At 71.2% G+C, this 57671-nt stretch carries 46 protein-coding genes and 1 pseudogene (1 of these 47 running past the window's edge); 14 read left to right on the top strand and 33 right to left on the bottom strand.

Translation table 11 applies throughout. The features are described from left to right. On the bottom strand, positions 1 to 2726 hold the 5' portion of the coding sequence (locus ACIGXX_RS26015) for a UPF0182 family protein (protein WP_351164019.1). Its footprint begins 196 nt before the window's first position; the window shows 2726 of its 2922 coding nt (coding positions 1–2726); the start codon lies at positions 2724 to 2726; its stop codon lies beyond the left edge, outside the window. Positions 2727 to 2872: 146 nt separating this feature from the next. Here ACIGXX_RS26015 and ACIGXX_RS26010 point away from each other — a divergent pair, with 146 nt between their 5' ends. Beyond that, positions 2873 to 3415 carry a PPA1309 family protein gene (locus ACIGXX_RS26010; RefSeq protein WP_351163619.1) on the top strand — a complete coding sequence of 181 codons (543 nt, stop codon included), beginning with the start codon at positions 2873 to 2875 and terminating at the stop codon, positions 3413 to 3415. Between the two features lie 88 nt (positions 3416 to 3503). Here ACIGXX_RS26010 and ACIGXX_RS26005 read toward each other — a convergent pair whose 3' ends face one another. The 4 genes from ACIGXX_RS26005 to ACIGXX_RS25990 form a co-directional block, all read right to left on the bottom strand. Further along, positions 3504 to 4592: a PDZ domain-containing protein gene (locus ACIGXX_RS26005; protein ID WP_351163617.1), complete on the bottom strand. Its 1089-nt coding sequence runs from the start codon at positions 4590 to 4592 to the stop codon at positions 3504 to 3506. 78 nt (positions 4593 to 4670) lie between these two features. Next, positions 4671 to 4841 carry a hypothetical protein gene (locus ACIGXX_RS26000; RefSeq protein ID WP_351163615.1) on the bottom strand — a complete coding sequence of 57 codons (171 nt, stop codon included), beginning with the start codon at positions 4839 to 4841 and terminating at the stop codon, positions 4671 to 4673. Between the two features lie 139 nt (positions 4842 to 4980). Then, positions 4981 to 5445: a molybdenum cofactor biosynthesis protein MoaE gene (locus tag ACIGXX_RS25995; RefSeq protein WP_351163613.1), complete on the bottom strand. Its 465-nt coding sequence runs from the start codon at positions 5443 to 5445 to the stop codon at positions 4981 to 4983. 98 nt (positions 5446 to 5543) lie between these two features. Next, positions 5544 to 6656 carry an NAD-dependent epimerase/dehydratase family protein gene (locus ACIGXX_RS25990; RefSeq protein ID WP_351163610.1) on the bottom strand — a complete coding sequence of 371 codons (1113 nt, stop codon included), beginning with the start codon at positions 6654 to 6656 and terminating at the stop codon, positions 5544 to 5546. 191 nt (positions 6657 to 6847) lie between these two features. Between ACIGXX_RS25990 and ACIGXX_RS25985 the strand changes: the two genes are divergently transcribed. Next, on the top strand, positions 6848 to 8317 hold the full coding sequence (locus tag ACIGXX_RS25985; RefSeq protein ID WP_361464363.1) for a zinc-dependent metalloprotease: 1470 nt from the start codon (positions 6848 to 6850) through the stop codon (positions 8315 to 8317). Beyond that, positions 8314 to 8838 carry an NUDIX hydrolase gene (locus ACIGXX_RS25980; protein WP_361464364.1) on the top strand — a complete coding sequence of 175 codons (525 nt, stop codon included), beginning with the start codon at positions 8314 to 8316 and terminating at the stop codon, positions 8836 to 8838. Before ACIGXX_RS25985 ends, ACIGXX_RS25980 begins: the two co-directional genes overlap by 4 nt. A 98-nt stretch (positions 8839 to 8936) precedes the next feature. Here ACIGXX_RS25980 and ACIGXX_RS25975 read toward each other — a convergent pair whose 3' ends face one another. The 4 genes from ACIGXX_RS25975 to ACIGXX_RS25960 form a co-directional block, all read right to left on the bottom strand. Further along, positions 8937 to 9692, bottom strand: coding sequence for an AIM24 family protein (locus ACIGXX_RS25975; RefSeq protein ID WP_351163603.1), 756 nt, complete (start codon positions 9690 to 9692; stop codon positions 8937 to 8939). A 16-nt stretch (positions 9693 to 9708) separates the two neighbouring features. Next, positions 9709 to 10389: an AIM24 family protein gene (locus tag ACIGXX_RS25970; RefSeq protein WP_351163600.1), complete on the bottom strand. Its 681-nt coding sequence runs from the start codon at positions 10387 to 10389 to the stop codon at positions 9709 to 9711. An 11-nt stretch (positions 10390 to 10400) separates the two neighbouring features. Then, positions 10401 to 12098 (bottom strand): TerD family protein, encoded by a 1698-nt coding sequence (locus ACIGXX_RS25965; RefSeq protein ID WP_361464367.1) that lies wholly within the window; start codon positions 12096 to 12098, stop codon positions 10401 to 10403. Between the two features lie 117 nt (positions 12099 to 12215). Then, entirely contained in the window at positions 12216 to 12812 is a 597-nt protein-coding gene (locus tag ACIGXX_RS25960; protein ID WP_351163596.1) for a M48 family metallopeptidase, read from the bottom strand. A 206-nt stretch (positions 12813 to 13018) separates the two neighbouring features. On the opposite strand from ACIGXX_RS25960, the gene ACIGXX_RS25955 reads away from it, so the two are divergent. Together ACIGXX_RS25955 and ACIGXX_RS25950 are read left to right on the top strand one after the other, a co-directional pair. After that, positions 13019 to 14212: a ThiF family adenylyltransferase gene (locus tag ACIGXX_RS25955; protein WP_351163594.1), complete on the top strand. Its 1194-nt coding sequence runs from the start codon at positions 13019 to 13021 to the stop codon at positions 14210 to 14212. Between the two features lie 41 nt (positions 14213 to 14253). Continuing rightward, positions 14254 to 15630, top strand: a complete 1377-nt coding sequence (locus tag ACIGXX_RS25950; RefSeq protein ID WP_399979188.1) for an ABC1 kinase family protein — start codon at positions 14254 to 14256, stop codon at positions 15628 to 15630. 25 nt (positions 15631 to 15655) lie between these two features. Here the strand turns inward: ACIGXX_RS25950 and ACIGXX_RS25945 are convergent, their stop codons facing one another. From ACIGXX_RS25945 to ACIGXX_RS25925, 5 genes and pseudogenes are all read right to left on the bottom strand, one after another. Beyond that, on the bottom strand, positions 15656 to 15847 hold the full coding sequence (locus tag ACIGXX_RS25945; RefSeq protein ID WP_361464372.1) for a hypothetical protein: 192 nt from the start codon (positions 15845 to 15847) through the stop codon (positions 15656 to 15658). 129 nt (positions 15848 to 15976) lie between these two features. Next, positions 15977 to 16300, bottom strand: coding sequence for a hypothetical protein (locus ACIGXX_RS25940; protein ID WP_351163588.1), 324 nt, complete (start codon positions 16298 to 16300; stop codon positions 15977 to 15979). Continuing rightward, the gene (locus ACIGXX_RS25935) at positions 16297 to 16668 is read right to left on the bottom strand and encodes a WhiB family transcriptional regulator (protein WP_351163586.1); all 372 of its coding nucleotides are present in this window, start codon (positions 16666 to 16668) and stop codon (positions 16297 to 16299) included. The genes ACIGXX_RS25940 and ACIGXX_RS25935 overlap by 4 nt, the downstream gene beginning before the upstream one ends. A 167-nt stretch (positions 16669 to 16835) precedes the next feature. Further along, the gene (locus tag ACIGXX_RS25930) at positions 16836 to 17195 is read right to left on the bottom strand and encodes a hypothetical protein (RefSeq protein ID WP_351163583.1); all 360 of its coding nucleotides are present in this window, start codon (positions 17193 to 17195) and stop codon (positions 16836 to 16838) included. A 163-nt stretch (positions 17196 to 17358) separates the two neighbouring features. Beyond that, positions 17359 to 19672 (bottom strand): annotated as a pseudogene (locus ACIGXX_RS25925) (ATP-dependent DNA helicase UvrD2). 45 nt (positions 19673 to 19717) lie between these two features. Between ACIGXX_RS25925 and ACIGXX_RS25920 the strand changes: the two are divergent. After that, complete coding sequence (locus ACIGXX_RS25920; protein WP_160507106.1) at positions 19718 to 19960, top strand: mycoredoxin; 243 nt, start codon at positions 19718 to 19720, stop codon at positions 19958 to 19960. Between the two features lie 29 nt (positions 19961 to 19989). Here ACIGXX_RS25920 and nudC read toward each other — a convergent pair whose 3' ends face one another. The 6 genes from nudC to ACIGXX_RS25890 all read right to left on the bottom strand — a co-directional run bounded on the left by nudC (position 19990) and on the right by ACIGXX_RS25890 (position 31462). Next, a complete protein-coding gene (gene nudC / locus ACIGXX_RS25915) occupies positions 19990 to 20937 on the bottom strand; it encodes an NAD(+) diphosphatase (protein ID WP_351163577.1) in 948 nt (315 codons plus the stop codon). A 58-nt stretch (positions 20938 to 20995) separates the two neighbouring features. Further along, on the bottom strand, positions 20996 to 22417 hold the full coding sequence (locus ACIGXX_RS25910) for a dipeptidase (protein ID WP_361464377.1): 1422 nt from the start codon (positions 22415 to 22417) through the stop codon (positions 20996 to 20998). A gap of 10 nt (positions 22418 to 22427) precedes the next feature. Then, on the bottom strand, positions 22428 to 26027 hold the full coding sequence (locus tag ACIGXX_RS25905; protein WP_399979182.1) for a UvrD-helicase domain-containing protein: 3600 nt from the start codon (positions 26025 to 26027) through the stop codon (positions 22428 to 22430). Between the two features lie 141 nt (positions 26028 to 26168). Then, the gene (locus ACIGXX_RS25900) at positions 26169 to 26873 is read right to left on the bottom strand and encodes a hypothetical protein (RefSeq protein ID WP_351163571.1); all 705 of its coding nucleotides are present in this window, start codon (positions 26871 to 26873) and stop codon (positions 26169 to 26171) included. A gap of 174 nt (positions 26874 to 27047) precedes the next feature. Continuing rightward, positions 27048 to 30692, bottom strand: a complete 3645-nt coding sequence (locus ACIGXX_RS25895) for a UvrD-helicase domain-containing protein (RefSeq protein ID WP_399979486.1) — start codon at positions 30690 to 30692, stop codon at positions 27048 to 27050. Between the two features lie 272 nt (positions 30693 to 30964). Further along, positions 30965 to 31462: an MGMT family protein gene (locus ACIGXX_RS25890; protein WP_399979179.1), complete on the bottom strand. Its 498-nt coding sequence runs from the start codon at positions 31460 to 31462 to the stop codon at positions 30965 to 30967. Positions 31463 to 31623: 161 nt separating this feature from the next. Here ACIGXX_RS25890 and ACIGXX_RS25885 point away from each other — a divergent pair, with 161 nt between their 5' ends. The 3 genes from ACIGXX_RS25885 to ACIGXX_RS25875 all read left to right on the top strand — a co-directional run bounded on the left by ACIGXX_RS25885 (position 31624) and on the right by ACIGXX_RS25875 (position 37855). Then, positions 31624 to 34539, top strand: coding sequence for a lysylphosphatidylglycerol synthase transmembrane domain-containing protein (locus ACIGXX_RS25885; protein ID WP_361464384.1), 2916 nt, complete (start codon positions 31624 to 31626; stop codon positions 34537 to 34539). A gap of 107 nt (positions 34540 to 34646) precedes the next feature. Beyond that, positions 34647 to 36200, top strand: a complete 1554-nt coding sequence (locus tag ACIGXX_RS25880) for an alpha/beta hydrolase (RefSeq protein WP_399979176.1) — start codon at positions 34647 to 34649, stop codon at positions 36198 to 36200. Positions 36201 to 36289: 89 nt separating this feature from the next. Next, entirely contained in the window at positions 36290 to 37855 is a 1566-nt protein-coding gene (locus tag ACIGXX_RS25875; protein ID WP_384311757.1) for an alpha/beta hydrolase, read from the top strand. 97 nt (positions 37856 to 37952) lie between these two features. Here the strand turns inward: ACIGXX_RS25875 and moeZ are convergent, their stop codons facing one another. From moeZ to ACIGXX_RS25815, 12 genes are all read right to left on the bottom strand, one after another. Next, the gene (gene moeZ, locus ACIGXX_RS25870; RefSeq protein ID WP_361464389.1) at positions 37953 to 39131 is read right to left on the bottom strand and encodes an adenylyltransferase/sulfurtransferase MoeZ; all 1179 of its coding nucleotides are present in this window, start codon (positions 39129 to 39131) and stop codon (positions 37953 to 37955) included. A gap of 63 nt (positions 39132 to 39194) precedes the next feature. Continuing rightward, positions 39195 to 39944 (bottom strand): spherulation-specific family 4 protein, encoded by a 750-nt coding sequence (locus tag ACIGXX_RS25865; RefSeq protein WP_383820738.1) that lies wholly within the window; start codon positions 39942 to 39944, stop codon positions 39195 to 39197. Beyond that, positions 39932 to 40885, bottom strand: a complete 954-nt coding sequence (locus ACIGXX_RS25860) for an NAD-dependent epimerase/dehydratase family protein (RefSeq protein WP_351163556.1) — start codon at positions 40883 to 40885, stop codon at positions 39932 to 39934. The genes ACIGXX_RS25865 and ACIGXX_RS25860 overlap by 13 nt, the downstream gene beginning before the upstream one ends. Before the next feature lie 163 nt (positions 40886 to 41048). Continuing rightward, a complete protein-coding gene (locus ACIGXX_RS25855) occupies positions 41049 to 42263 on the bottom strand; it encodes a hypothetical protein (RefSeq protein WP_399979170.1) in 1215 nt (404 codons plus the stop codon). Then, entirely contained in the window at positions 42260 to 43999 is a 1740-nt protein-coding gene (locus ACIGXX_RS25850; protein WP_399979167.1) for a DUF3492 domain-containing protein, read from the bottom strand. Before ACIGXX_RS25850 ends, ACIGXX_RS25855 begins: the two co-directional genes overlap by 4 nt. A gap of 201 nt (positions 44000 to 44200) precedes the next feature. Beyond that, positions 44201 to 45814: a dipeptide ABC transporter ATP-binding protein gene (locus tag ACIGXX_RS25845; protein ID WP_399979165.1), complete on the bottom strand. Its 1614-nt coding sequence runs from the start codon at positions 45812 to 45814 to the stop codon at positions 44201 to 44203. Further along, complete coding sequence (locus ACIGXX_RS25840; RefSeq protein ID WP_351163548.1) at positions 45811 to 46809, bottom strand: ABC transporter permease; 999 nt, start codon at positions 46807 to 46809, stop codon at positions 45811 to 45813. Before ACIGXX_RS25840 ends, ACIGXX_RS25845 begins: the two co-directional genes overlap by 4 nt. Next, on the bottom strand, positions 46806 to 47798 hold the full coding sequence (locus ACIGXX_RS25835; protein ID WP_351163546.1) for an ABC transporter permease: 993 nt from the start codon (positions 47796 to 47798) through the stop codon (positions 46806 to 46808). The genes ACIGXX_RS25840 and ACIGXX_RS25835 overlap by 4 nt, the downstream gene beginning before the upstream one ends. A gap of 20 nt (positions 47799 to 47818) precedes the next feature. Beyond that, a complete protein-coding gene (locus ACIGXX_RS25830; protein WP_361464398.1) occupies positions 47819 to 49546 on the bottom strand; it encodes an ABC transporter substrate-binding protein in 1728 nt (575 codons plus the stop codon). A 143-nt stretch (positions 49547 to 49689) separates the two neighbouring features. Beyond that, positions 49690 to 49782: an Ms4533A family Cys-rich leader peptide gene (locus tag ACIGXX_RS25825; protein WP_344520500.1), complete on the bottom strand. Its 93-nt coding sequence runs from the start codon at positions 49780 to 49782 to the stop codon at positions 49690 to 49692. Positions 49783 to 49873: 91 nt separating this feature from the next. Next, positions 49874 to 51316, bottom strand: a complete 1443-nt coding sequence (locus ACIGXX_RS25820) for a DUF3152 domain-containing protein (protein WP_399979159.1) — start codon at positions 51314 to 51316, stop codon at positions 49874 to 49876. An 8-nt stretch (positions 51317 to 51324) separates the two neighbouring features. Continuing rightward, on the bottom strand, positions 51325 to 52314 hold the full coding sequence (locus ACIGXX_RS25815) for an alpha/beta hydrolase (protein WP_351163540.1): 990 nt from the start codon (positions 52312 to 52314) through the stop codon (positions 51325 to 51327). A gap of 167 nt (positions 52315 to 52481) precedes the next feature. Here ACIGXX_RS25815 and ACIGXX_RS25810 point away from each other — a divergent pair, with 167 nt between their 5' ends. The 4 genes from ACIGXX_RS25810 to ACIGXX_RS25795 all read left to right on the top strand — a co-directional run bounded on the left by ACIGXX_RS25810 (position 52482) and on the right by ACIGXX_RS25795 (position 54314). Then, entirely contained in the window at positions 52482 to 52697 is a 216-nt protein-coding gene (locus tag ACIGXX_RS25810; RefSeq protein ID WP_351163538.1) for a hypothetical protein, read from the top strand. Between the two features lie 144 nt (positions 52698 to 52841). Further along, entirely contained in the window at positions 52842 to 53483 is a 642-nt protein-coding gene (locus ACIGXX_RS25805) for a TetR/AcrR family transcriptional regulator (RefSeq protein ID WP_249587903.1), read from the top strand. A gap of 152 nt (positions 53484 to 53635) precedes the next feature. Then, complete coding sequence (locus tag ACIGXX_RS25800; RefSeq protein ID WP_249587904.1) at positions 53636 to 53863, top strand: DUF3107 domain-containing protein; 228 nt, start codon at positions 53636 to 53638, stop codon at positions 53861 to 53863. Positions 53864 to 54041: 178 nt separating this feature from the next. Beyond that, positions 54042 to 54314: a hypothetical protein gene (locus ACIGXX_RS25795; protein ID WP_351163535.1), complete on the top strand. Its 273-nt coding sequence runs from the start codon at positions 54042 to 54044 to the stop codon at positions 54312 to 54314. A gap of 165 nt (positions 54315 to 54479) precedes the next feature. On the opposite strand, the gene ACIGXX_RS25790 is transcribed toward ACIGXX_RS25795, so the two are convergent. Further along, complete coding sequence (locus ACIGXX_RS25790) at positions 54480 to 55217, bottom strand: ferritin-like fold-containing protein (RefSeq protein WP_351163533.1); 738 nt, start codon at positions 55215 to 55217, stop codon at positions 54480 to 54482. A gap of 463 nt (positions 55218 to 55680) precedes the next feature. Between ACIGXX_RS25790 and ACIGXX_RS25785 the strand changes: the two genes are divergently transcribed. After that, positions 55681 to 57671: DEAD/DEAH box helicase (locus ACIGXX_RS25785; RefSeq protein ID WP_399979152.1), on the top strand; the 1991-nt coding region annotated here is incomplete at its 3' end.

Here is a 57671-nt window from a genome sequence, read left to right as displayed (position 1 = left end):
AGGGCAGCCTGCACCGTCGGGTCGTCGGTCTTGGGCGGATCGGTCGGCTCGTCCGTGTCGCCGTCGTCGGCCGGTGGCTTGGTGGTGCCCTCGGCGCCGAAGACCTGGTTGAGGCCGTCGCTCAGGGAGTCCGCGAAGGCGGTCTCGGTGCCGTACGACACCGCGACCTTCTTCAGGAGCGGATACGCCGATTTACGTCCCTGCACGTACACGGGCTCTACGTAGAGGAACCCGTCGTCCAGTGGCACGGTCAGCAGGTTTCCGTAGAGGACGTCGGAGTCGGCGCCCTTCATGTCCCGGACGAAGTTGCCGACCTCCGTCATCGAGTTCAGCTTGTTCTGGACCTGTTCCGGGCCGTCCACGTCGCCCGTGACTCTCAGCAGCTTCATCGTGCCGAAGTTCTTGCTTCTGGCGTCGGCGTCGACCGTCATGAAGGCCCGCAGGTTGGGCCGCCCACTGGGGGTGAACGTCGTCGTCAGCGAGAACTGCTGCTGCGTCTGGCCCGGCGTCTTCATGGACAAGTAGTACGGCGGAACCGCGCTGTTGTCCTTCTTCGTCGGGTCGTTCGGCACCTGCCACGCGTCACTCGCGTTGTAGAACTGGCCGGGGTCCGTGACGTGGTAGAGCGTCAGGAGCTCGCGCTGCACCTTGAACATGTCCTGCGGGTAGCGCAGGTGGTCCATCAGGGCCTTGGGGATGTCGCCCTTGTCCTTGACGGTGTCCGGGAACGCCTTCTTCCAGGTCTTGAGGACCGGGTCCTTGTCGTCCCAGGTGTAGAGCTTGACCTCACCCGTGTACGCGTCGACGGTCGCCTTCACCGAGTTGCGGATGTAGTTGACCCGGTTCTGCTGGGCCACCACAGCGCGGGCGTCGTCCGACTCGGAGAGCGAGTCGGCCGTCGTGTCGCCGAGCGTGGTCCGCGAGGCGTACGGATAGCCGTTGCTCGTCGTGTAGGCGTCGACGACCCACTGGATGCGGCCGTCGACCACCGTCGGATACGTGTCGCCGTCGATGGTCAGCCAGGGAGCCACCGACTCGACGCGCTCCTTGGGCGTGCGGTTGTAGAGAATCCGCGAGCCCTCGCCGATCGCGCCCGAGTACAGCATCTGCGGCTCGCCGAAGGACACGGCGTACGCGGCGCGGTTGATCGGGTTGGAGAGGTTGACCCCGCTGTCGCCCTTGTAGCTGTAGGTCTTCTGACCCCCGCCGTCCTCCTCGTAGTCGAGCTCCTTCTGGGGCCCGCCCACGATCGAGTACTGGGTGGTCTTCTCGCCGTAGTAGATCCGCTGCTCGTACGGGCCGAGGTTGCCCGTGGTGGGCAGGCCGGACTCCGTGAAGTCCGGGGCGCCCTTGGAGCCCTTCTTCGTCTCCGTGCCCTTGGCCGTGACCATGCCGTAGCCGTGGGTGTAGGCGAAGTGGTCGTTGATCCAGTTGCGCTTGTCCAGCTTGTCGAGGCTGAGCTCACGCAGACCGACGATGGTGTCCTGGCCGTTGTAGCGGTCCACGTCCAGGGTCGTCGGGAAGCGGTAGTACTCGCGCTCCTGCTCCAGCTGCTGGAACGTCGGCGAGACGATGTTCGGGTCGTTCAGCCGGTAGTTGGCGGCCGAGTCCGCGTCGTCGCGCTTCTTCTTGGGGTCCTCGTCGGCCTTGCCCGCGCCCTTGTAGTCCTCGGGCTTCACACCGCTGATGCCGTACGCGTTGCGCGTGGCCTCGATGTTCTTCTCGATGTACGGCGCTTCCTTGGCCTGCTCGTTCGGCTGGACCTGGAACTTCTGCACGATGGCCGGGTACAGACCGCCGATGAGGATGGCGGAGAGAACCATCAGGCCGAAGCCGATGACCGGCAGCTGCCAGGTGCGGCGCCACAGCGTCCCGAAGAAGAGCAGCGCGCAGATGACGGCGATGCAGAACAGGATGGTCTTCGCCGGCAGGTACGCGTTCGCGTCCACGTAGCGAAGGCCCGTCCAGTCGCCCGTCGCCTTGAAGTCACTGGACTTCACCGCGAGGCCGTACCGGTCGAGCCAGTACGCCACGGCCTTGAGCGTCACGAAGACGCCGAGCAGCACCGACAGGTGCCCCGTGGACGCCGCCGTGGCGCGCGCGCCGGGGCTGGTGATCCGCAGGCCGCCGTACAGGTAATGCGTGAGGGCCGCCGCGATCAGGGAGAGCACGGTGGCCGCGAAGCCGAAGCCGAGCAGGAATCGGTACCAGGGAAGGTCGAACGCGAAGAACGACACGTCCAGGTGGAACTGCGGGTCCTTCTGTCCGAAGGAGACGCCGTTCACCCACAGCAGCCATGTGCGCCACTGGCCCGCGGCCGACGCGCCCGCGATCAGGCCGACGAGCGTGGCGATGCCGAGCAGCAGCCACTTCTTGTACGGCGCGATGCTCATGCGGTACCGGTCGAGGCTCTGCTGCTCCATCGACATGGCGCTCAGCGGCGGGCGCAGCCGGTGCGCCAGCCAGATGTTCAGTCCGACCGCGGCCGCCATCAGGAGGCCGAAGACGAAGAACAAGCCGATCTTGGTCCACAGGGTCGTCGTGAAGACCGACGAATAGTTGACCGAGCGGTACCAGAGCCAGTCCGTCCAGAACCCCGCGAACATGACGAACACCATGGCGAGAACAGCCAGGATGCCCAGTGTCATGAGCAGGGTCCGGACGCGACGGGACGGTCGGCCCACTCTGATCCGTGGCCCCGTCGGGCCTCCGCCGCGGTCCGGCATCTGGAAAGCCAAGGTGCGCACCTCGAAGTTCGATGTTGATTCTGTTGATCCGTCAGGGTCCTGTGATCGTGGACCCACACCTATGCAACTTACCTACGCTTTACTCGGTTCCCGTTTCTCGGGACTAACGAGGCAGGATTGTGACCATGTCCAACACTCCCATGGCAGCGAGCCCCCTCACCCGTGCCGTGCTCGAGATCGATGAGTACGCGTCCGGCCTCGGCTGGGACCAGCCCGCACGCCTCTTCGCGCTCGTCGACACGGCGCGGCTTCGCACCCAAGAACCCGGCCTCGCCACTCAGCTCGGCCTCGACAACTCCCCCGAGGAGACCGCCCTCACACCCATCGAGCAGGAGGAGATCCCCGCGGGCAAGCCGCTGGACGAGTTCCTCGGCACCATCGCCTGGCCGGACGCCGTGGTGGGCTGCGCCCTCACGGTGGAGCGCCTGATGCTGCCGCCGTCCGCGGAGACCTCCGTCCCGGAGGGCCTCGGCGAGGCTCAGCTCGCGAAGTGGGTGGCCGAGCACCCCGACCGCCAGGAGGTGCGCATGACGGTCGCGGTGCTCCGTGACGGTGCGCGTGAGTCGGCCCTGCGGCTGCGCGAGAAGGACTCGCCCACCGAGGTCCTCACGGGGTCCGACCTGGTTCCGGGGCTCGCGGAGGCGCTGGCGGCCACGTTCGCCGACTGACACCACGCTGCTGTAGTAACAGCTGTTCTCGTACGCGGGTGGGGTGCGTCCCCGCCCGCGTACGTCCGTCTTCAGGCGCCCTGTGCCGCTACTTCTTCACCGTGCACCGCGGCAGGTCGGCGGTGTCGCCCTTGCGGATGTCGTTGAGGGAGTCGACCGCGTCGTCGATGGTGTTCACCTCGACCAGCGTGAGGCCGTCCGGGACGTCCTTGGCGGCCGTGGCGCAGTTGTCCTTCGGCGTCAGGAAGTACTCGGCGCCCTTGGCGCGCGCGCCGACCGTCTTCATGCCGATGCCGCCGATCGGGCCGACCTTGCCCTTGTCGTCGATCGTGCCGGTGCCTGCCACGAAGTTGCCGCCGGTGAGGTCGTTCGGGGTCAGCTTGTCGACGATGCCGAGCGCGAACATCAGTCCGGCGCTGGGGCCGCCGACGTCGGCGAGCTTGATGTCGATGGTGAACGGGAACGTGTGGTCGGTGCCCGCCCGGATGCCGACGATCGCGCGGCCGTCCTCGGCCTTCTCCGTGGTGATCTTGACGTCGTCCGTCCGGGTCGGCTCCTTGCCCGCCTTCTCGGCGGCGGCCGCCTCCTTGACGGGGACGACGCTGAAGACGACGTCCTGGCCCGGCTTGTGCTTGGTGACCAGCTCGGCGACGTCCGTCATCTCCTTCACGGGCGTGCCGTCGACCTTCTTGATGACGTCTCCCGCGTGGAGCGTGCCCTCCGCGGGGCTGTCCTTGAAGACGGTGGAGACGACGACCTGGGACTTCACCGGGATGTCCAGTTCCCGCAACGCCGCGACCTTGGCGCTCTCCTGGGACTGGCTGAACTCCTCGGCGTTCTCCTGGGTCGACTGCTGCTCGGTCTTGCCGTCCGGGTAGAGGGTGTCGTGCGGCACCACGATGTTGTCGTGGGCCAGCCAGCCGTACACGGCCTCCGCGATGTTCATGTTGTAGTCGGCGCTGGTGACCCGGACCGTCGTCATGTTCAGGTGACCGGTCGTCGGGTACGTCTTGCGCCCGGAGATCTGCAGCACCGGCTCGCCGCCGTGGTCGCCGAGGGTGTTCACCGTGGGCCCCGGGGACATCTCCGAGTACGGGACTTTGATGAGCACTCCGGCGCAGAGCAGCGCGATCAGCATGAGGGTGGAGGCGAGCATCGTCGCGGTGCGGCGTGGCATGGAACGACAGTACGGGACCTGCCTGTCAGTGCACCGCTGGGGCCAGTCCGTACGGGGGCTCACGGAGCGCGGGGTGCCTCACGTGCCGGAGTGGGACTTCTCCATGGCCTCGCGGAAGGCCGCGTAGCCGTTGAGCTCGGTGTGGTCCCCGCTCTTGCCGGACTTGCGGTTGCGCGCCGCCAAGGCGGCCCACAGCCCCGCACCGACAGCTGCCGCAAAAGGAATCAGCAACCAGGCAAGTGATGCCATGTCGACCTCCCGACCCCATGAGCGACAACAACTGACTGATCAGCAGATTAACCATCCGCTGCGTCAACGCTCACGCCAGGGGTCGGGTTACGCAACCGGAGGCTCTTGGGGCCAACTGGCCCCAAGAGGCGGCAGGAGGTCAGCAGGCGCCGACCCACTCCTCCTTGCCGTCGGCGAACCGCTGGTGCTTCCAGATCGGCACCTCGTGCTTGAGGTCGTCGATCAGCTGGCGGCAGGCGTCGAAGGCCTCTGCGCGGTGCGGGCAGGAGACGGCCACGACGACCGCGAGGTCACCCACCGCCAGGTCGCCGACGCGGTGGACGGCGGCCAGGGCACGCACCGGATACGCGGCGACGACCTTCTCGGCCACTCGGCGCATCTCGGCCTCGGCCGTCGGGTGCGTCGAATAGCCGAGCTCGTCGACGTCCACACCGCCGTCGTGATTGCGCACGGTCCCCACGAAGAGCGCCGTGCCGCCCGCGGCGTCGTCCCCGACGGCCCGGAAGACCTCGTCCAGGGAGAGCGGTGCGTCACGGATCGCGAGGAGCCGGATGGGGTCCTGCGCGGCCTGCTCGCCGGGGTGGTCGTTCGTGGTGCGTGCCATGCGGCCATGGTGCCGCACGGCACGGACATCACGGAATAGCGCTTTCGCCCGGCACGCGCGCGTGCCGGGTTGGAGATCCCTACAGGGGCCGTCGGGTCTCAGATCCGGCGCCGCGCCTTCCGCGCGCGCCGCACCACCGCCGCCGCGCCCAGCAGCGCGACCGTCGCACCGGCGGCACCCGCGGCCGTCGCGTCCTTGCGCCCGAGCCTGCGGCCCGCCACGGTCCTGCGCCCGGCGACCTCCTCGAGGAGCTCCGCGAGGACCTCCTCGTTGGTCCACTGCGGCCGCCAGCCCGCGTCGTGCAGCCGGCTGACGCTGACCACCCACGGGTACATCGTGTACGCGAGGTCACCGGCCGGAGACGGAGTGAGACCGATCCGGTGCAGTCGGGCCGCCGCGCCGAGGGCCACCGTGGAGGGCAGCTCCATGCGCCGGATCTCGCTGAGCTCCTCGACCTCTTCCTGCTCAAGCCATCCGTCGCAGCCGACGGCGAGCTCGCCGTCGACCTTCTCCAGGACGGCGTACTCGAGGGCGCTGCACAGGTCCTCGACGTGGCAGAACTGCCAGGCCGGGCGCGAGCCCGCCACCACGAGCAGCCGGGGCGACTCGAAGTAGCGCGTGAGCGCGGTGTCGGTGCCGCCCACCAGGATCGCGGGCCGCACCACGGTGACGTTCAGGCCCGGGTGCGCGCGGGGCGCGCGCCGGGCAAGACGCTCGACCTCCAGGAGGTCACCGACGCCGGTGGCCTCCGCGGTGGCGCGCAGTTCGGAGTCTTCGGAGAGGGGCAGTTCGTTGTCGGCCAGCGCTCCGTAGACCATCGCCGACGTGCAGAGCACGACGCGGTGGACACCGGCCGCCGCTGCGGCCGTCAGCACGGTCTGCGTGCCGCGCACGTTGTACGCCGTACGGGCCGCGGCGTCGGTCTCCAGGTCGAGATCGAGCGCGAGGTGGACCACGACGTCCGCGCCCCGCAGCTTCTCGGCGATGGCCGGGTCCCTGACGTCCAGGATGTGCCACTGGGCCTGGGCGCACTCGCCCCGCCGCTCGTCGATGGCAACGACCTGCTTGATCTCCTCGGACGCGGCAAGGCGCTCGGTCAGCAGCGCGCCCACGCCGGACGCGGCGCCTGTGACGGCGACCACGGGCCCGCGGACGGGGGCCGGAGTAGAAAGGTTTCGCGCTGCGCGAACCTGTGGATCTGGGGAACTCACCGGGCGTCTCCAGCGGTTGTCTTCAGTAGATACGCGAATGACGCGTACGTACCAGGTGGCATCCATCCTGCCGCAGGCCATGAGTCGGCGAAGCACTGAGGCCCGATCCGGTCACGGTGTCTACGCTGGGTGGTGTTGTAGGGCAGCCGCCGCCGGAACCGTACCGGCGGCCTGACGAGCCGAGGAATCCCGTGAGTGACACCCCATTCGGATTCGGCCTTCCGCCGGAGGAGCCGGAAGACGGCGACGAGGGCAAGAAGAAGGAATCCCCCGGACAGGGACAGAGCGGGGGACAGGGAGCCGGTGGCCCTGGGAACCCATTCGGCTTCGGCGGCCTGCCCGGCGCGGGCGGTCCCGGCGGTGACAATCCGTTCGCCGCGATGTTCGGTTCGATGAATCCGAACGACCTGGGCGCCGCCTTCCAGCAGCTCGGCCAGATGCTCTCGTACGAGGGCGGCCCGGTGAACTGGGACATGGCCAAGGACATCGCGCGCCAGACCGTCTCCCAGGGGACGCCTGACGGCACCAAGGACGCCAGCGTCGGTCCCACCGAGCGCGGCGCGGTCGAGGAGGCCATCCGCCTCGCCGACCTGTGGCTCGACGACGCGACGTCGCTGCCGTCCGGCTCGACCCTCGCCGTGGCCTGGAGCCGCGCCGAATGGGTCGAGGCGACCCTCCCGGTGTGGAAGGAGCTGGTCGACCCGGTCGCCGAGCGCGTCGGCCTCGCCATGGGCGACGTGCTGCCCGAGGAGATGCAGGCCATGGCCGGCCCGCTCATCGGGATGATGCGCTCCATGGGCGGCGCCATGTTCGGCCAGCAGATCGGCCAGGCCGTGGGCGTGCTCGCGGGCGAGGTCGTCGGCTCCACCGACATCGGCCTGCCCCTCGGCCCGGCCGGCAAGGCCGCCCTGCTCCCGGTGAACGTCGAGGCCTTCGGCAAGGACCTGGGCATCGCCCAGGAGGAGGTCCGGCTCTACCTGGCGCTGCGCGAGGCCGCCCACCAGCGGCTCTTCGCCCACGTGCCGTGGCTGCGCTCGCACCTGTTCGGCGCGGTCGAGGGATACGCCCGCGGCATCAAGGTCGACACGGCCAAGCTGGAGGACGTGGTCGGCCAGCTCGACCCGCAGAACCCCGAGCAGCTCCAGGAGGCACTCCAGCAGGGCATGTTCCAGCCGGAGGACACTCCCGCGCAGAAGGCCGCCCTGGCCCGCCTGGAGACGGCTCTCGCGCTCGTCGAGGGCTGGGTGGACGCGGTCGTGCACGCGGCGGCCAAGCCCCGCCTGTCGTCCGCCGACGCCCTCCGCGAGACGCTGCGCCGCCGCCGTGCGACGGGCGGCCCCGCCGAGCAGACCTTCGCCACCCTCATCGGCCTGGAGCTGCGCCCGCGCAGGCTGCGGGACGCCTCGCGCCTGTGGGCCTCGCTCACGGACGCGCGCGGTGTGGACGGCCGTGACGGCCTGTGGGCACACCCGGACATGCTGCCGACGGCGTCGGACCTGGACGACCCGGACGGCTTCGTGCACCACGAGCCGGTGGACTTCTCCGAGCTGGACAAGATGCTCGGCGAGGCCGCGGGCGGCTCCGCCAAGCCGGACCTCAAGAAGGACACCGAGGACGACGGCGACGACAAGGGCGACAGCAAGGGCGACAGCGACAAGTGAGTCTTCACGACGACGCGGTCCTCGTGCTCAAGAGCTACGAGGACCAGGGAGAGCTGCGCCAGTACTACCTGGACCATCTCTGCGCCCACCCCGAGAACGGCATGTGGAAGTCCTGCACGGACGGCCATGTGACGGCCAGCGCGCTGGTCGTCGACCCCACCCGCGGGCGGGCCTTGCTGACGCTGCACAAGAAGCTGCAGATGTGGCTGCAGATGGGCGGTCACTGCGAGCCGGGCGACCCGACGCTGGCCACCGCCGCGCTGCGCGAGGCGACGGAGGAGTCCGGCATCCCCGGCCTCACGCTGCTGCCCGGCGGTCCGGTGCGGCTGGACCGGCATCCGATCCCCGGGCCGTGCACGCAGCACCTGGACGTGCAGTACGCGGCCCTGGCCCCGCAGGACGCCGTCGAGGCGATCAGCGACGAGTCGCTGGACCTGCGCTGGTTCGCGTACGACGAGGTGGCGGGGGTGGCCGACGAGTCGGTCGTACGCCTGCTGGAAGCAACGAGGGCACGGCTGTAGGCCGCGCCCCGTAAGGGGCGCGGGGAGCTGCGCGACCGGCCACAACCGGCCCGCGGTTCCCCACGCTCCTGACTCTGCTTTCGCCCCCCACGCAGGGGCTAGCTCCAGACGTTGCCCTGGTTCTGCCCCCGGGCGCCCTGCTGGCCCATGCCGTACTGAGCCCTGGCGCCCTGCCCGACGACGGCGTTCTGCGGCGGCAGCATCTCGCTCGGCTGGACGAGGGCGTAGCCCTGGCCCATGAAGCTGAGCTCCCAGCCCTCACCGGTGTTGCCGCGGCGCCGCCACACGCCCGATGAGTGCGTCTGGGCCTGCATCTGCACCCGCAGGCCGTTGGACCAGGCGACGATCGCGTCGGCGTCGGCGTTCACGTACTGGTCCGGCGTGACCTGAAGCATCAGCGGCTGGCCCGAGGTCATCAGGGCGACCTTGCCGCGGCCCGTGATGTTGAGCTGGTACTTGCCCGACCCGGAGATGCCGTACTGGCTGTCGACGGCGATGACCTGGTGGGTCAGCGACGAGTCGAGCGCGAGGACATAGCTGCTGTCCACGGTCAGACCGTCCTGGTCCACATCCACTACGTGGATGTACTGGGCGAGGTTGGCGAGATAGAGCGTGCCCTGGCCGTGGCAGCGCATCAGGTCGAGGCCTTCGCCGGTGTGCGCGCGGGCCCGCTGGTTGCCCTGGCTCTGGTACTCGGCGTCGAACTCGATCAGACCCTGGTAGGCGACCATTGCGCCCTTGCGGGCCAGGATGTCGTCGTGGCCGGCGAGGGCGACCCGCAGCAGCTGCGGGTTCTGGACGGTGTAGCGCTCCTGAGTCTGCTGCTCGGTGTGCGCGAAAAGTGGGCTCTGCATGATGTCCTGCTCCCCCTCAGCCCCGGGCTCGGAGACGGTCGGTGCTGTCCTCGCTGGGCTGTACGACGACGATGCCCTCTCCGGAGAAGCCCATCTGGTAGGCCTCACCGCTGCCGCGCCCGATGAGCGAACCGGCCTTGAAGCTGCGCTTGCCCTTCACCTTGAGGTTCGGGGACCAGGCGATCAGGGCGTCGGGGTCGACGTACGTCTCGTCGTCGCCACGGCCGCAGTCGACGACGATCGGAGTGCCGCGGGAGGTCAGGGCCACCCAGCCCTGCCCGGAGATCTTGACGTTCCACAGGCCCTGTCCGGCGAACTTGGCCATGCCCTTGACCCGCTCGACGCCCCACTGGAGGGACGTGTCGAAGGCGAGGAGGTTCGTGCCGTTCACCGAGAGCGAGTCGCCCGCCAGGTTGATGACGACGACGTCGGCTCCGTAGTCGGCGAGATAGAGCAGGCCGTCTCCGGAGCACTTCATCAGAGGTGCGCCCTCGCCGGTCATCCACTCCCGCGCGATCTGACGCACGGCGGGCGGATTGGGCTCGTACTGCACGAACCCTTCGTAGGCGACCATGGAGCCCACGCGCGCGAGGAGGTCGTTCCCGCTCTGCATGGCCACCTTGAGCATGTGGCTGCCGTGGTTCTCCATGCGGGCCGAGACCTGTGCCGGGGCGAAGCCCGAGAGTTGCTGATTCATGACGGGCTCCCTCAGACCTCGAACGGCTGGACGATGATGAAGTTGCCGGGCGCGCCCCGGAACTGGAGGTTCACGCTCTCCCCCGTGGCGCCCGCGTAGGCGTTGCTGCGCAGCCGCACCTGGCTGGAGACGATGGCCTGGGCCGCCGCCGACCAGGCGACGACGGCGTGGCAGTCGGCGAACGTGGTCGGCGTGACGGGCAGGACGACGGGCACGCCGTGCGTCTTGACGACGACCGTGCCGGTGCCCTGGAACTGCATCACGAACAGCGCGCCGCCGGGGATGCCGTGGCCCTCGATCCTGCGCACCTCGTGCTGGAGCGACTCGTCGAACGCGAGGACGTTCTCCGCGGAGACACAGATCGCGTCCCCTTGGAGCTCGATGGGGTGCAGATGCGTGGCCTCCTCGGCGAGGAAGACCTGGCCCCGGCCGGAGCAGCGCATCAGCTGCATCTCCTGGCCGGTCGAGTTGCCCACGACGCGGCCCGCGAAGCCCGCGCCCTTGTAGCTGAACTCGACCTTGCCCTGGTAGAGCACCATGCTGCCCTGCCGGGCGAGCACGGCCTGGTCGCTGACGCCGAGGTCGACGCGGACCAGCTTCTCGTTCTGCTGCGTCCAGCGCTGCCCGGTGGGGGCCTCGCGGTAGGCCGCGAGCGCGGCGGAGACACCGCCTCCCTGCGCGGCACCCTGGGGTACGCCGGCTCCGTACGGGGACGGGGCGGCGGGCTGACCGGGGAACTGGCCGGGGGGCTGCTGGCCGTAGCCGGGCGGCATCGGGGCGCTGGGCTGCTGGCCGTAACCGGGCGGCGGGGGCGCCGACTGGCCGGGGACCTGGCCGAACTGCGGCTGCTGCGGCGGCTGGCCGGGCTGTCCGTACGGCGCGGGGGCCGGCGGGGGCGGCACCGTGCCGCCCTGCGGCTGGTGCATCGGCGCCACGATGGTCTGCGCGGCGTGCACCGACGGGTCGACGGGGGCCGGGGCGGGCGGCGGAGTGGCACCCTGCGGCGGTGCGAAGTTCTGGGCCGGGGCGGGAGCCGGGGCGGGCGCGGGGGCCGGTGCCGGGGTCTGCGCGGGGGCCGCCGGTGCCGCGGGAGCGCCGAACGCGGGCGGCGCTGCGGCCTGGCCGGGCGGCGCGAAGGACGGGGCGCCGGTGGCCTGCGGTGGCTGCGGCGCGGGCTCCTCCTCGGCGACCTCGCCGCCGAAGTTCTTCAGGAGCGCGTCGAGGCCGCCGTCGAAGCCCTGACCGATCGCGGCGAACCGCCAGACGTCCTTCAGATAGAAGTCGCCCAGCATCACGGCACGTTCCGTGGAGAACTCGGCGCCGTTGAAGGAGTAGCGGGCCACTTCCTCGCCGCCCGCGACGATCCGGATGTAGCCGGGGGCGACCTGCGACATCTGTCCGGCGCCGTCGATCGTCGCGGTGAACGACAGCTTCTTGATCTGCGGCGGGATGCGGTCGAGCGTGACCCGGAAGGACTCCGTGTCGCCGGCCTGCGCGCCGAGGAGCTGGATGGATTCCTCGGGCGACTTCGGCTGGTTGAAGAAGATGAAGTAACTGTCGTCCGAGAGGCGCTCGTCCGCGTCAAGGCCGAAGCAGCTGATGTCGAAGCTCAGTCCGGGGGCGGAGATCTGCACGCCTACGTACAGATCGGTGCCCGCGGTGAGGTCACTGATCTTGGCCTTGTGGCCGCGTTGGAATTCCCTGGCCATACGTAACGACCGTCCCCCATCCCGAATGTAAATGCGTCGCGTCAGGCTAACCGGAAAGTCCGACAACGAACCAAGCCGGTACAGACCCGGTACACAACCTCACGGAGCACGGGAAGTTCACTCGTCGCGGGCAGCGGGCAGATGGGGCAGCCGGTCGGCCGCGACCACACCTTCGAGGTACCCACGGGCCCGCTCCGTCCGGGGATACGCCTCGAGGAGCTGCCAGAAGTTGGGCCCGTGCCCGGGGACCAGGAGATGCGCGAGCTCGTGGACGAGGACGTAGTCGACGACGTACTCGGGCATGCCCTGCAACCGGTGCGAAAGACGGATGCTGCCCTCCGACGGGGTGCACGAGCCCCATCGGGTGTTCTGGTTCGTGACCCAGCGAACGGACGTGGGCCTGGCCCGGGCGTCGAAGTACTGCTCGGAAAGACGCTCGGCGCGCTCGGCGAGCTCCGCGTCGCCCAGGACCCGCTTGCTCTCCTGGGCCGCGAGCTTGTCGAGCATGACGTTGACCCAGCGCTGTTCCTCGGCCTCGGACATGCGGGCGGGGATGAGCACGACGGTGCGATCGCCCTCTCGGTACGCGGAGACCGTTCTGCGACGGCGGGCGCTCCGTCTGACCTCGACCGCGCTCGCCCCCGAGCCGGGTGACGGCGGGCTGGTCGTGCTGCGCTGTGGGTTTCCGGCGCGGTGCAGTGGGTCGGCGGGCACGCCCCGACGTTACCCGCTGGGCGTGGGGGAAGTCCCGCCTCCGGGACGGTTCGGCGGGGTATCGCTCCCCGTGCGATCGATTAGTACGACGAATACCCCCTGCCTGTGGACAACGCTCCGCGGGTGTCGGGAAAGGCGGGCATTCTGGCTGTCGACCGGCGATGCGGACGGGGATCGACAGCGCCGGATGACCACGGGGGACGACCATGCATCCGATCTTGAAACCGGCGTTGCGGCGCGGTTGGCGCGATCTGAACACGATCCAGTTCGGCGTGGCGCCCGCCCACGCCCTGGTGCTCGGGCCGGTGGACACGGCGACAAGCAGCTTTCTCCAGCTCCTGGACGGGACACGCGGGCTGCCGCTCCTGCGCGACGAGGGCAGGCGGATGGGTCTGCCCGACGGTCACGTGGACCAGCTCGTGCGGCGGCTGTCCAGAGCGGGGCTCCTCGACGACGCGACGGGCGGCGGTTCGGCGGCCGACGCACTGCGCAAGCGAAGCCAGGCCATGGACCGGCTGCGTCCGGATCTGGCCTCCCTCTCGGTCGTGACGCCCGAGCCGGGTGACGGGATGCGCAAGCTGGCGGCGCGTCGCGCGATGCGGGTACAGGTGCGGGGCGCGGGCCGGGTGGGCGCGGTGGTGGCCTCGGTGCTGTCCGGGGCGGGCGTGGGGCAGGTCGACGTGATGGAGGGCGGGGTCGTCGAGCCCTGGGACGTGGCACCGGGCGGGCTGCCCGCCGACGCGGTCGGCGCCCGCAGGGACGCGGCGGCGCGACGGGTCGTGCGGCAGTCGGCTCCGGACCGACCGCCCCGCCGGGGCCGGAGGGGGGCGGGAACAGCAGGGGCATCAGGGACAGAGGAGGCAGCAGGGTCAGCGGAGACAGCGGGAGAAGGGGAGCCGGGTCTCTCCCTCGTGATCATCGCGCCGCGGGACGGCCTCGACGCCCATTCACCCGACCCGCTCGCCGCCGAGCCGCTCGTCTCGGCGGGGACACCTCATCTCTACGCGGGTGTGATCGAGGGAACCGGGGTGGTGGGGCCGCTCGTCTTGCCGGGGGCGACAGCCTGCGCGGGCTGTCTGGCGCTGGACCGCGCGGACCGGGATCCGACCTGGCCGCGCATGCTGGCACAGTGGCGTTCGGGACGCGCGCGCCATGTCACCGCGTGTGATCTGGCACTGTCGACCACGGTCGCCGGCCTCACCGCGGCGCATGCCCTGGCCTTTCTGGACGGGGCCGCACCGGCGAGCGCGGGGGTCCGCTGGGAGGCGTCCGTGCCCGGATTCGACTGGCATGCACGACCGGTGCCACCGCATCTCACGTGCCCGTGCGGGGCGGGAGTGGTGGATAAGGGGGAACACCCCGCCGGGGACAGGAAGCAGCACGACACAATGGCCGGGTAACCGCCTGACAAGGCGTGGCTGTCTGGGACTTGGAGGGGCGCATGTCTGATCTTCCCCGGAAGGCGGTAACCCGTACCGCCAAACTGGCCGCGCTGCCACTCGGCTTCGCCGGGCGGGCGACCTGGGGGCTCGGCAAGCGGATCGGGGGCAAGTCCGCGGAGATCGTCGGCCGTGAGCTGCAACAGCGCACGGCGGAGCAGCTGTTCAAGGTGCTCGGCGAGCTCAAGGGCGGGGCCATGAAGTTCGGCCAGGCCCTGTCGGTCTTCGAGTCGGCGCTGCCCGAGGAGGTCGCGGGGCCGTATCGCGCCGCGCTGACGAAGCTGCAGGAAGCGGCGCCGCCGATGCCGACGCGCACCGTGCACGCCGTGCTCGCTGAGCGGCTCGGAGAGGACTGGCGCGGGCTGTTCCTGGAGTTCGACGACAAGCCGGCCGCCGCCGCGTCGATCGGCCAGGTCCACCGGGCGCTGTGGGCGGACGGGCGCGAGGTCGCCGTGAAGGTGCAGTATCCGGGGGCCGGTGAGGCGCTGCTCTCCGATCTGAACCAACTCAGCAGGTTCGCCCGGCTCCTGGGACCGCTGATTCCGGGGATGGACATCAAGCCGCTCATCGCGGAGCTGCGCGACCGGGTCTCCGAGGAGCTCGACTACAGCCTGGAGGCCCAGGCCCAGCACGCGCACGCCGAGGAGTTCGCGGACGACCCCGATGTCGTGGTGCCCGATGTGGTGCACCAGTGCGAGCAGGTCCTGGTGACCGAGTGGATCGAGGGGGTGCCCCTGTCGGACGTGATCGCGGACGGCACGCAGGAGCAGCGGGACCGGGCGGGACAGCTCCTTGCCCGTTTCCTCTTCTCGGGCCCGGCGCGCACCGGCCTGCTGCACGCCGATCCGCATCCGGGCAACTTCCGGCTGCTGCCCGACGAGAAGGACGGCTGGCGGCTCGGGGTCCTGGACTTCGGCACGGTGGACCGGTTGCCCGGCGGGCTGCCGCCGACCATCGGCCGCTCCCTGCGGATGACGCTCGACGGCGAGGCCGACGCGGTCTACGCGATGTTGCGCGAGGAGGACTTCGTCCAGGAGTCCGTCGAGCTCGAACCGGACGCGGTCCTCGACTATCTGCTGCCGATCATCGAACCGATGCTGGTGGAGGAGTTCACCTTCACCCGCGGCTGGATGCGCGGCCAGGCGGCACGGGTGGCCGATCCACGCTCCCCCGCCTACCAGTTGGGCAAGCGGCTGAACCTCCCGCCGTCGTATCTGCTGATCCACCGTGTGACGTTGAGCACGATCGGGGTGCTCTGTCAGCTCGGGGCGACGGTGCGGATGCGGGACGAGCTCGAGGAGTGGCTGCCGGGCTTCCTGGAGGAGGAGCCGGACGAGCTGGAGGAGCAGGAGGCGGAAGATCCGGCGGCCGGAGCCTGACCGGGCCTGACGCCGTGGTCCGCCCTCACCACCACGGAGAGTCGAGCCGTCCTTCGATGGCCCTGAGGTTCTCGCGGGCGCAGGAGTCGCAGAAGTAGCGGCGGACGCCGTTCTCCACCGAGCAGGTCCAGGTGAGCGGTGCTCCTTCGGCGACCGTGCCGCAGCGGGAACACACAAGATTCTCGGCGCCCGCGGGCTGAGGAGTCTGCTGGTCCACCCGGCGACCATATCGCCGCTCCGAGAGGTTCGCCCGGCACAACGCACCGCGGGGGCCGGTCCGTTCGGACCGGCCCCCGCGGGCTGGGTGGTGTTGCTCAGTCAGCGCGTCGGCTCGTCGCGTCGGCCGTCACTGCATGACGGCGATGGCGAGCGCGCGCCGGGCGCGCAGCGACGCGCGCTCGGCGCGGCGCTGCATCCGGCGGGCCGCCATCAGACGGGCGGCCGGGCGTTCGGCCTCGGCCTCACGCATGCGTTCGTGCATATGTGCACGAGCCAGGGCTTCTGGGATGAGTTGCATCTCGCGGGTCCTGTTCTGGCGCGAGTCGTTCGCACCGGTGGTGGTGAAGTCTGGGGTGGCGGAGCCTGCGGGCTCAGCGGTGGCTGCCTTCATCGGGGCCTGCTTCTTGGGGTCGTGCGTCAGGGGGCGATCGATCGTTCCGGTGGCGTTCATGCGGCGACAACCGGGTTCTTGCGCGGACGGCCACGCGGCCGCTTGCGGGCAACGACGACACCCTGGACGAAGAGCTCTCCGCCCCAGACGCCCCACGGCTCACGCCGCTCCTTGGCGCCGGCCAGGCAGGCCTCCATCAGCGGGCAGGTACGGCAGAGGGACTTGGCGTACTCGACGTCCGCGGGCGACTCGGCGAAGAAGACCTCGGGGTCGTAGGCACGGCAGGGAACGGGTACGCCGAGGTTCTCGATGGCGTCGTCGAGCGCGGTGAGCGCGGTCAGGGGAGTCAAGGTCGGGTCCTCCGTGGGAACGGGCGGGGGGAGAGTCGCTGAAGGCGGTACGGACGGGGCGTGCGCTTCGAGTTGCACGGTGGTGTTTTCCTCGTCTGGTCGTGCCGGCCTGGGTCGGCCGGTTGGCGGCTGGTACCGGGTCTTGCTCGGCCCCTTCGCTCCGTCATCCCGTTTTGGGGAAAACAGAAGGGCCGCGGATCCCGGGTGGGGTTCCGCGGCCCTGAAGGCGCCGGTCTGATCGACGATCAGACTGGATCACTCCAGGGTTCGAGCCCACGGAAGGCCCACATCGTGTGGTGCTGCGTCGTCTGCTTCTTGGATCCGGCACCGGCTGCGGCAAAGGCATAGGCCTGTGCCTGGGTCACTACTGCTTCCGGTGCCTTGGTCGCTCGCTCGCTGCCTTCATTGACCTCACGCATCGGAAGAACGTTGAGAACGCGCGGGAGGGCGATGGGCAGGACGGAGGACTCCGGACGGTTGGCGGCGGCAGCGATGCCACCGGACAGACCGGTGCCCAGGTTCGAGAAGCCGAGCAGGCAGGAAGCGACGACCGAGCGATCGGTCATTTTCACGGTGCTGATGAAGCTCTCGTTGCTGCTGATCACTGGAATCGCCTCCTCTCGGCGTCTATGGGATCGGCCGGAACCGATCCTGCGGGCTATTAAGTACAGCACGGGGCGAGGGCTTCGGAGAAGCCGCCGTTCCCGTGCTTAAGAACCTATGGGTCTTCCTTGCGCATGCGCAAACTATTTTTTCGACGAGTTTGAATCAGTTGCCATCGGCGCCCCTTACAGGCTCTCCACCTGCACAAATGGCGAGGACATCAGATCCGAAGCGGTTGAGCTTGCGCACGCCGACGCCGGGGATCCGGGCCAGCTCGCCCTCTTCGTCGGGCGCGGCCTCCGCGATGGCGATCAAGGTCTTGTCCGTGAACACGCAGTACGCGGGCTGGCCGAGCAGCTCCGCCTGGCCCGAACGCCACTCCCGCAAGCGTTCGTAGAGTCCCTCGTCCATGTCGGACGGGCAGTCCTCGCACCGCATCAGCTTCATCTCGCCCGCGTCGGTCAGGGTCCGCCCGCAGACCCGGCACCTGGCCGGTGACCTGCTGGTCCGCCGGCGGCTCTTGGCGACGCCGCTCTCCTCGCCGCCGGTGCCGCGCTCGATGCCGCCGGGTCCGCCGCCCGCGGCGCGCGCTCCGGCGCCCGCTCCCGAGCCCGGACGCAGCCCGTCAAGGAAACGGCTGGGGCGGCGGCCCGCGCGGCCGCCCGGTGAGCGGGACAGCGCCCAGGAGAGGGAGAGGTGGACGCGGGCCCGGGTCACGCCCACGTACAGGAGGCGGCGCTCCTCCTCGACCTGCTCGTCGGTCTTGGCGTACGTGATCGGCATCATGCCCTCGGCGAGGCCGACCAGGAAGACGGCGTCCCACTCCAGGCCCTTGGCGGCGTGCAGCGAGGCGAGGGTGACGCCCTGGACGGTCGGCGCGTGCTGGGCGCTCGCGCGCTCGTCCAGCTCCCCCACGAGGTCGGAGAGCGTCGCGTCGGCCTTGGCCGACGCGAAGTCCTCGGCGAGGCGCACCAGGGCCGCCAGGGACTCCCAGCGGTCGCGGGCCGCGCCGGAGCCTGCCGGGGGCTGTGTCGTCCAGCCCTTCGTGGAGAGGACGGCCCGCACCTGCGAGGGCAGGTCGATGACGTCGTCGAGCAGCGAGTCGTTGCCCCCGAAGCGGGCCGCGCCGCGCAGGGCCGCGCCCGCCTCCCGGACCTCGGTGCGCTCGAAGAAGCGCTCGGCGCCGCGCAGCTGGTAGGGCACACCGGCGTCGGCGAGTGCCTGTTCGTAGATTTCGGACTGGGAGTTCGTGCGGAAGAGGACCGCGATCTCGCTCGCCGGGACGCCGTCGGCGATGAGGGACCGGATGCGGCGGGCGGCGCCTTCGGCCTCGGCGGGCTCGTCCGCGTACTCCACGTAGACCGGTTCGGCTCCGGCGTCGCGTTGGGAGATCAGTTCGAGGCGGTGGTCGGCGGCGCGGCCACGGGCCTGGGAGAGCAGGCCATTGGCGAGGTGGACGACCTGGGGCGTGGAGCGGTAGTCCCGGACGAGCTTGACGACCGTCGCTCCGGGGTGGCGGGTGCGGAAGTTCAGCAGGTGGTCGGGGGTCGCGCCGGTGAAGGAGTAGATCGTCTGGCTGGCGTCACCGACGACGCAGAGGTTGTCCCGGTCGCCGAGCCACAGCTCAAGAAGGCGCTGCTGGAGCGGGCTGACGTCCTGATATTCGTCGACCACGAAGTGTTGGTACTGGGCGCGGACCTGGTCGGCGATGTCGTGGCGGTCCTGGAGGATGCCGACGGCCAGGAGCAGGACGTCCTCGAAGTCGATGACGGAGCGGTCGCGCTTGAGGTCTTCGTACGCTCCGTAGATCTGGGCGATCTCCGCCGCGTCCCGGGGGATGAGGCGGCCCGACTTCGCGGCGGCGGCCGCATAGTCCGAGGGGACGGTCTGGGTGACCTTGGACCACTCGATCTCGCTCGTCACGTCGCGCAGTTCATTGCGGTCCAGGCGGATGCGGGAGGCGGCCGCCGCGTCCGCGACGATCTTGATCTTCCGGTCGACGATCCGGGGCAGCGAGCCTCCGACCGCTTTCGGCCAGAAGAACTGGAGCTGGCGCAGGGCGGCGGAGTGGAACGTGCGGGCCTGGACCCCGGAGGCGCCGAGCTGGCGCAGCCGGCCGCGCATCTCGCCCGCCGCGCGGTTGGTGAACGTGACGGCGAGCACGCTGGCCGGCTGGAGGATTCCGGCACGCACGCCATAGGCGATCCGGTGCGTGATCGCCCGTGTCTTGCCCGTCCCGGCACCTGCCAGGACGCACACCGGCCCGTGCAGGGCGGTGGCCACCTCGCGCTGCTCGGGGTCGAGCCCGGCGAGCACCGCGTCGGCAGAGTCCGGGACCTGCGGGAAGAGGGTGGAGTGCGTTGCTGCTGTCACCCCGCCATGCTGCCAGGTCGCCGGAGGCCCGTGAGCCCGGTTGTCCACAGGGAGGCCACTGCGGTCGTACTAATGCGGGAATGGTGGCCGGGTCACGTACGTTCAGGTCATTGCGATGACGCACCCCGAGCAACAAAGGAGCGCGAGACACATGCCGGGCACTGTGACGATGTACAGCACCACGTGGTGCGGCTACTGCCGCCGGCTCAAGGGCCAGATGGACCGCGAGGGCATCACGTACAACGAGATCAACATTGAGCACGACCCGGACTCCGCGGCCTTCGTCGAGAAGGCGAACGGCGGAAACCAGACGGTTCCCACCGTTCTCTTCCCGGACGGCTCGACCCTGACGAACCCGTCGCTCGCCCAGGTGAAGCAGAAACTGGCCGCCTGAGCGACCGGGGCCCGCCCACGGGACGGGCCCTAGCCGACGGTGCCCGGCTTCGGCAGGGGCTTTCCGTACCAGAGCTCGATCAGTCGGGCCGCAATCGAGATCCCGTAGGGAGGCAGGACCTCCCCGGACTCGAATGCGGCCCGCAGGTCTTCCCGGGAGAACCAGCGCGCCTCGGAGATCTCCTCGCCGTCCACGTTGATCTCCGACGAGGTGGCGTTGGCCATGAAGCCCAGCATCAGGCTGGAGGGGAACGGCCAGGGCTGGCTCGCGACGTACTCGACGTCGCCGATCATGACACCGGCCTCCTCCCAGACCTCGCGCCGCACCGACGTCTCGATGGACTCGCCCGGCTCCACGAAGCCCGCCAGCGTCGAGAAGCGGCCCTCGGGCCAGTGCACCTGGCGGCCCAGGAGCGCGCGGTCCTGGTCGTCCGTCACCAGCATGATCACCGCAGGGTCCGTACGCGGGTAGTGCTCGGCGCCGCATGCCTGGCAGCGGCGGATGTGGCCGGCCGCCGCGATGACGGTGCGGTCGCCGCAGCGCGAGCAGAAGCGGTGCAGGCGCTGCCAGTTCTCCAGGGCGACGGCGTGCACCATCAGGCCCGCGTCACGGGGCGACAGGAGGAGTCCGGCCTCGCGCAGGCCCGCGGGGCGCGCCTGCTGGTCCATGCGGCCGGGCAGGGAGTCCTTCTGCAGCGCGAAGTAGCTGACGCCGTCCTCGTCCGTGCCCAGGAAGTAGCGGTGGGCCTCGGTGAGGGGCGCCTCGAAGGACGGCGTCATCACCAGTTCGGTGCTGCCGTCCGGTGTCTCGTCGATGAGCACCTGACCGCCGGAGACCACGAAGACCCGTGTCGTGGGGTGGCTCCAGGCGGCGGCGAGCCAGGCCTCGTCGAGGCGGTGGTGGGCTGCGCGATCGATGCCGCTCGGCGCGGTGAGCGAGACGGGACGGTCAGCGGTGCGTTCGGTCCAGGTGGTCACAGGTGCTTCCAACTCCCCCGATGGAATGGGTGGTGCGGCAAGGTCGACAAGGCGGGACTCAGTGTGCATCGCGCCAGTGCTCGGCGAGATCGCCCCACAGGTAGGCCGTCGTCTCGACTCCCTTGAGGAGCAGATCGAGTTCGACCTTCTCGTTCGGTGCGTGCCAGCCGTCGGACGGCACGGAGATGCCCAGGAAGAGCACGGGGGCGGTCAGGACGTCCTGGAGATCGGCCGCCGGTCCCGAACCGCCCTCCCGGGTGAAGCGGATCGGCTGCTCGAAGGCCTGCCCCATCGCCCGTACGACGGACTGCAGCGCGGGGTGGTCGAGCGGCGTCAGGCACGGGCGCGTGGCGGCGCCGAAGGTGATCGTGTGGCTGATTCCGTCCGGCAGCCGGTCGGCGACCCAGGTGCGGACGGCTTCTTCGACGCGGTCCGGGTCCTGTCCCGCGACGAGCCGGAAGGAGAGCTTCAGGAAGGCGGACGACGGGACGATGGTCTTGCCGCCCGGTCCTTGGTAGCCGCCGCCGATGCCGTTCACCTCGGCGGTGGGGCGGGCCCAGATGCGCTCCAGGGTGGTGTGGCCCGCTTCTCCGTGGGTCGCGTGCGACTTGGCCGTGCGCAGCCAGCGCTCCTCGTCGAAGGGCAGCTCGGCGAAGAGTTCGCGCTCGCGGTCGGTGAGTTCGGTGATGCCTTCGTAGAAGCCGGGGACGGCCACGCGCGCGTGCTCGTCGTGCAGCGCGGCGACCAGGCGCGCGGCGGCGGTCGCCGGGTTCGGGACGGCGCCGCCGAAGGAGCCCGAGTGGATGTCCTGGTCGGGGCCGCGCAGCTCGATCTCGCAGTCGGCGAGGCCGCGCATGCCGGTGCAGACCGTGGGGGTGTCCTCGGCCCACATGCCGGTGTCCGAGACGATCACCGCGTCGGCCGCGATGCGCTCCTTGTGCTCTTCGATCAGCGCGCGGAAGTGCGGGGAGCCCGACTCCTCCTCGCCCTCGACCAGGAGCTTCAGGTTCACCGCGGGGGCGGTGCGGCCGGTGGCGGCGAGGTGGGCGCGGACGCCGAGTGTGTGGAAGAACACCTGGCCCTTGTCGTCGGCGGCACCGCGCGCGTAGAGGCGGTTGCCCTGGACGACGGGCTCGAAGGGGTCCGTGTGCCAGCCGTCCTCGCGGGCCGCGGGCTGCACGTCGTGGTGGCCGTAGACCAGGACCGTGGGGGCCTCGGGGTCCCCGGAGGGCCACTCGGCGAAGACGGCGGGCGCTCCCGCCGTCTCCCAGACCTCGACGGTCGGGAAGCCGGTCTCCTTGAGCTGGGCCGCGAGCCACTCCGCGCTGCGCCGCACGTCGTCCGCGTGGTCGGGCTGTGCCGACACGGACGGGATGCGCAGCCACTCGGCGAGATCGTCGAGGAAGGCGGCACGGTGGGTCTGGATGTACGTACGAACGGCGCTGACGCCACTGACGTCACTGTCAACGGACTGGCTCATGGTCACGAGCCTAGCCGCCCCCGGGAGCCGATCCGTCCGGTGGTTCGTCACCCGGTTGCCCGCCCGGTTCCTCCAGCAGGATCCGCTCCAGTTCGGCCCGGCCCGGCAGGTACGCGGGGCGGGAGGTCTCGCCGCTGCGCACGTAAAGGAACGCCGCCTTCACGGATTCCGGGGGCACGTCGTGCAACTCCGCCCAGGCCAGGCGGTAGACGGCGAGCTGGAGAGGGTCGGCGGTGCGGGTGCGGCTCGTCTTCCAGTCGACGATCTCGTACGTCACGTCGTCGCCGTCGACCTCCTTGTAGACCGCGTCGATGCGGCCGCGGACCACGCGGCCCGCGAGCGTCAGCTGGAAGGGAACCTCGACGCGGTGAGGGGTCCGGTGGGCGTACTCGGTGCGCTCGAAGGCTTCCTTGAGGGCGTCCAGATCGCGTTCGTCGGCGATCTCGGCCTCTCCGGGGCCGCCGCCCGGCAGGTCGTCGGGGGCGAGCAGCGGGAGGCGCAGCTCTTCGAAGCGGGTCTCGATCCAGGCGTGGAAGCGGGTGCCGCGGCGGGCCGCGGGCTGCGGCGGGCGCGGCATGGGGCGGGCGAGCTCCTGCGCGAAGCCCTCCGGGTCGGCTGCCAGGCGCAGCACTTCGGACGCGGTGAGGGAGGCGGGGACGGGGATGTCCCTTATCGCTTCGCGGGCGCGCAGGAGTTCGCCGGTGAGGGCGTCCAGGTCACGGTCCCAGGAGGCGAGGGTGCGGGCCTCCTCCGGGGTGAGGCGGGCCTGCTCCGGGGTGGGGCGGGCGTCCTCCGGGGCGGCCTCGACAGGGGCCTCGACAGGGGCGTCGGCAGCGGCGTCGGCGGGGTGCGGGCGCGCTTCGGGCTCGGTGGGCGGGGCCGCTGCCTGGTGCGGGATCGCCGGGCGGGCCGCGGTCCAGGAGTCCCAGCCCTCGGGGTCCTCAGGGTCCTCGGGGACACCTTCGGGCGGCTCTTCGTCCTCCGGAGGGGGCGGCCAGTCCGGGTCCTCGGCCGGGGGCACGTCGTCGTACGCCGACGGGTGGGGCTCTTCGTGCGAGCGGGCGTCGTCCGGCGCCCCCTCCCCCGTGAGGTCGCCCGTCAGATCGCCCGTCAGGCGGTCCAGATGCGTCAGGACCGTCTGCGCGGCGGCCCTGCGGCGGGCCAGGGACGCGTCGTCCAGCGGGAGCGGCCACGCGTGCTCGGCGGCGCCCTCCACCAGGGCGGGGTTCTCCTCGCCCTCCTCCGGTTCGTCCGCCCAGGCCTCGATCTCCCCGTGACCCACCGCGCAGTGGTCGTACAGCGCCTGGAGGAAGTCCGAGGGGCCGCGCGGCTTCTTCTGCGAAGGGCCCCACCAGTGGCCCGAGCCCAGGAGCAGCGAGCGGGGGCGGGTGAACGTCACATAGCCGAGGCGGAGCTCCTCCGTGCGCTGGTGCTCCTTCATGTCCTCGTGGAACGCCTTCATGGACCGGGAGTCCCACGCCTCGATGTCGGGCAGGGTCGACGCGTCCCCGCGCAGCGCGTGCGGGACGACCTTGCCCTGGGCCGTCCACTTCTCGCGCCCCTGGGTGCTGGGGAACGTCCCGGTGACCAGGCCGGGGACGGCCACGACGTCCCACTCCAGGCCCTTGGACTTGTGGGCGGTGAGCACCTTGACCGTGTTCTCGCCGCCCGGCAGGGCGTTGTCCAGGCCCTTCTCGTACTGCGCGGCGGTCCTCAGGAAGGCGAGGAAGGCCAGCAGGCTCGCCCCGCTGTCGTTGGCGGCGAAGGACGCGGCGACGTCCAGGAAGTTCGAGAGCGTCTCGCGGCGGCGGGCCGCGAGGGCGTGCGGCGACGCGGAGAGCTCGACCTCAAGGCCCGTGACGGCGAGCACCCGGTGCAGCACGTCCATCAGCGGGTCGGCCAGTGAGCGGCGCAGGTCGCGCAGCTCGGCAGCGAGCCGGGCGAACCGCACCCTCGCCTCCGGCGAGAAGGGCAGGCCGTCGTCCTCCGTGTCCGCGTCCAGGGGCGTCTCCAGGAACGTGTCGAGAGCGTCCGCGAGCGATATCACCTCGGCGGGGTCGACCCCCTCGACCGCTTCGGCGAGACGCCGGTCCGGGTCGTCGGGAGCCGCGTGCCCATGGCGTACGAGAAGGCGTGCGCGGCGGCCCAGGAGGGCGAGGTCGCGCGGGCCGATGCGCCAGCGCGGGCCGGTCAGCAGGCGCACCAGGGAGGCGTTCGCGCCCGGGTCCTGGAGCACCTCGCAGACGGCGACGAGGTCGGCGACCTCCGGGAGGTGCAGCAACCCGGAGAGGCCGACGACCTCCACGGGGACGTCCCGGGCGACCAGCGCCCCCTGGATCTGCGCGAAGTCCGTCGCCGTGCGGCACAGGACCGCGATCTCTCCGGGGGCCTTTCCGGTGCGCACGAGGTGCGCGATGGAGTCGGCGAGCCAGTCGATCTCCTCGGCGTGCGTGCGCAGCAGGGCGCAGCGCACCATGCCGTCGCGCTCGGCGCCGGGGGCGGGCCGCAGGGCCTCCACGCCCGCGTGCATCGCGCGCAGCGGCTCCGCGAGGCCGTTCGCGAGGTCCAGGAGGCGGCCGCCGCTGCGGCGGTTCTCGCTGAGCGCGTGGCGCGCCGCGGGGCGGCCGTCGGCGTGCGGGAAGTGCTCGGGGAAGTCGTCGAGGTTCGCCACGGAGGCGCCGCGCCAGCCGTAGATCGCCTGGCAGGGGTCGCCGACCGCCGTCACCGGGTGGCCCGTGCCGCCTCCGAAGAGGCCCGCCAGGAGGATGCGCTGGGCGACCGACGTGTCTTGGTACTCGTCGAGCAGGACGACGCGGAACTCCTCGCGCAGGATCTCGCCGACCTCCTCGCGGGTGTCGGCCAGCGTCGCGGAGAGGGCGATCTGGTCGCCGAAGTCGAGGAGGTCGCGGGCGCGCTTCGCCTGCCTGTAGCGGCCGACGAGCTCGGCCAGTTCGAGCCGGGCCGCCGCCGTCTCCGGCACCTTGCGCAGGTCTGCGTTGGAGAGCTTGGCGCCCTCCAGGGCGTGCAGCAGCTCGGTGTCGTACGCGCGGAGCCTGTCGGGGCGCACGAGGTGCTCCGCGAGTTCGCTGTCGAGTGCGAGGAGGTCGCTGACGAGGTCGGGGAAGGAGCGGGTCAGCGCGGGATAGGGGCCCGGCGCCTCGCGCAGCACGCGTGCGGCGAGCTGGAAGCGGGTGGCGTCGGCGAGCAGCCTCGCGGTGGGTTCGAGCCCTATGCGCAGCCCGTGGTCGGTCAGGAGGCGGCCCGCGAAGGCGTGGTACGTGGAGATGACCGGTTCGCCCGGCGGATGGTCCGGGTCGAGCGCCTCGGGGTCGGTGACCCCGGCCTTGATCAGCGCCTGGCGCACCCGCTCGGCGAGTTCACCGGCCGCCTTGTTCGTGAACGTCAGGCCCAGGACCTGCTCGGGGGCGACCTGGCCGGTGCCGACGAGCCAGACCACGCGGGCCGCCATCACCGTCGTCTTGCCCGACCCGGCTCCGGCCACGATCACCTGCGGGGCGGGCGGCGCGGTGATGCAGGCCGTCTGCTCCGGGGTGAACGGGATGCCGAGGAGCTCTTTGAGCTGCTCGGGGTCGGTGATACGAGGTGACACGTCAGAGAGGCTAGCGGCGGCCACTGACAATCGGGGCATCCCCGGCTGTCGGTGGCCGCCGTCGCTGCTGGCGCCAGGAGTCGTCAGGTATCAGGACTTGTCGGGCGCAAGGACCTGTCGAGCGTCAGGACCTGTCGGGCGTCAGGACTTCATGAGCTCTTCGAGGTCCATGACCTCGTTCGGCGCCGGGGCCTTGACGGAGACGGGCGAGCCGTAGTCGCTGAAGGCCATCGTGCCCGGGTCTTCCTCGCCGGTCGTGACGACCTTCAGGAAGTACGGCTTGCCCTCGGCGGCGACGTAGAAGGTGGTCTTCTTGCCCGACTTCTTCTTCGTGAGCACGGCCGCCTTCTTGCCGTCGACCTCGGAGTCCTTCTCGCGCTTGAGCTTCTTGAGGTCCTTGGACTGGAACATGGCGTCCGCGTCACAGACGCCCTTGCCCTCGGCGTTGGGCGACTTGACCCACTTGCCCTCGAGGCGCGAGGCCTGACCGCCGGCCCCGCTGCCGCCCATGGCGTCCTTCCAGAACGCCTTGTCGCCCTTCATGTACTGGCTGTCGCCGGACACCAGGAGCTCGGCCGTGCCGTCCGCACCGCCGTCCATCTTGCCCTTGCAGTCACCGGACTTGGCGACCGAGAAGTCGACGTTGAGCGGCTTGCCGTCCTGCTTGCCCTCACCGGTGACCTTGAAAGAGCCCGCGCCCTTGGACGCGTCGGCCGCCTTCTTGGCGATCTTGTCGGCGCTCATCCCCTCGAAGGGATCCTTCTCCTCGCTGGAGCAGCCCGTGATGCCGACGAAGGCGGCGGCACATGCGACTGCCGCGGCCAGGAGCTTCCGGTTGGCTGCCATGTCTGTATCTCCTCGGGAAGGTGCACGATCGGAGGGTCCACTGGTGCACAAATCAGCTTTACCGAGACTTTAGATGGCCTGTGAGGCTGCTATGAACGCGAGTGCCGTGACGTGAGCTTGGCCACCAACCGCGCTGGCTGCCGCCCGCTGGTTGCCTCCGGGGGTCAGCCCGAGTCAGTCCACGACCTGCCGGCCCTCCGGGCGCGCGCTGCACGAGGCGCGGAAGGCGCAGTGCGTGCAGTGCTGGCCCGTGGTGGGTGAGAAACGCTCGTCCAGGACCTTGCCCGCGGCGGTGGCCAGGAGGTCGCCCACCCACTCCCCGTCGAGCGGCTCCTGGGCCTGCACCTTGGGGAAGGTCTCGCCGCCGTCCTTCTTGGCGGCGCCCTGGCGCAGCTGCACCAGTTCGGCGCCGCCCGCCTCCGGACGTCCGCCTTCGAAGGCGTCGTCGACCGCGCCCTCGCGGAGGGCGAGCTGGTAGACGGCGAGCTGCGGGTGGCGGGCCACCTCGGCGGCGGTGGGGGTCTGCTTGCCGGTCTTGAAGTCGACTACGTAGGCACGTCCTTGCGCGTCCTGCTCGACGCGGTCCATGGAGCCGCGTACGCGTACTTCGTAGGGGCCCGCTTCGAGGGTCACGTCGAAGTCGTGCTCGCTGCTGACGGGGGTGCGGGTCGCGCGGTCCGTCACATGCCACTGGAGGAAGCGTTCGAGCGCCACGCGCGCGTGCTCCTTCTCCTGGGCCGACTTCCAGGGGGCGTCGAAGGCCAGCGCGTCCCAGACCGAGTCGAGGCGCTCCATGAGGACGGCGAGGTCGGCGGGGGTCCTGCCGGACGCGACCTCGTCGGCCAGGACGTGCACCACGTTGCCGAAGCCCTGGGCGGCGGTCGCGGGGGCGTCCGCCTTCACCTCGCGGCCCAGGAACCACTGCAGGGAACAGGTGTTGGCGAGCTGGTCCAGGGCGCTTCCGGAGAGGGCGACGGGCTTGTCGCGGTCCCTCAGGGGGACTTCGCTCGCCGTCGGCTCGTACATGCCCCACCAGCGGTACGGGTGCGCCGACGGCACCAGGGGGCGCCCGTCCGCGTCGCTCAGCGCGGCGAGCCGGGCGAGGCGGTGGGCGGCGGCCTCGCGCAGGGGCTCCGAGACGCGGGGGTCGACGGTGGTGGAGCGCAGCTCGGCGACGAGCGCCGAGACGGACAGGGGGCGGCGCGGGCGGCCCGTGACGTCCTTGGGCTCGACGCCGAGTTCGGTGAGGAAGCGCGATGGCTGGTCGCCGTCGTCCGCGGGCGCCTTGACGGCGGTGACGACGAGGCGTTCACGCGCGCGCGTGGCGGCCACGTAGAACAACCGGCGCTCTTCGGAGAGGAGCGCTCCGGGGGTGAGGGGTTCGGCCAGGCCGTCCCTCCCGATGCGGTCGGCCTCCAGGAGGGAGCCACGGCGGCGCAGGTCGGGCCAGAGGCCTTCCTGGACGCCCGCGACCACCACGAGCCGCCACTCCAGGCCCTTGGAACGGTGCGCCGTCATCAGGCGTACGGCGTCGGGGCGCACCGCCCTGCGCGTGAGGGTGTCGGCCGCGATGTCCTGCGCCTCGGTCTCCTCCAGGAAGTTGAGGGCGCCGCGGCCTCCGGTGCGTTCCTCGGCACGGGAGGCGTACGCGAACAGGGCGCAGACCGCGTCGAGATCCCGGTCCGCGTTGCGCCCGGCGGCGCCACCGCGGCGTGCGGTCCGCTCCAGGCGACGCGGCCACGGTGTGCCGTCCCACAGCTCCCAGAGCGCCTCCTCCGCGGTACCGCCGCCCGCGAGCCGCTCGCGGGCCTTGCGCAGCAGCGCACCGAGCCGCTGGGCGCCGCGCGCGTACGCGGGATCGTGCGCGACGAGCCGCTCCGGTTCGGCGAGCGCACGGGTCAGCAACACGTCGGAGGACGGCGGCAGATGATTCCCCGCGGCACGCTCCTCCGCCCGCAGCGCCCGCCCGAGCCGCCGGAGATCGGCGGCGTCCATGCCGGCGAGGGGGGAGGTGAGAAGGTCCAGGGCGGTCTCGGTGTCGAGCCAGGTTGTGGTGGGGGCGGTGGCTTCGGGCTCGGATTCGGAGGCGGCTGAAGGGCCGGGGTCCGAGTCGGGCTCAGGGTCAGGGTCAGGGTCCGAGAGGGGGTCCTGGTCGGAGGCAGGCTCGGACTCGGACTCGGAATGGGACTCGGACTGGGACTGGGGCGCCGGACCAGACTCAGGCTCGGCCACGGCCTCAGCCTCAGAGACAGGCTCGGACTCGACCACAGCCTCAGAGACAGGCTCGGACTCGACCACAGCCTCAGAGACAGGCTCGGACTCGGCCACGGCCTCAGAGACGGGCTCGGCCGCGAACCCGAGCTCCGACACCGGGGCAGCCCCGGTCTCGGACTCCGGCCCAGCCCCGCTCTCGGACCCCGGCGCAACCCCGCCCTCGGACCCCGGCCCAGCCCCAGTCTCGGACTCCGGCCCAGCCTCGGGCTCCGCCCCCGTCTCCACCCCAGAAGCCGCCCCCTGTGAAACCACCGCCGTCGCCACCGCCCGCAGCGCCGTCAGCAATGGCGTGATCGCCGGTTCGTGGCGCAGGGCGATGTCGTCGCCGTCGATGTCCAGGGGGACGCCGGACGCGGTGAGGCTGCGGCGGACCGCGGGGATCGTGTGGGCTCCCGCGCGGACCAGGACCGCCATCTCGCCCCAGGGGACGCCGTCCTCCAGGTGCGCGCGGCGCAGGATGTCCGCGATGTTGTCCAGCTCGGCGCCGGACGTCGGGTAGGTGTACGCCTCGACGCGGCCCCCGTCCCGCACCGCCGCGAGATCCCGGTGGGCCCGCACCTTCTCCGCGGGCAGCCTCGTCAGCGGCATGCGGCGGGTGAGCAGGCGCGTGGCCGCCAGGAGGCCGGAGCCCGACCTGCGCGAGGTCGTCAGGACCTCGACCGGCGCCTCCGTGCCGTCCGCGCGCGGGAACTCGGAGGGGAACTCCAGGATGCCGTTCACGTCGGCGCCCCGGAAGGTGTAGATCGACTGGTCCGGGTCGCCGAACGCGACGAGGGAGCGCCCGCCCCCGGCCAGCGCGTGCAGCAGCCGCACCTGCGCGGGATCGGTGTCCTGGTACTCGTCCACGAACACCGCGTCGTACTGCGCGCCCAGCGCCCGCGCGACCTCGGGACGCCGCGCCAGCAGCACCGCGCGGTGCACGAGTTCCGCGTAGTCGAGCACTCCTTGCATGTCGAGTACGTCCAGGTACTCCGCGAGGAACGCCGCTGCCGCGCCCCAGTCCGGCCGCCCCGCCCGGCGGGCGAAGGCATCCAGGGCGTCGGGGCCGAGCCCCAGTTCACGGCTGCGTGCGAGCACCGCGCGCACCTCGTCGGCGAAGCCCCGCGTCGTCAGGCAGGCGCGCAGCTCGTCCGGCCAGCGGACGTGGGAGCGCCCCTCCCCCGCCAGGTCGATCTGGCCCGCCAGGAGCTCCCGTACGGCCACGTCCTGCTCGGGACCGGACAGGAGTCGGAGGGGCTCGACGAACAGGTCCGCGTCCTGGTGGGCGCGGATGAGGGCGTAGCAGAAGGAGTGGAAGGTCGTCGCCTGCGGGGCGTTGGCCGCTCCTATGCGCAGCGCCATGCGGTCGCGCAGTTCCACCGCGGCCTTGCGGCTGAAGGTGAGGACGAGGACCCGCTCCGGCTCCGTGCCCTTGGCGATCCGCGCGGCGACGGACTCCACCAGCGTCGTCGTCTTGCCCGTGCCCGGCCCCGCCAGGACGAGCAGCGGCCCTCCGGGGTGGTCAACCACCGCACGCTGCCGTGCGTCAAGACGAGGGGGGTCCACGTGGACCGGCGCGGTGCGCACCAGTCGATAGGCGCCCTGGGCCCCCTGTCGCACCTGGGGGTGCGACGGGTGCCGGGTGTGCCGGGCGGAAGAAGTGGAGCTCACGTGGGTCGCCGGTCCTGGTGGGTGTACGGGTTGTCATACGGCTGCGCGATGGCTGCGGGGTGAGAGAAATGCGTGCTGTCGACGCTACGCCAGCGGGCGTGCGGGACGCGTGGCTTCCCCCGTACGGGCCACCGGTCCCCCACGACGCCGCGGGATGGCCGAAGCTGTCAGGTGTGAGCCCCCGGAGCCTGCGGGCGAGCGGCACCGCCACTGCCCGCCGCGTCGCCACGCGCCGCGTCGCCGCCACGCGCCGCGCGGTCGCCGTCGCGCAGAGCCGTGTCCCCGCCCCGAGCGGCGCCGCCCCGGACGGCGCCGTCCCACCGCGCCCGCCGCATGTCCAGGCGCGGCACATGCCCTTCGGACGCGCGGCCCGCCTCACGCAGCGGCGTGCCCTCCGCGCGGTAGTGGCCCATCGCCCGCAGCTCGTGGCCCGGCAGCAGACGCCCGTCCGCGCGCACCACGCGCCACCACGGAACCGCGTCCCCGTAGAGGGCCATCACCCGGCCGACCTGCCGGGGGCCGCCCTCCTCGAGCCACTCCGCGACGTCCCCGTACGTCATCACCCGTCCCGGAGGGATCAGCTCCGCGACCTCGAAGACCCGCTCGGCGTACTCCGGGTAGGCCGTGAGCCCCTGCTCCGGTCCGCTCTCGCTCTCCTCGCTCATCCGGTCCATCCTGCCGTACCCCACCGACACCGTGACCGGCCCGCGACAGAGTGTGCGGTACGAGACAAACTGGAGCTCGGTGAACACTTTGCGCCCCCGCATTGCACCCTGATGCCCCCCTCTGTCGGTGTGGCATGCCACCATCGTGCGGGCGGTGACTGGTGATACGAGATCAAGAAGAGGCGACGGAGCAGCAGGACGTGCACCCCGATGAGTCGGCGGGCACCCCTGCGGCCGAGGCGCACCCGGACACCGGTGGGCACTCCCTGAAGAAGCACGAGAAGCACGAGAAGCACGAGACGGTCCAGAAGTCCGGCCGAGATTTCGACCGGGAGTCCGGCTGGGAATCCGGCGCGGACCAGGACGCGCGGCCCGGCACCGACCAGGACGCACGGCCCGGCGCCGAGCAGGACGCGCCCGTGGCCTTCGTCCCGGACGCGTGCGCCGACGGCGAGGAAGCCCACACCGACCGCGTCGCCGGTGACGAACCGCTGCTCGCCGCGCGCGTGCACCGTCCTTCGGACCTGATGCGGCTGCTCGTCGGCATCCTCGGCATCGCCGTGGTCCTCGCCATCGCCGCGTTCGCGCACGGCACGACGTCGGGTCTCGCCCAGGACATCGACAAGGGCACGGACCAGGCGCCCGACCTCCTGATCAAGTTCGCGGGTCTGACCGCGAGCATCGGCGTCCTGCTCGTTCCCGTCGCCTTCGCCATCGAGCGCCTGGTCAAGCGGGACGGTCTGCGCATCGCGGACGGCGTCCTGGCGGCCGTTCTCGCGCACGGCGTGACGCTCGCCACCGACCTCTGGGTCGCCAAGGCCGCCCCCGGCTCCATCCAGGAGGCGCTGACCCGGCCCTCGCCCGGCGATCTGCACGCGCTCACCGACCCCGTGCACGGCTATCTCGCGCCCGTCATCGCGTACATGACCGCCGTCGGGATGTCCCGAAGACCACGCTGGCGCGTCGTCCTGTGGGTGGTGCTGCTGCTCGACGCCTTCACCATGCTGGTCACCGGCTACACCACGCCGTTCTCGATCATCCTGACGGTCCTGCTCGGCTGGAGCGTGGCCTACGGAACGCTCTACGCGGTCGGCTCGCCGAACGTACGGCCCACCGGCCAGACGCTCCTCGCCGGTCTGCGGCACGTCGGCTTCCACCCGGTGAGCGCGGCCCGCGAGGACTCCCCGGACAGCGAGCACGGCGACCGGGGCCGCCGCTACTTCGTGACCCTGGAGGACGGCCCGCCCCTGGACGTCACGGTCATCGACCGCGAGCAACAGGCGCAGGGCTTCTTCTACCGCGTCTGGCGCAGGCTCACCCTGCGCGGCATCACCCAGCGCCGCAGCCTGCAGTCGCTGCGCCAGGCCCTGGAGCAGGAGGCGCTCCTGGCGTACGCGGCGATCGCGGCCGGGGCCAACGCCCCCAAGCTGATCGCCACCTCCGAGCTCGGTCCCGACGCGGTGATACTCGTCTACGAGCACACGGGCGGCCGCACCCTGGACTCCCTGCCGGACGACGTCATCACCGATGAGCTGCTGTGCGACACCTGGCGGCAGGTGCAGGCGCTCCAGTCGCGGCGGATCGCGCACCGCAGGCTCGCGGGCGACGCAATCTTGGTGGATCGTTCCGGCACGGTGATCCTGACCGATCTGCGGGGCGGTGAGATCGCCGCGGGCGACCTGGTCCTGCGGATGGACATCGCCCAGCTCCTGACCGCCTTCGGCCTGCGTGTGGGCGCCGAGCGCGCGGTCGCCACCGCGGTCGACGTGCTCGGCCCGGACTCGGTCGCCGACTGTCTGCCGCTGCTCCAGCCCATCGCCCTGACCCGCTCCACCCGCGGCACCCTGCGCAAGCTGGCGCGGGAGCGTTCGCAGCGCGAGCGCGAGGCGGTCCTGGAGGCGTCCCGCCAGGACAAGCTGGCCCGCGCGGCGGAGGCGGACGCGGCAGTGGCGGCGGAGGCGGTGGAGACCGCCGAGGGCGCCAAGGGGCCCGACCGCAAGACCGTGCGCGCGGAGAAGCAGGCCGAGAAGCAGGCGATAGACGTCGCGCTCGACCAGGCCCGCGAGGAGGACCTGCTCACCCAGATCCGCCACCAGGTGCTGCTGATCCGTCCGCAGGCGCCCGTCGAGCCCGCCCAGCTGGAGCGCATCAGGCCGCGCACGCTGATCAGCTTCATCGCCGGTGCCATCGGCGCGTACTTCCTGCTCTCGCAGCTCACCCACGTCGACTTCAACACGATCATCGGCGAGGCCGAGTGGGGCTGGGTCCTGGTGGCCGTGGCGTGCTCGGCGCTGAGCTACTTCGCCGCGGCGATGAGCCTGCTCGGCTTCGTGCCGGAACGTGTGCCGTTCCTGCGGGCGGTGCAGGCGCAGGTCGCCGGTTCGTTCGTGAAGATCGTGGCGCCCGCCGCGGTGGGCGGTGTCGCGCTCAACACGCGCTTCCTGCAACGCTCCGGAGTGCGCTCCGGCCTCGCGGTGGCGAGCGTCGGCGCCTCGCAGCTGTTCGGGCTCGGCTCGCACATCATGCTGCTGATGATCTTCGGTTATGTGACCGGCACGGAGAAGACACCGTCCCTGTCGCCGTCCCGCACCGTGATCGCCGGTCTCCTGTCGGTCGCGGTGCTGGTGCTCGTGGTGACCGCGATCCCGTTCCTGCGGAAGTTCGTGGTCACGCGCGTGCGGTCGCTGTTCGCCGGTGTCGTGCCGCGCATGCTCGACGTGCTGCAGCGCCCGCAGAAGCTGCTCACCGGCATCGGCGGCATGCTGCTCCTGACGCTGCTGTTCGTGCTCTGCCTCGACGCCTCCGTACGGGCCTTCAGCAGTACGGAGATGACGACGCTGAGCCTGGCCAGCGTCGCCGTGGTCTTCCTCGCCGGCAACGCGCTCGGCTCGGCGGCGCCCACCCCCGGCGGTATCGGTGCGGTCGAGGCGACGCTCACCCTCGGACTGGTCGCGGTGGGCGTGCCCAAGGACGTGGCGGCGCCGGCGGTGCTTCTGTACAGGCTCCTCACGCTGTGGCTGCCGGTGCTCCCGGGGTGGCTGTTCTTCAACCACCTGACCAGGAAGGGCCTTCTTTAAAGGAAGGTCCTTCTCCGGGAGAAGGGCTTCTCCCGGAGAGGGACGCCGGTCCACGGAAGGCCGAAGCAGCCGTGCGCCCCGTCTGCGCCCCCCGCAGGATGGGAAGCATGCCCAACCACAAGGCGCGTGCCGCCGCCACCGTCGTCCTGCTGTCTGCGACCCTCGCGGCCTGCGGCGGTGACGACTCCAAGGAGTCCGAGGCCTCCAAGGACACAGATCTGTCGGCCCAGGAGCTCAGCTGGAAGGACTGCCCCGCGCCCGCCTCGTCCGAAGGCGGCGGCGAGGCCCCCTCTCCGCTGCCCGGCGGCGCCGAGTGGCAGTGCGCCACCATGAAGGCCCCCCTCGACTGGGACAAGCCCAAGGGGGACACCCTCGACATCGCCCTGATCCGCGCCGCGGCGAGCGGCGAGAAGGACCGGCGGATCGGCTCGCTCGTCTTCAACTTCGGCGGCCCCGGCGGCTCGGGCATCACCACGCTGCCCGCCTTCGGAGAGGAGTACGCCAAGCTGCGCACCCGCTACGACCTGGTGAGCTTCGACCCCCGCGGCGTCGGCCGCAGCGCGGGGGTGACCTGCGAGGACGACGAACAGCTCGACGCGTACTTCCAGGAGGACTCCACGCCCGACGACGACGCCGAGCGGAAGAAGCTCGTCGAGAACGTGAAGGGCTTCAACGGAGCCTGCGAGAAGAACTCCGGCAAGGTGCTCCCCCACGTGCGCACCACCGACGCGGCCCGCGACATGGACCTGATGCGCCAGGTGCTCGGCGACGACAAGCTGCACTACTTCGGCATCTCGTACGGCACCGAACTGGGCGGCGTCTACGCGCACTTGTTCCCCAAGAGGGTGGGCCGCGCCGTCTTCGACGCGGTCGTCGACCCCACCGAGACGGCGGAGCAGGGCTCGCTCGGCCAGGCCGAGGGCTTCCAGCTCGCGCTCGACAACTACGCCAAGGACTGCACGTCGCAGGTCGACGACTGCCCTGTCGGCGACACGGAGCAGGACGTCAAGGACAAGATCGCGAAGTTGCTCGACGACCTGGACGACAAGCCGCTGCCAGGGCTGCCCCCGCGCGAACTGACGCAGACCGCCGCCACCAACGGCATCGCGCAGTCGCTGTACTCCAAGGACTTCTGGCCTTACCTCACCGAGGGTCTCGACCAGGCGTACGACGGTGACGGCAGAATCCTGATGACGCTCTCGGACTCCATGAACGGCCGCAACGAAGACGGCACGTACAGCAACATCCAGGCCGCCAACATCTCCATCAACTGCGCGGACGACAAGGCGCGCTACACACCGCAGTACGTCGAGGAGAAGCTCCCCGGGTTCCGTGAGGCGTCGCCGCTGTTCGGCGACTATCTGGCGTGGGGCATGGTCGGCTGCACCGACTGGGCGGTGGACGGCGCCGCCGAACACCCGGACGTCAGCGCGCCGGACGCGCCGCCCATCGTCGTCATCGGCAACACCGGCGACCCGGCCACGCCGTACGAGGGCGCGAAGAAGATGGCGCAGGCGCTGGGCAAGGGCGTCGGCGTCGAGCTGACGTACAAGGGCCAGGGGCACGGGGCGTACGACAGCAAGAACACGTGCGTGCGGGACGCGGTGAACGGATATCTGCTGGACGGCACGGTGCCGAAGGAGGGCACGGTCTGCTCGTGACGGGGCGGGGCCGCTTCGGCCCGCCCGGATCGATGTCGGTGGCCCCGCCTACTATGGCTTGACTGTCTTTCCGAGGGGGGAAGCGCTCCATGCCGCGTTTCGTACGGTCAGCCGCTCTGGCCGCCGCAGGGGTTCTGGTGGCGGGGCTCGCCGTCGGCTGCGGCGGCTCGGACGGGGACGGGGGCAAGGACGACGCGAAGCCCGCGCCGACCGGCCCCGAGCAGTCACCGAAGCCCGATCCCTCCTCCACGCTGCCCGCGGCGCTCACCGCCCAGAAGCTCGACTGGGGCGGCTGCAAGGCCACCGGCAGCGACCCCGCGCCCGGCTCCGAGTGGCAGTGCTCGACCCTCAAGGTCCCCTTGGACTACGCGAAGCCGGACGGCGAGACGATCGACGTCGCGCTGATCCGCGCCAGGTCCACCGGCAAGGGCGAGCGCATCGGCTCGCTCCTGTTCAACTTCGGCGGGCCCGGCGGCTCCGGCGTCTCCATGCTGCCGTCGTTCGCGGACATGTACGACACGCTGCGCGAGCGGTACGACCTGGTGAGCTTCGACCCGCGCGGGGTCGCGGGCAGCGAGGGCGTGCGCTGCCGCAGCGACAAGGAGACGCAGGCCGCCGAATCCGTCGACCTCACTCCGGACACCCCGGCCGAGGAAGCGGCGTACTTCAAGGACGCGGCCGACTTCGGCGCTGGCTGCGCGAAGGACTCGGGCAAGCTCCTGGGCCATGTCTCGACGGTCGAGGCCGCCCAGGACATGGACGTGATGCGCCAGGTGCTCGGCGACGAGAAGCTGCACTACATGGGCGTTTCGTACGGCACCGAACTGGGCGGCACGTACGCCCACTTGTTCCCCAAGAGGGTCGGGCGCCTCACCCTGGACGCGGTCGTGGACCCCAGCGCGGACTCGGTGGGCCACGCCAAGAACCAGGCGCGGGGCTTCCAGCGCGCCCTGGAGAACTACCTGAAGTCCTCGGGCCAGGACCCGAAGGCGGGCTCGCGGAAGATAGTGCGCCTCCTCAAGCGCCTCGACGCCGAGCCGCTGCCCGGATCGGGCGACCGCAGGCTCACCCAGTCCCTGGCGCTCACCGGCATCACGGTCACGCTGTACAGCAAGCAGAGCTGGCCCGCCCTGACCCGCGGCCTGGAGCAGGCGGAGAAGGGCGAAGGATCGGCGCTGCTCCAGCTGGCCGACGCGTACAACGAACGTGACGCCTCCGGCAGTTACAGCACGGCGAGCCACTCGCAGCGCTCGATCTCCTGCCGCGACGGCAAGGCGCGGACGACACCCGCCGAGGCCAAGCGGCAGCTCGGTGAGTTCCGCGAGATATCGCCGGTCTTCGGCGAGTTCATGGGCTGGGACACGGCGGGCTGGTGCCACGACTGGCCGGTGGCCGGGCTGCACGACTCCCCGGACGTGAGCGCTCCCGGCGCGGCCCCGGTCCTGGTCGTCGGCAACACCGGAGACCCGGCCACGCCCTACGAAGGCGCCCGCAAGATGGCGGACGAGCTGGGCAAGGGCGTCGGCGTCGAGCTGACCTGGAAGGGCGAGGGCCACGGGGCGTACGGCAGCGGAAGCGGCTGCGTGGACGACACGGTCAACGACTACCTCCTGGAGGGCAAGGCCCCGAAGGACGGCAAGGTCTGCGAGTCCTGAGCGGATTCAGCCCGTCCGGCGTTTGAGGACGAGCCCTTACGGCGACAGGGCCCGCACCTTCACCAGGTGCGGGCCCCTCTCCGTTCAGGCGCTACGCCTAGTAGACCGGCTTCTCGGGCTCGATCTGGTTGACCCAGCCGATCACGCCGCCGCCCACGTGCACCGCGTCGCTGAAGCCCGCGGACTTCAGCACAGCGAGGACCTCCGCGGACCGGACACCCGTCTTGCAGTGCAAGACGATCTTCTTGTCCTGCGGCAGGCCCTCCAGGGCGGTGCCCATGAGGAACTCGTTCTTCGGGATCAGCTTGGCGCCGGGGATCGAGACGATCTCCCACTCGTTCTGCTCGCGCACGTCGATGATCTCGATCTTCTCGTCCGCGTCGATCCACTCCTTGAGCTGCTTGGGAGTGATCGTCGAGCCGAGCGCCGCCTCCTGGGCCTCGTCCGACACGACGCCGCAGAAGGCCTCGTAGTCGATGAGCTCGGTGACGGTGGCGTTCGGGCCGCAGACCGCGCAGTCCGGGTCCTTGCGGACCTTGACCTGGCGGTACTGCATCTCCAGGGCGTCGTAGATCATCAGGCGCCCGACCAGCGGGTCGCCCACGCCGGCCAGGACCTTGATCGCCTCGGTGACCTGGATGGAGCCGATCGACGCGCAGAGCACGCCGAGGACGCCGCCCTCGGCGCAGGACGGGACCATGCCGGGGGGCGGGGGCTCCGGGTAGAGGCAGCGGTAGCACGGGCCGTGCTCGCTCCAGAAGACGGACGCCTGGCCGTCGAAGCGGTAGATCGAACCCCATACGTACGGCTTGTTGAGCAGCACGCAGGCGTCGTTGACCAGGTATCGCGTGGCGAAGTTGTCCGTGCCGTCGACGATCAGGTCGTACTGGCTGAAGATGTCCATCACGTTCTCGGCCTCGAGCCGCTCTTCGTGGAGGATCACGTTCACGTACGGGTTGATGCCGAGGACGGAGTCCTTCGCCGACGCCGCCTTGGAGCGGCCGATGTCGGCCTGGCTGTGGATGATCTGGCGCTGCAGGTTCGACTCGTCGACCTCGTCGAACTCCACGATGCCGAGCGTGCCCACGCCCGCCGCGGCGAGGTACATCAGCGCCGGTGACCCGAGGCCGCCGGCGCCGACACACAGCACCTTGGCGTTCTTCAGCCGCTTCTGCCCGTCCATCCCGACGTCGGGGATGATCAGGTGGCGGGAGTACCTGCGAACCTCGTCGACGGTGAGCTCAGATGCTGGCTCGACCAGGGGTGGCAGCGACACGGGGACTCCGTTGGTCGGTATTTCGGAACGGTGGTTCTCTCCGTAACACTGCCACGCCCCTCGTCATTCCGAGACACCCGTTCCGATGCGCGAGACGATCTCGTCCCAGTACCCGGGCATCGACTCCCAGGGGTCGTCCGCTCCCCCGCCGTCCACCCGGTCGGTGAAGTAGATCGTCGAGGCGCCCTGCCAGCGTGCGATGCGCAGCGCCTCGTCGAGATGACCGCGCGGCATCCCGTGCACGAAGTGGCAGAAGCGCTCGGGTGGGTAGTCGGCGGTCCACTCCGCCACCTGTGACCAGCGGTAGTCGCTCCAGGGGCCCGCGAAGGTCACCAATTGGTCGGCGGATTCGGCGTATCCGGGGTACGGATGGGTGCCGTGGCCCAGGACGATGTGCGCGTCGTCGCAGAGCGCGCGCAGCGTCGTGACCGTCCTGCGCACCTCCGGGAGCGCGGCGCGCTCGGTGGGGCAGCGGTCCAGCGAGAAGCCGTCGACCTGATACCAGTCGAGGTAGCGGTGCGCGTCGGAGATGATCTCCCCGAAGCCGCGCGCTCCGTACATCACGTCGAGGTGACCGAGAACACGCACGCCCGTGTTCCGCAGCCGCCCCGCCGCTTCCAGGCAGTGCGGATCGGGCCGGTCTCCGGGCCCCTTGCTCACATTCAGGACGACCCAGTGCAAAGGGGCACCAGGGCGGGTGAGTTGCGACCACTCGGCGGGGGCGACCAGGGGGTGCGCGAAGCCCGGGATGCCGAAGCCGAGACGTACGTCGGTGTGTGCGGAGCCTGTGCCGGTCCTTGTCAGATGCGGCATGCCGCCTCCATCCAGATGTCGGCGAGTGATTCTTCGAGGTTGATCCGGGGGCGCCAGCCGAGCCGGTCGCGCGCGGTGCGCACGTCGGCCTGCTGCCAGCTGCCGCACCCGTCCGGGTAGGGGTAGGCGGCCGGGCTCCCGTGGTCGGATTCGGTGCGGGGGTGCCCGATGGATTGCCGCAGGGACCCCTGGTCGAGCTCGTGCAGGGCTCCGCCGTACCCCGCGACGCGGGCCAGGACGGCCGCCGCGTCGCGCAGCCGCACGGCGCGGCCCGCCCCGATGTTCACGATCCCCTGGGCCGCGGAGAGCGAGGCGGCGTGCACGGCGCGCGCCACGTCGCGTACGTCGATGAAGTCCCGCTGCACGCCAAGGCCCCCGAGCTTGAGCTCGCCGTCACCGGCCTGCATGGCCCGCCGCATGGCCTCGGCGAGCCGCCCGAGCGGCGAGCCCGCCGGGGTGCCGGGCCCGGCGGGCGAGAACACCCGCAGGACGACGGCGTCGAGACCGGAGCCGAGGACCAGCTCGGTGGCGGCGAGCTTGCTGACTCCGTACGGTCCGCCGGGCCTGGGCACGGCGTCCTCCGCGGTGGAGGAGCCCGGCTGGCTCGGCCCGTACTCGGCACCGCACCCCAGCTGGACGAGGCGTGCCCCGCATCCGCTGCGGCGCAGGGCCTCGCAGATGGTGGCGACGGCGACGGTGTTGTGCCGCGTCAGCTCGCGGGCACCGCCGCGGGTGGCCCCCGCGCAGTTGATGACGACGCCCGGGTGGACGGCGTCCAGGAAGCGGGTGAGCGCGCCGGGGCTGCCGCTCGCGAGGTCGAACCGTACGTCCGAGTCGTCGCCGCGGCCGAGCGCGGTGAGCTGCACCGCCGGGTCGGCGAGCAGCCGGTCGGCGACGAACCGGCCGAGATATCCGTTGGCTCCGATCAACAGCACCCTCATCGGGCGGCTCCCGGGTCGGATTCTCGGATGCTGGGGGTGCTCATCTGGGTTTCTCCTTCAGGGGGTTGCCGTAATGCACGGGGTAAGGCCCGCGGTGTCGGCCCCGCGGGAGAGAAGGTTTTCGGGTGGAGCGGCCAGGAATCCGCAGGCGCGGCGCGCATGCTCAGGGCGCCCCGTCGGCGTGCGCGGAGGCCCGGCTGAGCACCCGCGAGGAATGGAGCAGCAGCACGCCCGCGGCGACGCCGCAAGCGACGACGGGTACGACTCCGGACCCCCAGGCCCGGACCGCCCCCTCCACCGGGGCCGCGAGCCACGCGCACCCGGGCAGCCGCCCCGCGAACACCGAGGCGAGCGAGACCGCCTCCGCCGCCCCCGCGGCCGCCAGCATCAGCAGGGGTGCCCGCGTGAATCCGTACGAGGAGAGCAGCCGCGAGAGCAGCAGCAGCGCGCCCAGCGCCCCGGCCCCGGCGGAGGCCGGGGCGCCGTAGACGGCACCGGCCCCCACGAGCAGGGCCCCCAGGGCGCACAGGTAGAGCGCGACCACGCCGAGCAGCAACGGCCGCACGGACGCGGTGAATTCGGTGAGTCCACGGCTGAGCGCTAGGCGTCCCCGTGCCCCCACGGAGAACAGCCGCACGCACCACACGGCGGGCGCGACGGCGAGGCAGAGCCCCAGCGCGGCAGCGGTCGACGGCGCCCAGGGGCCGTCGGGCCCGCCCGAGACGGCGGCCCGCAGCAGTCCGTCGCCGAAGAGGGCGTACGCGAGGAGGAGGCATACCCACGCGTGCGTGGCCGGCGCGACATGGTGCGCGGAGCGCAGCGGCCCGTACCGAAGAGCCACTCGCAGCGCGACGGCCACGGCGAGCACTCCGCCGAGCCCCACCGCGAGCCGCGCGCGTCCTTCGCTCAGGTCGAGCCCCACGGCGGCGAGCCCGCACACCGCCCCCGGCAGCAGGGCGAACAGCGCCCATCCGGCGGGCAGTTCGGCCGCGCCCGTCGAGGGGGGCGCCACAGGGGCGGCGCGCTCCTCCTCGTCACGCGGCACGCGCGCGTACATCTCCTCGGCGAGTGCGAACACGTCCCGGTGCCGGAACCGCGCGGCGGTCCGGTCGGTCACTCCGTGCGCCTCCAGGCCCGCGGCGATCTCCAGCGGGTCGACGGCGCGCTCGCAGAGCTTGCGGTGGCGGTGCATCAGGGCCTTCACGGGATCGACGCCGCCGCGCCGCGCGGGCTTGGCACCGGTCTCGGCCGCCGTCCCCCGCCAGGCCGCGGGCTCGCGCACCAGAGCCGTGTCGGCCAGCAGTTCCTCCGACCGCACGTCCCATCCGCCGGGGCTCTCGGGAGCCCGCGGGGCGTCCACCTTCTGGTCCTGACTCATACGCCCGCCCCCTTCAACTGCTCCGGTCTGTCCGCCTCTTGCGCCCAGCTGGGCGCGCCTCCCGGACTCGCGCCGGAGCCCGGGCCGGCGTCCCCGCCGCCCGCGGCGACCGCCCACCTCCCCGGCATGTACGCCTCCGCCGGATTGCCGAACGGCACCGGCTCGCCCGCGTCGTCGACCGCGTCCCTGCGCACCGGACAGTGCGAGACGATCTCCAAATAGATGCCGCGAAATGCCTCGATGTTCTGCTCCACGGTGAACAGTTCGAGCGCCCGCGCACGCGCCGCCGCCCCGAGCCGCTCGCGCCGCCCGGCGTCGCGCAGCAGCGCCACGCACGCCTCGGCGAGCGCCCGGGGGTTGCGCGGCGGCACCACGAGCCCGGTGCCGCCGATGACCTCGACGACCGCGCCGACGTCCGTGGAGACCGTCGCGCGCCCGCAGAACATCGCCTCGACCAGGCTGATCGGGAAGCCCTCGACGACGCTGGACAGGACGACGACGCTTCCCGCCGCGTACGCGTCCTCCAGATCGGGCACCTCGGGTGCGCCGATCTCCTCGAAGGACACGGGGTTGTCGCCGACGGCGTGCGCGCCGTCCGCCTCGTCGGGAAAGAGCTGCGCGGCGAGCGCCCTGCAGTGCGCGAGGTACGCGTCCGCCTCCGGGCCGTCCGCGGGCGCGCCGACGATGCGCAGCCGCGCCTTCGGCTCCTCCTTGCGGACCTCCGCGAAGGCGTGGAGCAGGGAGATCAGGTCCTTGGCGGGTTCGATGCGTCCGACCCACAGGAGGGTGTCGGGGTCACCCGGGTCCTCGCGCTCGCCGACCTCCGCGAACCGGGAGGCCTCCATGCCCGGGTAGACCGTGCGCAGCTTCGCCCGCTCGGCTCCGCACCGCTCCTGCCAGCGGCGGGCGTGCGTGTTGCCGGGCGTGATGGTCGTGGCCTTGCAGTACACCTCGGCGGCGAGCCTGCCGTGGAAGGAGGTGAGCAGCGCCCGCGCCGGCGCGCTCAGGGCCTCGTCGCCGGTCGCGAGGTAGTGCGCCCGCAGCTGCACGCCGTACTCGGTGACCAGGAGCGGGACTCCGGAGAAGTGCTGGGCGAGGAGGCCGGGGAGCGCCGCGGGGCCGCCGGACGTGGCGTGGCACAGGTCCACCGCGCCGAGGCCGTCGTCCCCGTACCAGTCGAGGGAGAGCGGTCGCAGCGCGCGTTCCAACAGGCCCGCAACGGCGAGGAGATCGGGCACGCGTGCGGTGCGCGCGGTGCGGAGTGCGCCCGGCGCGCGGCACGCGCGCTCCAGGGCGCGCACGGCCGCCTCGGAGCGCAGTGCGGCGACGAGGCCGCCCTGGTCCACCGCGAGTTCGGCGAGGCCGTAGAGCGCACTGCCGAAACGGTCCGCCAACGCGTCAGCGGCGCCCGGGTCCCCCGCCGCGCCCGCCGCTCCGGAGTCGCACACCACCGCGGCCAGCTCGCCGTAGCACTCGGCGAAGCGCCGCCGCGCCCGCCGTCCGTACCCGGCTCCGATGGCGACGCCGTCGTCGACCGTCCACAGCGGCGCCGTCCGCACGCGGTTCACCTGGGGCGGCAGCTCGATCCAGCCCTGCGCCTCCTGCCGCTCGCTGCGGCTGAGGGCGTAGATGTCGAATTCGTGCTGCCCGAGCCCGCGCACGAGCCGGTCGCACCAGAGCCTGGCGTCACCGCTCACATACGGATAGCCACCCTCCGTAAGCAGTCCGATGCGCACGCGTACACCCCCGATCTCCCATGTGGAGAGCCGCCGTTGGACCGGCGGCTCGCAGCGGGACGAACGTATGCGGACATGCCGGTGGCGTGATGGACGGTTGTCCATCACGCCACCAAAAGGGGTGAACGGCAGTAACTTTCCCGCACCGGTAGCGTTCCGTCGCGCTATGGCACCCGGAGAGCGCTCTTTCGTTACGGAGCGTTAAGCTGCGGCCAGCTCCCTGCGGGCCGTACGGCGCTGTGCCGCCGCCTCCGGGTCGAGCGCGGGCACGGCCGCCAACAGCTGTCTGGTGTACGCCTGCCGGGGCGAGCCGTAGATCTCTTCGACGGAGCCCTGCTCGACGATCCGTCCCTGGCGCATCACCGCCACGCGGTCGCTGACCTGGCGTACCACGGCGAGGTCGTGCGCGATGAAGACGAGGGCGAGCCCGTGCTCCTCCTGTAGTTCGGCGAGCAGCGCGGTCACGTGCGCCTGCGTGGTCACGTCGAGCGCCGAGACCGGCTCGTCGCACACGATGACGTGCGGCTCGGCGGCGAGGGCCCGAGCGATCCCGACGCGTTGGCGCTGACCGCCGCTGAATTCGTGCGGATAGCGCCCGTAGTACGCCGGATCGAGCCCCACGCGCTCCATGAGGTCCCGCACGCGTGCGCGCACCACGGAGTCGTCGCGCTCCCCCCGCGCGCGCAGCGGATCGGCGATGGACTCCCCGATGCCGCGGCGCGGATTGAGCGAGGCGACGGGGTCCTGGAACACCATCTGGACCCCGGCCCGTATGCCGCCGCCCGACTGCCGCGCGCCCCCGTTCCGGATCTCCCCCGCCGAGGGATCGAGCAGCCCCACCAGCATCCGCCCCAGGGTGGTCTTGCCGCTGCCGCTCTCCCCCACGACCCCGAGCGTCTCCCCCCGGCGGACCGTGAGCGACACCCCGTCCACCGCGGCGAACGCCCGCTTGCCGCGCCCGAACTCCTTGCGCAGGTCGACGGCTTCCAGCACGACGTCCCCCGGTACGGCGGCCGACGCCTCCCGCGGCGCGTCCACCCGGGGCACCGCCCCGAGCAGCTCCCGCGTGTACGCCTCCTTCGGCGCCCCGAGGACCTCGCGCACGGGCCCGCGCTCGACGGCCCGCCCGTACCGCATCACCAGGACGTCGTCGACGCTCTCCGCCGCCACGCCCACGTCGTGGGTGACCAGGAGAAGACCCATCCCCGTCTCGGCCCGCAGCACGTGCAGCAGGTCGAGGATCTGGGCCTGCACGGTGACGTCCAGGGCGGTCGTCGGCTCGTCGGCGATCAAAAGCTCGGGCTCGCAGGCGAGGGCCATGGCGATGAGCGCGCGCTGTCGCATGCCGCCGCTGAACTCGTGCGGCCGGGAACGAGCCCTGCGTACGGCATCGGGGATGCCCACCCGGTCGAGCACTTCGACGGCACGCGCGCGTGCCGCCCGGCGCGAGGCTCCGGTGTGCACGCGGTACACCTCGGCGATCTGGTCGCCCACCGCGTAGTACGGATCGAGGGAGGACAGCGGGTCCTGGAAGACCATCGCCGCCTTTCCGCCCCGCAGCAGCCGCAGCTCCTCACCGGACGCTTCCGCTACGTCGATGCCGCCGACCCGCACCGATCCGCCGACCCGCGCGCCGGTGCCCCGGTGGAGCCCGAGCAGCGCGGCGGCCACCGTGCTCTTGCCGGACCCCGACTCGCCGACGAGGCCTAGCGCGGCGCCCTTCTCCAGCGTGAAGGAGAGCCGGTCGACGGCGCGCGTGTCCCCGAAGTCGACGACCAGGTCGGTCACTTGGACGAGGCTTCGATCCGGGCTCATGACAGGACCACCCTTCGGTCGGCCACCGCGTACAGGACGTCCGCGACGGCGTTGGCGAGCACCACGAAGAAGCCGGTCACCAGGACCATGCCGACCACGACCGGCAGATCGACGACCTTGACCGCGTGCACGAGTTCGCGCCCCATGCCGGGAAGGCCGAAGAGCGTCTCGCTGAGCACGGCCCCGCCGAACATCGACCCGAAGTCGTTGGCGCTCAGCGCGATGACCGGGGCGACCGCGCCCCGCAGGGCGTGCTTGCCGATGATCGAGCGCTCCCCGACGCCGTACGCGCGAAAGGTCCGCACATGGTCGTCGGCGAGGGTCTCCAGCATCGAGGCGCGGGTCAGGCGCGCGTACTTGGCGGCCTCGATCAGGGCGAGGGAGAGCCAGGGAAGCAGCAGGTTCCACGCCCACTGCTGGGGGTCGTCGGTGAACGGCACGTACTGCGGGAAGGGCAGCCAGTTCAGCTGCCCGCAGACCACGATCATCAGGAGCAGGCCGATGACGAAGACGGGCGTGGCCGTGCCCGCGAGCGTGACGGCGGTCAGGGCGCGCTCGGTGAGGCGTCCGCGTCGCCAGGCGGACAGGACGCCGGTGCCGACGCCGAGGATCAGCCACATCACCATGGCGCCGAGCGCGAGCGACCCGGTGACCGGCAGCTTCGCCAGGATCAGCTGGGTGACCTGCTGGTCGCTCTGGTAGGAGAGCCCGAGGCAGGGGGCGTCGCAGTGCTCCACGCCGGTGCCCGTCGAGTAGTCCTGGCCGACGAAGATGCCCTGGAGGAAGTCCCAGTAGCGCACGTACACCGGGTCGTCGAGCCGCAGCTGCTCGGAGACCTGGGCCACTTGGGCCGGTGAGCAGCGCGGCCCGCAGGTGATCTGCGCGACGTCGCCGGGAGCGACGTAGAAGACCGCGTAGATGATCACGGAGATGGCGAGCAGCGTGACGAGGGCGCCCACCGAGCGCCGCAGGAAGAAGCCCGGGAAGCCGGTCATGCCTTGCCCTCCCGCTTCTGCCCGGTCCCGATCCGCAGCCGCGACGCGGCCCGTGGATCGAGCGCGGTCCGCACGCCGTCGCCCAGGACGGTCAGCGCGAGCACGGTCACGAACAGCGCCCCGGCGGGCAGCAGTAGGTACTGCGGCGCGGCCTGGTACCAGATGTCGGCCGAGGTCAGCATCTGTCCCCAGGACGCGGTCGGCGGTTTGACGCCGACGCCGAGGAAGGAGAGCGCCGCCTCGACGGTGATGTTCAGCGGGACGAGCAGCGCCGCGTAGGTGATGACGGGGGCGGCGAGCCCCGGCAGGAGTTCGCGGCGCGCGATGCGCCAGGTGCTCCAGCCGCTGAGCCGGGCGGCGGCCACGTAGTCGAGCTCCTTGAGGGTGATGGTCTGCGCGCGCACGATCTTGGCCGTGCTGCCCCAGGCGACGAGCCCGATGACCAGGGCGACCAGGACGGGGCGCGGGAAGCCGCTGGGCACGATCGCCATCAGGGCGAGCGAGAGGACCATCAGCGGCATGGCGACGATGACGTCGGTGGCGCGGCTGAGCACCTGGTCGACCAGGCGGTTGCCGAGCCCGGCCGCGATGCCGATGCCGACGCCGAGCAGCACCTGTACGAGCGTCGCGGCGAGCGCGACGCCGAGGGAGACGCGCGCGCCGTACACGAGCCGGGCGAACAGGTCGCGCCCGGTCTGCGGTTCGACGCCGAGCCAGTGCTCGGCGCTGATCCCGCCGAACGGGCCGATCGGCACGCCGCCGCGGCCGGAGTCGATGAGGTCGGGGTGGTACGTACTGGGGTCCTGGCCCTCGATGGCGGTGAGCAGTGGCGCGGCGAGCGCGACCAGGACGAGAAGCGCGACGACGGCCGCCGCGACGAGGGCGGCACGCTGCGCACGCAGCCGCCGCCAGAACTGACGGGCACCGGAGGTCGGGGCGGGCGCCTGCGCGCCCGTCCCCGCCTCCGAGGCCAACAGGGCCTCGCTCATGGTGATGTGACCGGTAACCCTTACTTGACCGCGACCTGGGAGATGTCCAGGACACCCGTCCAGTCGCTGATCACGATGTTCTTGACGTCCTTGCCGTAGAGACGCTTGTAGACGGGGTGGAAGAGCGGCACGGTCAGGGCCTGCTCGCCGATCTTCTTGTCGAGGGCGCCCCAGCGCTTCGCGGCCGCGTCGAGGTCGGTGAGCTTGTTGATCTCGTCGATCTCGTCGTTGACGGCCTTGTCGTCCAGGAAGCCGGTGTTGAAGTTGGCGCCGTCCTTCACGATCTGCCGCCCGTCGAAGATCGGGGCGAGGAAGGGGCCGCCGGAGGGCCAGTCGGCACCCCAGTGGGCGAGGAAGAGGCCCGGCTCGTCCTTGGCGCTGTGCACCTTGTCCTTGTAGTCGTTGTCCTCAAGGCCCTGGAGCTTGACGGTGATCCCGGCCTTCTTCAGGGCGTCCTGGAGCGCGGTGGCGATCTCCGGGCTCGTCTCGAAGTCCTTGGCGTTGGAGTGGGTCAGCGTGATGGTGAGCCCGTCCTTGTGACCGGCCTCCTTCAACAGCTCCTTGGCCTTCTTCGGGTTGCCGGCCTTGCCCGCCGGGAAGTGGTCGTACTTCGTGTATCCGAAGGACTTCTGGTTGGGCAGGTACGTCGTCGCGGGCTCGGCGAGCGAGGAGCCGCCGGCCGCGTTGACCACGGACGAGCGGTCGACGGCGTACGAGATGGCCTGGCGCACCTTCGGGTCGTCGAAGGGCTTCACCTTCGGGTTGAAGGCGAGGTAGTTCGTGTAGCCGAAGTGCCCGGTGCCGACGCGGGAGGCCAGCGCCTTGTCGCCGGTGACCTTGGCGAGTTCGGCGGGGCCGAGGTTCGTGTCGGTGGTCACGGCGGCGGCGTCCGCGCCCTGGCCGGCCGAGAGCCGCTGGTTGATGACGGAGGAGTTGAGGCCGGACCGCACGTCGATCTTGTCCGGGTAGGCCTTGCGCTCGGGGTCGGTCTTCGCCGACCAGTGCGGGTTGCGCTCCAGGGTGAGGCGCTCGCCGTCGTTCTCGTTCTTGACGACCTTGTACGGACCCGAGGAGACCGGGTGCTCCTCGTACTTCGTGCCCTTGTCCTTGCTCTTGGGGACGGGCGTGAACTGCGTCTGCGTCGCCAGGTAGGGGAATTCGCCCTCGGGCTTGTTCAGGTGGAAGACGATGGTGCGCTCGTCGGGCGTCTCGATCGACTCCAGGCCCTTGCCGCTCTTGTCCTTGTACGGCCCGGCGTACTTGTCGCCGCCGATCAGCCAGTCCCTCAAGTAGGGAGCGCCACCGGAGAGTTCACCGGCGAAGGAGCGCTCGATGCCGTACTTGATGTCGGCGGAGGTGATCGGCGAACCGTCCTCGTACTTGAGCCCCTTCTTGAGGGTGTACGTCCACACCGTGGCGTTCTTGCTCGACTTGCCGAGGTCCGTGGCGAGGTCCGGCACGACCTCCGAGCCCTTGGCGCCGTCCTCGCGGTTGCGGGTGGTCAGGGTGCGGAAGACGAGCGAGGGGACGTTGCCGCCGCCGGAGGTGTAGAGCCGCGCCGGGTCGAAGTCGACCTGCGGGTCGCTGTTGAGGACGGTGAGCGTGCCGCCCTTGGCGGGCTTGCCGTCGGCGCCGCCGCTCCCGGCGTCGTTGTCCTCGGGGCCCGCGCAGGCGGCGGCGCCCGCTGCCAGGACGAGGCTGACGGATGCCGCTGCCACGCGGCGGGCTATGACGGACGGTTGACGCATGGGAAAGGACCTCTCGGAGGATCAGACAGGGAAATGAGCAGAGCTCGCCCCGGGGTCGCCGAAGAGGGTCAGTCAGGACCGCAGAAGGTGCACTGGGTGCACAGGGTCCGGAGAGAAAGCGACGCACGCGCCAGGGGCGGGCGTCAGCAACAGTGGATGTCGGACACGCAGAGCGCGGTCACGCCGAAGAGCGCCAGCTCAAGGGCTGCGCGCGAGGAGGCGTGACGAGGCGACATGCGGAGAAATATGAACGAACTTTCGGCGGTTGTCAAAGCTGCCGAGCAGAGCCGCCGACCGACGGACGCCCGCATGCCGGGCACTTCTGTCTCAACTCTTGGGAAACGCCCACGGGTTGGCCTTGCACTTGATTCCGTCGTGGTCGAGGAACTTCGTCTGCTGCTGCATGACGGGCGCGAGATCGCCGTCCTTGGTGCAGTCCGTGTGGTTGAAGCCGAGCCGGTGGCCGACCTCGTGGTTGATCAGCATCTGCCGGTACGGATGGATGCGGTCGCCGTAGGTCTTGGCGCCCTGCGCCCACCGATAGGCGTTGATCATGACGCGGTCGGTGGCCGCGGAATCGCAGGAGACGTTCTGCTGCTTGGTGTCGAGCCCGGATTTGGCGCACCACGTCGCGGTCGTCCCCGGACTGGCGAGCGTGATGACGAAATCGGGCTTCCCGGAAGATATCCGCTCGAAGGTGCGGCCTCCCTTGTGCGCCCAGCTCCGGTCGTCGTTCAGCGTCTTCTGCACGGCGGACGCGAACAGCTCGCCGTCCAGGCCCATCCCCTTCTCGACGTCCACGCGGTAGCGGAACAACTGCCCCTTGCCGGGCGCCTTGTCGAACCCTGCCATCGCGTCGAAGTCGCCGGACGCCGTGAGCTTGGCGTCCAGCGGATACTTCTTGGCCATCTTCGTCTCGTACGTCGCCGGGGCGGACTCCGGAGGCGTGGGCCGGTCGTCCGAGCGGGACGCGTCGGCGCCCGCGTCGCGCTCGCCCTGGCCCTTGGCGGCCTGCGTCCGCGGCGCGGAATCCTTTGGCCCGTCGGTCACCTGACCGGCCACGACGATCGCGAGGACGGTGGTGACCGCGGCGGCGGCTATCCCGGTGAAGGTGCGGCCCTTGCCGCCCCCCTTGCCGTCCTCGGCCTCGTCGGGCGCGATGCCACCGGGTCCGCCGGCGCCGTCGGCGCCGCCTGTTCGGTCGGCTCGGTCGGCTCCGTCGGCTCCGTCGGCTCCGTCGGCTCCATCGGACCAGAGGTCTCCGTGCGCTTCCTCGTCCTCGTCGACCGCGCGGTCCCAGTCGGTGACCGAGGCGTACGGATCGCGGGGCGGGACGCCGGTCGACGCGGGCAGGGCGTCGATCGCACCGCCCGAGAAGAGGTCCTCCTCGGCGAACTCCTCGCCGAACGCGTCCACGTACTCACGGCGCGGCCCCGGCACACGGGACGGCGCGGTCCGCGCACCCGGCGTTCCGTACACGGCGCCCGTGCGCGGCCCTGACCCCCAGGCCCCGCCCGGCTCGCGCTGCTCGGGGTGCCCGCCGCGCACGTGCGGCGTGCCGCGGGAAGGGGTGGCCTGGGGCATGCCGTGCGGCGGAGTGGCCTGCGGGATGCCGTGCGCGGGCGTGCCGCCGTCCCCCGGGGCACGCCTGCGGCGCCCCGTGCCGGGGGACGGCGGGCGTGCGCCCTGCGGTGTCGGTAGATCGGCGGTGTTCGTGCTGCCCGTGTTGTCTGCGAGGTCGGAGGAACCCCGGCGGCTATGACGTCCCACGCGCCGCCTCAGCTCCCCGCGCCCGATTGACCGGATTCATGCAACTCGCCCGTGTCCGCGAGCAGTTCGCGGAATGCCGTGGCCACCGTATCCGGATACTCCATCATCGCCACATGCCCGGCGTCCGGCAGCGTGAGCAGCCGTGAGTCACGGAACGCGGCGGCGGCCTTGCGGGCCATGCGGAACGAGACGAGCAGGTCCCGGCCGCCGTAGATGAGCAGCGTCGGCGCGAGCACCCGCTCCGCCTGCCGCCACAGGCCGTGCTGGCCGCCCAGCGTGTACGCGTTCACGATGCCGCGCGCCGAGCGTGCCATCGCGTCCCACATGTACGGAAGCGCCAGCCTGCGCTCCATCTCCCGCACGGCCGCGCTGTACCCCTCGGGCGAGACCCGGCCCGGGTCGCCGTAGCAGAGGCCCATGACGCCGCTGACGCGCTGCTCGGGCGTCCAGTCCTTGGTGAGCCGGGTGAACAGACCCGCGACGCCGGGCACCGCGAGGAGCCCGGTCGGCAGCGCCGTGCGCTGCACCCGCAGCTCGGGGAGCGCGGGCGAGATCAGCGTGAGGGTGCGCACCAGGTCGGGGCGGACGGCGGCGACGCGGGTGGTGACGGCGCCGCCCATCGAGTTGGCGATCAGATGGACGGGCCCGGCCTCGCGCGAGTCCAGATAGCGGATGACCGCGCGCGCGTGCCCCGTGATCGAGTAGTTGCCGTCGTCCGGCGGCGGCGAGTCGCCGAACCCCGGCAGGTCGAGCGCCGCGCAGTCCACGACGTCCTCGAGCAGCGGCATCAGGGCCGACCAGTTCTGCGAGGAACCGCCGAGCCCGTGCACGTACAGCGCGGAGGGCAGTCCCTCGCGGACCGAGGGCCGGGAACGCACCGAAAGCGTGAGTCCGGGGAGGGTGACCGAGTCGAGCCGCTCGCCCGCCGCGACCCCGACGGCACCCGGTTTGGGTGCGACGGAAGCGGCGATCAGGTCCGGCAGCTCGGTCGAAGACATGCGGCAATGTTACGAGACGATCACACGGTGGTTCGTGTGTTCGCCGTCACAGATCCAGCCGATCTCGCGCGGAGATCGCGTAGCGCCCGGTTCGACAGTCTCCTACGCTCTTAAGAGAGGGCGAACAGGGCACTCGCACCACTAGTCCGCTAGGGAAGAGAGCCACGATGACCGTCGACCCGTCCGATCCCGAGACCTTTCAGGTCGAGGAGACCGCCGAGACCAGCACCGAGGCCCCCGAGGCCGATTCCGCGGAGCAGCACACCGACCTGGCGCCGAGCGAGGACGACTCCTTGCAGGGCGCGGACACGGACGCGGCCAACGAGGCCGACCTCGCCGAACAGGCCCGCGTCGTCAGCATCGACGAGGACGACTATCGCTGAGCTGCCCGTGTTTGCCCTGCTACGCACGGCTTTCACGGTCATCCAGTCCGTGAAATTCTCCGCTCGTACCGCGCACATCACGGTTACCGAAAAGTACGATGGCCGCGCGGCGCACACCGCACATTCACGATCATGGGAGGCGGCGTGACAGCCATCGAGCAGACAGAGGCAGCGCGCCCGCGGGGCACACGCCTGCCGCGTCGTGCCCGACGCAATCAGTTGCTGGGCGCGGCTCAGGAGGTCTTCGTCGCGCAGGGGTACCACGCGGCGGCGATGGACGACATCGCCGAGCGGGCCGGAGTCAGCAAGCCGGTGCTCTACCAGCACTTTCCCGGCAAGCTCGACCTGTACCTCGCCCTGCTCGACCAGCACTGCGAATCACTGCTGCAGTCGGTCCGTACGGCACTCGCGTCCACGTCGGACAACAAGCTGCGGGTCGCGGCCACGATGGACGCCTACTTCGCGTACGTGGAGGACGAGGGCGGCGCCTTCCGGCTCGTCTTCGAGTCCGACCTGACGAACGAGGCCGCGGTCCGCGAGCGCGTGGACCGGGTCACGCTCCAGTGCGCGGAAGCGATCTGCGAGGTCATCGCCGAGGACACGGGCCTGCCCCGTGACGAGGCGATGCTGCTCGCGGTGGGCCTCGGCGGCTACTCCCAGGTGGTCGCCCGGTACTGGCTCGCCAGCGGCAGCACGGTCCCGCGCGACAAGGCGGTGGAACTGCTGACCTCGCTGGCCTGGCGCGGCATCGCCGGTTTCCCGCTGCACGGCCTGGAAGGCCACTGACCCCCGGTTTCGCGTCCTCGCATTATGTTCCCGATCTCTGTTCGCTACTGGCGTGCAGCGGCGGAAGCATGGGCGTCGCTTCACCGGGCTAATGTGTGCTGAGTACGGCGCGGACGCCCGCGCACATCACTGACCGTCGGAGGGACAAAGCCGTGGAGGTCAAGATCGGCGTGCAGTACGCGCCCCGCGAGATCGTGCTCGAGAGCACTCAGAGTGCCGAGGAAGTCGAGCGCGCGGTGTCCGAGGCGCTGACCGGCAAGTCGCCGCTGCTGAGCCTCGTGGACGACCACGGCCGCAAGGTCCTGGTTCCGGCCGACCGCCTTGCGTACGTCGAGCTCGGTGAGCCGACCGCCCGCAAGGTGGGCTTCAGCGCCCTGTAGTTCACGGCGCTGCACGCAGGACGAACAGACGAGAACGGCCCGGTGGTCACAACCACCGGGCCGTTCTCGTTTGTTGACGCGCCTCGCGCACAGAAGGTCTGGAGGGTTGTATTCCGGCGCCCACGGGTAAGACCGGCTACGACCGTTTTGCACCTGGCCGCGAGGGAGGGAACACCCTGTGATTCTGGAAGCACTCGGATCCGCACTGCTCGGTTTCGCCCTGGCATGGGCGGCGGCCCACCGACTGTCCCACCGGCTCCCCGCACGCAACCTGGTCCTGGCGACCGGGGCCGCGGGCGCCGTGATCGGATCCTTCGTCACGCACATGGCCCTGGGAGCGGGCCACGCGACCGGCACCCTGGTCGGCGCGGTGGCCGTGGCAGCGGCCCTGCTCTCGCTCCTGCTCCGCCCCAGCCGTGGCCGACTGCGCCGTCGCTCAGCGACGGCGTAGGGGCGCGGGGAACGGCGCACCCAGCCACAACCCACCCGCAGGGAACCCGACGGCTCAACCCCACCAGGGGCGCGAGGAACTGCGCACCCAGCCACGACGGCACCCGCGCGTGAAGACGACACCCGCAGTGAAGCGAACCCAACCCCGCCAAACCCAGCGGAGCGCCTACGCGGCGAGACCCAGCGCGGCCATCCGCTTCGTGTGCGCCTCGGTGATCCGCGAGAACATCCGCCCGACCTCGGCAAGGTCGAAGCCGTCGGCAACGCCCCCGACCAGCATGGTCGACAGCGCGTCACGGTCGGCGACCACCCGCTGCGACTGCGAGAGCGCCTCGCCCATCAGGCGACGGGCCCACAGCGCGAGCCGCCCGCCCACGCGCGGGTCCGCGTCGATCGCGGCGCGCACCTTCTCCACCGCGAAGCTCGCGTGCCCCGTGTCGTCGAGCACGCCGAGGACGAGCCGTCGGGTGTCGCCGTCGAGGCGTGCCGCGACCTCGCGGTAGAAGTCACTGGCGATCGAGTCGCCGACGTACGCCTTGACCAGACCCTCCAGCCAGTCGGACGGCGCCGTCTGGCGGTGGAAGCCGTCGAGGGCGGCGACGAAGGGCTCCATCGCCTCGGTCGCGTCCGCGCCGATCGCCGAGAGCCGGTCCCGCAACTGCTCGAAGTGGTGGAATTCGGCCGACGCCATCTTCGCCAGCTCCGCCTTGTCGCCGAGCGTCGGCGCCAGCTTCGCGTCCTCCGCGAGCCGCTCGAAGGCCGCGAGCTCTCCGTAGGCGAGCGCCCCGAGCAGATCCACGACCGCGGCGCGGTAGTGCGGCTCGGCGGCAGCGGTCTTCCAGTCCTGGGCGGCGATTCCGGTGGGTTCGACGGGTGTGTCAGCGGCGGTGTCAGGCGTCTCCATAAACCGCACAATAGCCCGCGCGCAGCAACGTGTAAGGGCCTGGTCAGTGACTGTGACGACGACTACGTGACCAATTCGCCAGACACGGCTGCGAGATTCCGGGGTACAGTGGTAATGCGCCCGCCGAATATTCGTCGGGCCGTACGAATGAGGATGCCCGGTCGGAGGCCCGATCGGCTCCGACCCGACAGCCCTCCAGGCGGCCCGCACGGTGCGGACGGCACGAGGAGGGAACCTCAGCGGTACGAGCGCTCGAGCGCAGGCAGTGGTCCCGCGCCCCCGGCCCCGCCCCCCAAGCAGCCGGCGGTAGTGGCACGGTCACGACCCCCAGCGTTCGCCTCGCGCCGCGTCTCACAGAAGAGGCAATGCCCTGACTACGACTTTCCGCGATCTCGGAATTCTCCCCGAGACGGCCGAGGCCCTTGAGGCCGTCGGCATCATCAGTCCCTTCCCCATCCAAGAGATGACGCTCCCCGTCGCGCTCTCCGGCAGCGACGTCATCGGCCAGGCCAAGACCGGCACCGGCAAGACGCTCGGCTTCGGACTCCCGATCCTGGAGCGCGTGACCGTCCCTGCGGACGTCGAGGCGGGCCGGGCCAAGCCCGAGCAGCTGACCGACGCCCCGCAGGCGCTCATCGTCGTCCCCACCCGTGAGCTGTGCCAGCAGGTCACGAACGACCTCCTGACCGCCGGCAAGGCGCGGAACGTACGCGTCCTGGCCATATACGGCGGCCGTGCCTACGAGCCGCAGGTCGAGGCCCTCAAGAAGGGCATCGACATCGTCGTCGGCACGCCGGGTCGTCTGCTCGACCTCGCGGGCCAGAAGAAGCTCAACCTCAAGCACATCAAGTGCCTGGTCCTCGACGAGGCCGACGAGATGCTCGACCTGGGCTTCCTGCCCGACGTCGAGCGGATCATCAACATGCTGCCGCCGAAGCGTCAGACGATGCTGTTCTCGGCGACCATGCCGGGCGCGGTCATCGGCCTGGCCCGTCGCTACATGTCGCAGCCCACGCACATCCGCGCCACCGCGCCGGACGACGAGGGCCAGACCGTCGCCAACACCAAGCAGCACGTATACCGCGCGCACAACATGGACAAGCCGGAGATGATCTCCCGCATCCTGCAGGCCGACGGCCGCGGGCTCGCCATGGTGTTCTGCCGCACGAAGCGGACCGCCGCCGACATCGCCGAGCAGCTCGAGAAGCGTGGCTTCGCCTCGGGCGCCGTGCACGGCGACCTCGGACAGGGCGCCCGCGAGCAGGCGCTGCGCGCCTTCCGCAACGGCAAGGTGGACGTGCTCGTCTGCACCGACGTCGCCGCCCGCGGCATCGACGTCGAGGGCGTCACGCACGTCATCAACTACCAGTCCCCCGAGGACGAGAAGACCTACCTGCACCGCATCGGCCGCACCGGCCGCGCGGGTGCCAAGGGCATCGCGATCACGCTGGTCGACTGGGACGACATCCCGCGCTGGCAGCTGATCAACAAGGCGCTGAACCTCGGCTTCGGCGACCCGGTCGAGACGTACTCCAGCTCTCCTCACCTGTACGAGGAGCTGAGCATCCCGGCGGGCACGAAGGGTGTGCTGCCGCGCGGCGAGCGGACCCGTGCCGGGCTCCGCGCCGAGCAGATCGAAGACCTCGGCGAGACGGGCGGCAAGGGCGGCTCGCGCGGACGCGACCGCGACCGCGGCGGCCGCGACGGTGGCCGCGACCACGGTCGTGACCGTGACCGCGCTCAGGCTCCCGAGCCGGAGCGCGAGCCGCGTGAGGCGCGTACGCCGCGTCGGCGTCGCCGGACGCGTTCGGGTACGCCGCTGGACGCTCCGGCGATGGCGGTCGCCGAGACCGCTGCGCCCGCCGCCGCGGCTGTGGCCGTGTCCGCCCCTGAGACGGCCGAGCCGACGGAGCCGCGTACGCCGCGTCGCCGTCGCCGGACGCGGAACGGTGGCTCGGACGCGGCGGAGGCCGCGGTCGAGACGGTCAAGTCGGTCGAGACGGTGTCGGCCGTGGAGACTGCCGTGGTCGAGGCCGAGGCCCCCGCCACGAAGCCGCGCCGCCGCACCCGCAAGGCCGCCGAGCCGGTGGTCGAGGTGGCAGAGGCAGCAACCGAGGCCGTGGTCGAGGCCGACGCACCTGCCGCCAAGCCGCGCCGCCGTACCCGCAAGGCCGCGGAGGCCGTGGTCGACACGGTCGAGGCCGTGGAGACCGTGGACGCCGAGGCCCCCGCCACGAAGCCCCGTCGCCGTACGCGCAAGGCCGCCGAGCCCGTGGTCGAGGTGGCGGAAGCCGCCGAGGCCGAGGCTCCGGCCGCCAAGCCCCGTCGCCGCACCCGCAAGGCCGCGGAGGCCGTCGTCGACACGGTCGAGGCCGTGGAGACCGTGGACGCCGAGGCCCCCGCCACGAAGCCCCGTCGCCGTACGCGCAAGGCCGCCGAGCCCGTGGTCGAGGT

This window comes from Streptomyces sp. NPDC055243 (assembly GCF_044544025.1).
In the GTDB taxonomy this organism is placed as follows: domain Bacteria; phylum Actinomycetota; class Actinomycetes; order Streptomycetales; family Streptomycetaceae; genus Streptomyces.
This window is presented reverse-complemented; position numbering and strand designations above follow the sequence as displayed.

Excerpts from the sequence above, each read along its gene's own strand:
- ACIGXX_RS26010 (WP_351163619.1), top strand. The coding sequence starts at position 2,873 with ATGTCCAACACTCCCATGGCAGCGAGCCCCCTCACCCGTGCCGTGCTC.
- ACIGXX_RS26005 (WP_351163617.1), bottom strand. The coding sequence starts at position 4,592 with ATGCCACGCCGCACCGCGACGATGCTCGCCTCCACCCTCATGCTGATC.
- ACIGXX_RS26000 (WP_351163615.1), bottom strand. The coding sequence starts at position 4,841 with ATGGCATCACTTGCCTGGTTGCTGATTCCTTTTGCGGCAGCTGTCGGT.
- ACIGXX_RS25995 (WP_351163613.1), bottom strand. The coding sequence starts at position 5,445 with ATGGCACGCACCACGAACGACCACCCCGGCGAGCAGGCCGCGCAGGAC.
- ACIGXX_RS25975 (WP_351163603.1), bottom strand. The coding sequence starts at position 9,692 with ATGCAGAGCCCACTTTTCGCGCACACCGAGCAGCAGACTCAGGAGCGC.
- ACIGXX_RS25970 (WP_351163600.1), bottom strand. The coding sequence starts at position 10,389 with ATGAATCAGCAACTCTCGGGCTTCGCCCCGGCACAGGTCTCGGCCCGC.
- ACIGXX_RS25965 (WP_361464367.1), bottom strand. The coding sequence starts at position 12,098 with ATGGCCAGGGAATTCCAACGCGGCCACAAGGCCAAGATCAGTGACCTC.
- ACIGXX_RS25955 (WP_351163594.1), top strand. The coding sequence starts at position 13,019 with ATGCATCCGATCTTGAAACCGGCGTTGCGGCGCGGTTGGCGCGATCTG.
- ACIGXX_RS25950 (WP_399979188.1), top strand. The coding sequence starts at position 14,254 with ATGTCTGATCTTCCCCGGAAGGCGGTAACCCGTACCGCCAAACTGGCC.
- ACIGXX_RS25940 (WP_351163588.1), bottom strand. The coding sequence starts at position 16,300 with ATGAACGCCACCGGAACGATCGATCGCCCCCTGACGCACGACCCCAAG.
- ACIGXX_RS25920 (WP_160507106.1), top strand. The coding sequence starts at position 19,718 with ATGCCGGGCACTGTGACGATGTACAGCACCACGTGGTGCGGCTACTGC.
- ACIGXX_RS25910 (WP_361464377.1), bottom strand. The coding sequence starts at position 22,417 with ATGAGCCAGTCCGTTGACAGTGACGTCAGTGGCGTCAGCGCCGTTCGT.
- ACIGXX_RS25900 (WP_351163571.1), bottom strand. The coding sequence starts at position 26,873 with ATGGCAGCCAACCGGAAGCTCCTGGCCGCGGCAGTCGCATGTGCCGCC.
- ACIGXX_RS25890 (WP_399979179.1), bottom strand. The coding sequence starts at position 31,462 with ATGAGCGAGGAGAGCGAGAGCGGACCGGAGCAGGGGCTCACGGCCTAC.
- ACIGXX_RS25880 (WP_399979176.1), top strand. The coding sequence starts at position 34,647 with ATGCCCAACCACAAGGCGCGTGCCGCCGCCACCGTCGTCCTGCTGTCT.
- ACIGXX_RS25875 (WP_384311757.1), top strand. The coding sequence starts at position 36,290 with ATGCCGCGTTTCGTACGGTCAGCCGCTCTGGCCGCCGCAGGGGTTCTG.
- ACIGXX_RS25865 (WP_383820738.1), bottom strand. The coding sequence starts at position 39,944 with ATGCCGCATCTGACAAGGACCGGCACAGGCTCCGCACACACCGACGTA.
- ACIGXX_RS25860 (WP_351163556.1), bottom strand. The coding sequence starts at position 40,885 with ATGAGGGTGCTGTTGATCGGAGCCAACGGATATCTCGGCCGGTTCGTC.
- ACIGXX_RS25855 (WP_399979170.1), bottom strand. The coding sequence starts at position 42,263 with ATGAGTCAGGACCAGAAGGTGGACGCCCCGCGGGCTCCCGAGAGCCCC.
- ACIGXX_RS25845 (WP_399979165.1), bottom strand. The coding sequence starts at position 45,814 with ATGAGCCCGGATCGAAGCCTCGTCCAAGTGACCGACCTGGTCGTCGAC.
- ACIGXX_RS25840 (WP_351163548.1), bottom strand. The coding sequence starts at position 46,809 with ATGACCGGCTTCCCGGGCTTCTTCCTGCGGCGCTCGGTGGGCGCCCTC.
- ACIGXX_RS25835 (WP_351163546.1), bottom strand. The coding sequence starts at position 47,798 with ATGAGCGAGGCCCTGTTGGCCTCGGAGGCGGGGACGGGCGCGCAGGCG.
- ACIGXX_RS25830 (WP_361464398.1), bottom strand. The coding sequence starts at position 49,546 with ATGCGTCAACCGTCCGTCATAGCCCGCCGCGTGGCAGCGGCATCCGTC.
- ACIGXX_RS25825 (WP_344520500.1), bottom strand. The coding sequence starts at position 49,782 with ATGTCGCCTCGTCACGCCTCCTCGCGCGCAGCCCTTGAGCTGGCGCTC.
- ACIGXX_RS25815 (WP_351163540.1), bottom strand. The coding sequence starts at position 52,314 with ATGTCTTCGACCGAGCTGCCGGACCTGATCGCCGCTTCCGTCGCACCC.
- ACIGXX_RS25810 (WP_351163538.1), top strand. The coding sequence starts at position 52,482 with ATGACCGTCGACCCGTCCGATCCCGAGACCTTTCAGGTCGAGGAGACC.
- ACIGXX_RS25790 (WP_351163533.1), bottom strand. The coding sequence starts at position 55,217 with ATGGAGACGCCTGACACCGCCGCTGACACACCCGTCGAACCCACCGGA.